The organism is Tautonia sociabilis (genome assembly GCF_003977685.1).
GTDB lineage: Bacteria > Planctomycetota > Planctomycetia > Isosphaerales > Isosphaeraceae > Tautonia > Tautonia sociabilis.
Window position 1 is genome coordinate 1 of sequence record NZ_RYZH01000043.1, and the last position, 57,671, is coordinate 57,671.

At 70.2% G+C, this 57,671-nt stretch carries 40 protein-coding genes and 1 pseudogene (1 of these 41 running past the window's edge); 18 read left to right on the forward strand and 23 right to left on the reverse strand.

The window, feature by feature from the left end; genetic code table 11:
- Nucleotides 1-956: 956 nt before the first annotated feature.
- Nucleotides 957-1,622 carry a hypothetical protein gene (locus tag TsocGM_RS19205; protein WP_126727085.1) on the reverse strand — a complete coding sequence of 222 codons (666 nt, stop codon included), beginning with the start codon at nucleotides 1,620-1,622 and terminating at the stop codon, nucleotides 957-959.
- Nucleotides 1,623-1,651: 29 nt separating this feature from the next.
- Nucleotides 1,652-2,452: a sugar phosphate isomerase/epimerase family protein gene (locus TsocGM_RS19210; protein ID WP_126727086.1), complete on the reverse strand. Its 801-nt coding sequence runs from the start codon at nucleotides 2,450-2,452 to the stop codon at nucleotides 1,652-1,654.
- A 373-nt stretch (nucleotides 2,453-2,825) separates the two neighbouring features.
- Between TsocGM_RS19210 and pabB the strand changes: the two genes are divergently transcribed.
- The 3 genes from pabB to TsocGM_RS19225 are packed head-to-tail and all read left to right on the forward strand — an operon-like array spanning nucleotide 2,826 to nucleotide 6,234.
- Nucleotides 2,826-4,274: an aminodeoxychorismate synthase component I gene (gene pabB / locus TsocGM_RS19215; RefSeq protein ID WP_233579036.1), complete on the forward strand. Its 1,449-nt coding sequence runs from the start codon at nucleotides 2,826-2,828 to the stop codon at nucleotides 4,272-4,274.
- Nucleotides 4,271-5,137, forward strand: a complete 867-nt coding sequence (locus TsocGM_RS19220; RefSeq protein ID WP_126727087.1) for an aminotransferase class IV — start codon at nucleotides 4,271-4,273, stop codon at nucleotides 5,135-5,137. The genes pabB and TsocGM_RS19220 overlap by 4 nt, the downstream gene beginning before the upstream one ends.
- The gene (locus TsocGM_RS19225; protein WP_126727088.1) at nucleotides 5,134-6,234 is read left to right on the forward strand and encodes a Nif3-like dinuclear metal center hexameric protein; all 1,101 of its coding nucleotides are present in this window, start codon (nucleotides 5,134-5,136) and stop codon (nucleotides 6,232-6,234) included. Before TsocGM_RS19220 ends, TsocGM_RS19225 begins: the two co-directional genes overlap by 4 nt.
- A 146-nt stretch (nucleotides 6,235-6,380) precedes the next feature.
- Here TsocGM_RS19225 and TsocGM_RS19230 read toward each other — a convergent pair whose 3' ends face one another.
- From TsocGM_RS19230 to TsocGM_RS19250, 5 genes are all read right to left on the reverse strand, one after another.
- A complete protein-coding gene (locus TsocGM_RS19230; RefSeq protein ID WP_233579037.1) occupies nucleotides 6,381-6,728 on the reverse strand; it encodes a hypothetical protein in 348 nt (115 codons plus the stop codon).
- A 473-nt stretch (nucleotides 6,729-7,201) separates the two neighbouring features.
- Nucleotides 7,202-8,194 carry a zinc-dependent alcohol dehydrogenase family protein gene (locus tag TsocGM_RS19235; RefSeq protein ID WP_126727089.1) on the reverse strand — a complete coding sequence of 331 codons (993 nt, stop codon included), beginning with the start codon at nucleotides 8,192-8,194 and terminating at the stop codon, nucleotides 7,202-7,204.
- A gap of 148 nt (nucleotides 8,195-8,342) precedes the next feature.
- Complete coding sequence (locus TsocGM_RS19240) at nucleotides 8,343-11,105, reverse strand: protein kinase domain-containing protein (protein WP_158633636.1); 2,763 nt, start codon at nucleotides 11,103-11,105, stop codon at nucleotides 8,343-8,345.
- 147 nt (nucleotides 11,106-11,252) lie between these two features.
- Complete coding sequence (locus TsocGM_RS19245) at nucleotides 11,253-13,586, reverse strand: ArnT family glycosyltransferase (protein ID WP_126727091.1); 2,334 nt, start codon at nucleotides 13,584-13,586, stop codon at nucleotides 11,253-11,255.
- Between the two features lie 242 nt (nucleotides 13,587-13,828).
- A complete protein-coding gene (locus TsocGM_RS19250; RefSeq protein ID WP_126727092.1) occupies nucleotides 13,829-14,800 on the reverse strand; it encodes a Gfo/Idh/MocA family oxidoreductase in 972 nt (323 codons plus the stop codon).
- A 389-nt stretch (nucleotides 14,801-15,189) separates the two neighbouring features.
- On the opposite strand from TsocGM_RS19250, the gene TsocGM_RS19255 reads away from it, so the two are divergent.
- The 3 genes and pseudogenes from TsocGM_RS19255 (at nucleotide 15,190) to TsocGM_RS19265 (ending at nucleotide 22,245) form a co-directional block, all read left to right on the forward strand.
- Nucleotides 15,190-17,658 (forward strand): cytochrome c biogenesis protein ResB, encoded by a 2,469-nt coding sequence (locus TsocGM_RS19255; protein ID WP_126727093.1) that lies wholly within the window; start codon nucleotides 15,190-15,192, stop codon nucleotides 17,656-17,658.
- A 1,775-nt stretch (nucleotides 17,659-19,433) separates the two neighbouring features.
- Nucleotides 19,434-20,576 (forward strand): annotated as a pseudogene (locus tag TsocGM_RS27960) (cytochrome c biogenesis protein); the annotation flags it as partial.
- Nucleotides 20,577-20,841: 265 nt separating this feature from the next.
- On the forward strand, nucleotides 20,842-22,245 hold the full coding sequence (locus TsocGM_RS19265) for an alkaline phosphatase family protein (protein ID WP_126727095.1): 1,404 nt from the start codon (nucleotides 20,842-20,844) through the stop codon (nucleotides 22,243-22,245).
- 109 nt (nucleotides 22,246-22,354) lie between these two features.
- On the opposite strand, the gene TsocGM_RS19270 is transcribed toward TsocGM_RS19265, so the two are convergent.
- The 5 genes from TsocGM_RS19270 to gatC all read right to left on the reverse strand — a co-directional run bounded on the left by TsocGM_RS19270 (nucleotide 22,355) and on the right by gatC (nucleotide 27,465).
- Nucleotides 22,355-23,260: a sugar phosphate isomerase/epimerase family protein gene (locus TsocGM_RS19270; RefSeq protein WP_126727096.1), complete on the reverse strand. Its 906-nt coding sequence runs from the start codon at nucleotides 23,258-23,260 to the stop codon at nucleotides 22,355-22,357.
- A 28-nt stretch (nucleotides 23,261-23,288) separates the two neighbouring features.
- Nucleotides 23,289-24,767 carry an Asp-tRNA(Asn)/Glu-tRNA(Gln) amidotransferase subunit GatB gene (gene gatB / locus TsocGM_RS19275; protein WP_126727097.1) on the reverse strand — a complete coding sequence of 493 codons (1,479 nt, stop codon included), beginning with the start codon at nucleotides 24,765-24,767 and terminating at the stop codon, nucleotides 23,289-23,291.
- The gene (locus TsocGM_RS19280) at nucleotides 24,767-25,195 is read right to left on the reverse strand and encodes a hypothetical protein (protein WP_126727098.1); all 429 of its coding nucleotides are present in this window, start codon (nucleotides 25,193-25,195) and stop codon (nucleotides 24,767-24,769) included. Before TsocGM_RS19280 ends, gatB begins: the two co-directional genes overlap by 1 nt.
- A gap of 419 nt (nucleotides 25,196-25,614) precedes the next feature.
- Nucleotides 25,615-27,111: an Asp-tRNA(Asn)/Glu-tRNA(Gln) amidotransferase subunit GatA gene (gene gatA, locus TsocGM_RS19285; protein WP_126727099.1), complete on the reverse strand. Its 1,497-nt coding sequence runs from the start codon at nucleotides 27,109-27,111 to the stop codon at nucleotides 25,615-25,617.
- 66 nt (nucleotides 27,112-27,177) lie between these two features.
- Nucleotides 27,178-27,465 carry an Asp-tRNA(Asn)/Glu-tRNA(Gln) amidotransferase subunit GatC gene (gene gatC, locus TsocGM_RS19290; protein WP_126727100.1) on the reverse strand — a complete coding sequence of 96 codons (288 nt, stop codon included), beginning with the start codon at nucleotides 27,463-27,465 and terminating at the stop codon, nucleotides 27,178-27,180.
- A 280-nt stretch (nucleotides 27,466-27,745) separates the two neighbouring features.
- Between gatC and TsocGM_RS19295 the strand changes: the two genes are divergently transcribed.
- Complete coding sequence (locus TsocGM_RS19295) at nucleotides 27,746-29,011, forward strand: bifunctional UDP-N-acetylglucosamine diphosphorylase/glucosamine-1-phosphate N-acetyltransferase GlmU (RefSeq protein ID WP_126727101.1); 1,266 nt, start codon at nucleotides 27,746-27,748, stop codon at nucleotides 29,009-29,011.
- A 145-nt stretch (nucleotides 29,012-29,156) separates the two neighbouring features.
- Here the strand turns inward: TsocGM_RS19295 and prmC are convergent, their stop codons facing one another.
- The 7 genes from prmC to TsocGM_RS19330 all read right to left on the reverse strand — a co-directional run bounded on the left by prmC (nucleotide 29,157) and on the right by TsocGM_RS19330 (nucleotide 35,943).
- A complete protein-coding gene (gene prmC, locus TsocGM_RS19300; protein ID WP_233579038.1) occupies nucleotides 29,157-30,035 on the reverse strand; it encodes a peptide chain release factor N(5)-glutamine methyltransferase in 879 nt (292 codons plus the stop codon).
- Nucleotides 30,036-30,039: 4 nt separating this feature from the next.
- Complete coding sequence (prfA, locus tag TsocGM_RS19305; protein ID WP_126727102.1) at nucleotides 30,040-31,107, reverse strand: peptide chain release factor 1; 1,068 nt, start codon at nucleotides 31,105-31,107, stop codon at nucleotides 30,040-30,042.
- 221 nt (nucleotides 31,108-31,328) lie between these two features.
- Entirely contained in the window at nucleotides 31,329-31,607 is a 279-nt protein-coding gene (locus tag TsocGM_RS19310) for a type B 50S ribosomal protein L31 (RefSeq protein WP_126727103.1), read from the reverse strand.
- Nucleotides 31,608-31,792: 185 nt separating this feature from the next.
- Nucleotides 31,793-32,605 (reverse strand): TlpA family protein disulfide reductase, encoded by an 813-nt coding sequence (locus tag TsocGM_RS19315; protein ID WP_126727104.1) that lies wholly within the window; start codon nucleotides 32,603-32,605, stop codon nucleotides 31,793-31,795.
- Between the two features lie 210 nt (nucleotides 32,606-32,815).
- Complete coding sequence (locus TsocGM_RS19320) at nucleotides 32,816-33,421, reverse strand: thioredoxin family protein (RefSeq protein ID WP_126727105.1); 606 nt, start codon at nucleotides 33,419-33,421, stop codon at nucleotides 32,816-32,818.
- 422 nt (nucleotides 33,422-33,843) lie between these two features.
- Nucleotides 33,844-35,145: a sensor histidine kinase gene (locus TsocGM_RS19325; protein WP_126727106.1), complete on the reverse strand. Its 1,302-nt coding sequence runs from the start codon at nucleotides 35,143-35,145 to the stop codon at nucleotides 33,844-33,846.
- Between the two features lie 312 nt (nucleotides 35,146-35,457).
- Nucleotides 35,458-35,943, reverse strand: coding sequence for a hypothetical protein (locus tag TsocGM_RS19330; protein ID WP_126727107.1), 486 nt, complete (start codon nucleotides 35,941-35,943; stop codon nucleotides 35,458-35,460).
- A 184-nt stretch (nucleotides 35,944-36,127) separates the two neighbouring features.
- On the opposite strand from TsocGM_RS19330, the gene ribA reads away from it, so the two are divergent.
- The 6 genes from ribA (at nucleotide 36,128) to TsocGM_RS19360 (ending at nucleotide 45,672) form a co-directional block, all read left to right on the forward strand.
- On the forward strand, nucleotides 36,128-37,345 hold the full coding sequence (ribA, locus tag TsocGM_RS19335) for a GTP cyclohydrolase II (protein WP_126727108.1): 1,218 nt from the start codon (nucleotides 36,128-36,130) through the stop codon (nucleotides 37,343-37,345).
- A 146-nt stretch (nucleotides 37,346-37,491) separates the two neighbouring features.
- Entirely contained in the window at nucleotides 37,492-38,883 is a 1,392-nt protein-coding gene (locus TsocGM_RS26555) for a TlpA disulfide reductase family protein (protein WP_233579039.1), read from the forward strand.
- A 97-nt stretch (nucleotides 38,884-38,980) separates the two neighbouring features.
- Nucleotides 38,981-40,300 carry a TlpA family protein disulfide reductase gene (locus TsocGM_RS27205; protein WP_126727109.1) on the forward strand — a complete coding sequence of 440 codons (1,320 nt, stop codon included), beginning with the start codon at nucleotides 38,981-38,983 and terminating at the stop codon, nucleotides 40,298-40,300.
- A gap of 141 nt (nucleotides 40,301-40,441) precedes the next feature.
- Nucleotides 40,442-40,798, forward strand: coding sequence for an STAS domain-containing protein (locus TsocGM_RS19350; RefSeq protein ID WP_126727110.1), 357 nt, complete (start codon nucleotides 40,442-40,444; stop codon nucleotides 40,796-40,798).
- A gap of 167 nt (nucleotides 40,799-40,965) precedes the next feature.
- Nucleotides 40,966-42,429, forward strand: coding sequence for an RtcB family protein (locus tag TsocGM_RS19355; protein WP_126727111.1), 1,464 nt, complete (start codon nucleotides 40,966-40,968; stop codon nucleotides 42,427-42,429).
- A gap of 285 nt (nucleotides 42,430-42,714) precedes the next feature.
- Nucleotides 42,715-45,672 carry an ATP-dependent DNA helicase RecQ gene (locus TsocGM_RS19360; protein WP_126727112.1) on the forward strand — a complete coding sequence of 986 codons (2,958 nt, stop codon included), beginning with the start codon at nucleotides 42,715-42,717 and terminating at the stop codon, nucleotides 45,670-45,672.
- A gap of 192 nt (nucleotides 45,673-45,864) precedes the next feature.
- Here the strand turns inward: TsocGM_RS19360 and TsocGM_RS19365 are convergent, their stop codons facing one another.
- Nucleotides 45,865-47,727: a polysaccharide deacetylase family protein gene (locus tag TsocGM_RS19365; protein WP_126727113.1), complete on the reverse strand. Its 1,863-nt coding sequence runs from the start codon at nucleotides 47,725-47,727 to the stop codon at nucleotides 45,865-45,867.
- A gap of 392 nt (nucleotides 47,728-48,119) precedes the next feature.
- Here TsocGM_RS19365 and TsocGM_RS19370 point away from each other — a divergent pair, with 392 nt between their 5' ends.
- Complete coding sequence (locus tag TsocGM_RS19370; protein WP_126727114.1) at nucleotides 48,120-49,268, forward strand: ABC transporter ATP-binding protein; 1,149 nt, start codon at nucleotides 48,120-48,122, stop codon at nucleotides 49,266-49,268.
- A 22-nt stretch (nucleotides 49,269-49,290) separates the two neighbouring features.
- Here the strand turns inward: TsocGM_RS19370 and TsocGM_RS19375 are convergent, their stop codons facing one another.
- Entirely contained in the window at nucleotides 49,291-49,884 is a 594-nt protein-coding gene (locus tag TsocGM_RS19375; protein ID WP_126727115.1) for a DUF3568 family protein, read from the reverse strand.
- Nucleotides 49,885-50,137: 253 nt separating this feature from the next.
- Between TsocGM_RS19375 and TsocGM_RS19380 the strand changes: the two genes are divergently transcribed.
- From TsocGM_RS19380 to TsocGM_RS19390, 3 genes are all read left to right on the forward strand, one after another.
- Nucleotides 50,138-50,458, forward strand: a complete 321-nt coding sequence (locus TsocGM_RS19380; protein WP_126727116.1) for a hypothetical protein — start codon at nucleotides 50,138-50,140, stop codon at nucleotides 50,456-50,458.
- A 136-nt stretch (nucleotides 50,459-50,594) separates the two neighbouring features.
- Entirely contained in the window at nucleotides 50,595-51,938 is a 1,344-nt protein-coding gene (gene ahcY, locus TsocGM_RS19385; protein ID WP_126727117.1) for an adenosylhomocysteinase, read from the forward strand.
- A gap of 198 nt (nucleotides 51,939-52,136) precedes the next feature.
- On the forward strand, nucleotides 52,137-53,435 hold the full coding sequence (locus TsocGM_RS19390; protein WP_126727118.1) for a DUF1015 domain-containing protein: 1,299 nt from the start codon (nucleotides 52,137-52,139) through the stop codon (nucleotides 53,433-53,435).
- 181 nt (nucleotides 53,436-53,616) lie between these two features.
- Here the strand turns inward: TsocGM_RS19390 and TsocGM_RS19395 are convergent, their stop codons facing one another.
- Entirely contained in the window at nucleotides 53,617-55,347 is a 1,731-nt protein-coding gene (locus tag TsocGM_RS19395) for a peroxidase family protein (RefSeq protein WP_126727119.1), read from the reverse strand.
- A 215-nt stretch (nucleotides 55,348-55,562) separates the two neighbouring features.
- A complete protein-coding gene (locus tag TsocGM_RS19400; RefSeq protein ID WP_126727120.1) occupies nucleotides 55,563-56,459 on the reverse strand; it encodes an SDR family NAD(P)-dependent oxidoreductase in 897 nt (298 codons plus the stop codon).
- Nucleotides 56,460-56,883: 424 nt separating this feature from the next.
- Between TsocGM_RS19400 and ilvB the strand changes: the two genes are divergently transcribed.
- Nucleotides 56,884-57,671: the 5' end (the start) of a biosynthetic-type acetolactate synthase large subunit gene (gene ilvB / locus TsocGM_RS19405; protein ID WP_391732835.1), read on the forward strand. 937 nt of this gene lie beyond the right edge of the window; the window shows 788 of its 1,725 coding nt (coding positions 1-788); it begins with the start codon at nucleotides 56,884-56,886; the stop codon falls past the right edge of the window.

A 57,671-nucleotide genomic window follows, 5' to 3' on the forward strand; every position in this document is an offset into this window, starting at 1 on the left:
CCGCTGCCCCTACCAGGTCCTGGGCCTGGTGCTGCCGACCGCCGACTTCTGGGAGCTGCTGCAGGCCGACCCCGCCGCATTGACGCAACAACTGTCAACCCAACAGGATGGCGGATGAGACAGTGCCTTCGTTTCGGCGACAGGGGCGTTCCGCTGGCCGTGAGGTGGACCGTTCAGAAGGGGACGGAAGGAAACGTTGCTCAAGCACAACAGAGCACAGATCAGAGAGCACAGGGTTGGGCTTGGGAACAACAGATCAGAGAAGACGGGGTTAGCCTTGGGCGGAACGGATCAGAGGAGAGGGGGTTGGGCTTGGGCGGAACGGATCAGGGAACAAATCAGAGAACGGATCAGGGAACAAATCAGCGAACGGATCAGGGAACAAATCAGAGAGCAGAGGGAGAGCTGTCCGGGCGAACGTTCTGGTTGGACGGCCGAGTCGGTCAACGCCGTCGTTCAGCGCGAGGCCCAGGAAGCGACGCCGTTCTCCAGCGCGAGGCCCGGGAAGCGATGCCGTCGTCCAGGGAGAGGCCCTGGGAGCGACGCCGTTCTCCAGCGCGAGGCCCGGGAAGGAGGCCCTCCCTTCGCTCGGAGCGGAGGGGGGGATGTGCTCCTCGGGGGTCGGGATCGAGGAGGCTGGGGCGTCTTCGGGTCTTCGGGTCGAGTCGAATTGCCAAAGACGAGAGGCCGGGAGTCCTCCGAGAGATCGGCTCGGGATCGAGACGGACGGGGGACGGCCGGGCGGAGGTCGGCCCTTTTGATCAGATCATCGGGAAATCGGGGGAGGGCAGGCAGGAATCCCGAGTCGGGACGAAGGGGAGGGGGAACGCCACTCGGGCTTCGAGGGGGTGCGGGGAGGAGGGGGCGCGTCTCCCCCGGCGTCGAGGAGCGTGCCGGGGCTGGGCTCCTGGAGATCGTCACCCTAGCCCCTCGGGACCGAGAGCGCCCGGCGGGGATCAAGGGAGCCCGGTGCCGGTCGGGTCGGTGAGGACGACCCAGCGCCCCGACTGGGGAGGGCCCTCCCCGGTCGATGACGCAAGGTCGGCGGCGCCGAGGAGGTCCTCGAGCCGGGCGAGGACATCGGCCAGGTTTCGGATTGGAAGGCCCCGAGCGGCGAGGTCGTCGACCGGGAGCCGGAGGTCCGGGCGGTTCCGCTTGCGGACGACAACGCCGTCGATGCTGCGGAACTGGCCGGACCAGTCGTGGCCGTCGAAGAAGTCGACGCGGACGGGGGGGCAGTCGCGGACCTGGAGGGTGAAGCCGCAGTCCTCCAGGGTCAGGTCCTCGTGCGCCCAGGAATCGACGACGGTGACGCCGGGCAGGTCGGCCAGCCGACGGCCGAGGGCGTGGTACTCGGCGTCGGAGCGGGCAGGGGTGCTCATCACGAACAGAACGCCGACGAGGCAGAGGAACGCGAGGAGGGGGACGCTGGCGAGGCCCAGCGCGACGGCAACGGGCGTCGCGGCGCCCGAGCGTCGAAGCAGGATGAACAGGAGCACTCCCGCCATCGGGAAGATCAGGAGCGGTTGGGCGCCGACGAGGGCGGCCAGGACGATCAGCCCCATGAGCCGGCCCACGGTGAACCGGGGGAGCCGGGGAGGGGCCGGGGTCGTCTCGGTCATCTCGGGGCCTCGGGGAGGGGAGTCGAGGTTCAGAAGCGGGCGAAACGGTCGGAGAGGGCCTTGTACTGCGGCTCGATCGGCCGGTTGGGGTCGGGCCAGATGGTGAGGAAGCCGTCGTAGTTGATTTCCTCGAGGGAGCCGAGGTATTCCTCCCAGTCGAGAACGCCGGGGGCGAAGCCGAAGCCTCGGGGGTTGGGCCGGGCCGGGCCCTCGTCGAGGGAGGAGGAGGTGGCGTCTCGGGCGTAGGCGTGGGCGACGAGGGGGCCGAGGGCCCGGGCGGCCTCGATCGGGTCGTGCCCGAAGCGGAGCAGGGCTCCCGGATCGAGACTGGCGGCGAGGCCGGGCTGGTCGAGGGCGTCGAGGAAGGCGCGGAGGTCGGCGCCCGGCTCGGCGCCGGTTTCGATGGCGAGGCGGACGCCGCGATGGTCGGCTCGGCGGGACAGCTCGGTCAGGGCAAGGGAGAAGATGTCGCGTCGGGCGGAGTCGGACTCGGGGGGGACGGCACCGACCCGGGCGAGGACGAGCCGGGCCCCCAGGTCGAAGGCGAGGGTGAAGGCGGAGGAAGCCTTGGCGAGGCGGTCGTCGAGCTGGTCGTCGGTGTCGAAGGGGCGTCGGGTCGGGAGGTGGAGGGCGATCAGGGAAAGTTCGGCGGAGCGGAGGGTATGGCGGAGGTCCCGGCGGCCCGTCTCGGAGAGTCGAGCGGGGTTGAGGTCGCCGGAGGCGTCGAGCACGACCCCTCGGGTGCCGAGGCGGGCCGCCTCTCGGAGCTGGTCCTTGAGGGAGCGGTCGGGGTCGGGCAGGAGTCGGAGGCCGAGAGGGGAGCGGATCATGGAAGGCAACCCGGTTCGGTCGGAATTGGCGCCGGGGGGGCGGCTCTGGTCTGATGGGTTGAATTGTATCGGACGGGGCCCCGGCTGCGAATCGCCCCTGGGGCTGGGGAGGGCCGGCCTCCTCGGGAACCCAGTCTGGCGGATCAATCGATCGATCGACTCGGAAACGGTCCACCGATCTCCCCTTCCCACGGTTGCAGGAGTCCGGGAGACCCGGGGAGGCCGGTCCCGCGTCCCTCCGGCTCCGGAAGCCCCCCGACGGGGTCAACCCTCCCCCGGACCCCGCCAGCAGCGACGCTCTCTCGATCGCATCGAGTCCGGCCCGCCCTCCCCTTTCCCACCGACGACGACGACCGCCCGACGGAGCCCCGACGTGCCCCGGACCCGAACGCTCCCGATCGCCCCTCCCCTGCGGCTGCCGATCGATCTGCCGGCCGACCGGCTGAGGATGCGGGTCGGGCAGATGGAGGGGGCGGCGCTGCTCGACGGCGGGACGGGGCTGGGGGAGGCGGGGCGGTGGAGCATCCTGGCGGCCCGGCCCTGGCGGACGATCGAGGCCTCCGATCGGAGGGAGGCGTCCCTCACCTTCCCGGGGGCGACCCCCTCGATCAGCCCGATGGAGGGCCTCTGCCCGGGCCTGGGGGCGGAGCTGGCCGCGATGGCGGCCTCCCGGCCGAGGGAGATGGTCGAGGAGGATGGGAGGGTTCCCCCGTTCCTGGGAGGGGTGATCGGCTTCTTCGGCTACGACCTGGCCCCCCGGTTGGAACGGCTGCCGAGGAAGGCCCCCCGGGACAGCCGGCTGCCGGACCTGAGGCTGTCCTGGTATGACACCTTCGTGGCCATCGACCACCGATCGGCCGAGGCGACCCTCTGGGCGGTCGATCTCCGTCGGCAGGGGCCGGAGGCCCTGGAGGAGAGGGCCAGGAGCTGGCGACGGGAGCTGGAATCACCCCCGGTTCGGCTGCCTCGGTCCCGGATCACCGCCGGGCCGTCGAGCAACGTCGAGCCCAGCGCCTACCGGAAGGCGATCCGGAGGACGATCGAATACATTCACGCCGGGGATATCTTCCAGGCGAACATCTCCCAGCGCTTCGAGGCGATCGGGGAGCCCGAGCCGCTCGACCTGTACCTGAGGCTCCGGCGCCGGAGCCCGGCTCCCTACGCGGCGTATCTGGCCCTGGAGGACGGCCGGGCGGTGGTCAGCTCCAGCCCGGAGCTGTTCGTGGAGGTGATCGGCGACCGGGTCGAGACGAGGCCGATCAAGGGGACGAGGCCGAGGGGGGCGACCTCGGAGGAGGACGAGGCGATGCTCGCCGCGCTGATCGCCAGCGAGAAGGACCGGGCGGAACTGGCGATGATCGTCGACCTGGAGCGGAACGACCTGGGGAGGTTCTGCTCGTATGGGACCGTCCGGGTGACCGAGCCGAGCCGGATCGAGCGGTTCCAGACGGTGTATCACCAGGTGGCCACGGTCGAGGGCCGCTTGCCCCGGCCGGCGACCCCGGCGACCGTGCCGATGGAGCTGATCCCGAGGATGTTCCCCGGGGGGTCGATCACCGGGGCGCCGAAGATCCGGGCGATGGAGATCATCGACGAGCTGGAGCCGAACCGGAGAAGCCTGTACACCGGATCGATCGGATACCTCAGCGCCTGTGGGCGATCGGCGTTCAACATCGCGATCCGGACGATGCTGGTCGAGGGAAACCGAGTGACCTATCAGGTCGGAGGCGGCATCGTGGCCGACAGCGACCCGCAGCTCGAATTCGAGGAAACGCTGCACAAGGGCCGGGCGATGCGGGAGGTGCTGGAGGGATCGGCATGATCTGGGTGCTCGGGGAGATCGTGCCCGACGAGGCCCTTTCGGTCAGTGTGCTCGACCGGACGTTCGAGCACGGGCTCGGCCTGTTCGAGACGCTGAGGACCTGGGACGGCCGGCCGACGCTGCTGGATCGGCACCTGGCCCGGTTGACGAGGTCGGCCCGGGAGCTGGAGATCCCGATCGATCCGGGAGCGCTGCCGGACGAGGCCGCGGTGCTCGCACTGCGGGACGAGGAGGGGATCGACGGGGATTGCGCCCTTCGGATCACCCTCTCCGGCGGGTACGACGACGGGAGGCCGGGAACGCTCTGGATGAGGGCCCGGCCCCTCCCCCCGCCGATCTCCCGGCCAGGGGCGAGGGTCTGCTCGGGCTGGTCCCCGGGCGAGGACGAGCTTCTGATGCGCTCGAAGGCGTTGAACTACTGGTCGCGACGGCTCGCCTTCGAGCGGGCGAGGCGGCTCGGGTACGATGAGGCCCTGAGCCGGGACGAGTCGGGGGCGATCTTCGAGGGGAGCCGGACGAACGTGTTCCTCGTCTCGGCGAACCGCCTGATCACGCCGGCAGCGCGCTCGGAATCGGGGAGGCCTCGGCCGATCCTGGCGGGGATCATGCGGGAGGTTGTCGTCGAGCGGGCGGTGGCGTTGGGGATCGCCGTTGAAGCTCCGCCGATCGTCGCGATCGAGGACCTCCGGCGGGCCGACGAGTGCTTTCTGACGAACGCCGTGCGGGGGATCATTCCGGTGGCCGAGGTGGACGCCTCCGGGGAGGAGCCCTGCCGGCCGATCCGGTTCGAGCCGCCGGGCCCCCTGACCCGGCTCCTGATGGACGACCTGGACTGCTGGCTCCGATCGGAGGACGCCCGATGACGACCGTGGCCGAGATCGCCTCGTGGCTGGAGGAGTTCGCCCCGACCCGGCTGGCGGAAGGTTGGGACAACGTCGGCCTGCTGCTGGGGGATCCGGCGGCGACCGTTGAGCGGGTGATGACGTGCCTGACGGTCACTCCCCGGAGCGCGGGGGAGGCGATCGGGGCGGGGGTGGGCTTGATCGTGAGCCATCACCCGGTCTGGTTCAAACCCGTGCAGCGGCTGAGGGCGGACGGGGAGGATGGCGTCTTGTGGTCGCTGGCGAGGGCGGGGATCGGGATCTACAGCCCGCACACGGCCTTCGACAACACGAGGGGAGGGATCAACGACGTCCTCTGCGAGCTGCTCGGGCTGGAGGAGGTGGGGCCGCTGAAGCCTCCGGGGACGAGCCAGGGGTGCAAGGTGGTGGTGTTCTCGCCGGAGTCGGATCGCGAGGCGGTGCTGGCGGCGGCGTTCGGGGAGGGGGCGGGCCGGATCGGCGATTACGAGGAGTGCTCCTACACGGTCGCGGGGTTTGGCACGTTCCTCGGGCTCGAGGGGACGAACCCGACGGTGGGGAGGCCGGGCCGTCGGGAGTCGGCGCCGGAGCATCGGATCGAGTTCGTCTGTCCGAGGGAACGGCTCCCGGGCGTGCTGGCAGCGGTCCGGCGGGCGCACTCGTATGAGGAGCCGGCGATCGACGTGTATCCGACGATCGTCGCGGGCCAGGGGCCGGGAGTGGGGCGCGTCGGCCGGCTGCCGTCGCGGACCTCGCTGGGAGCGCTGGCCCGCTCGCTTCGGGAACGCCTGCCGGCGCCGGGCCTCCAGTTCGTCGGGGAGCCGGAGCGGGAGGTCGAGCGGGTGGCGGTGGCCTGCGGGGGGGCCGACGAGTTCGTCCGAGATGCGGCGCAGGCGGGGGCGGACGTGTTCCTGACGGGAGAGGCGCGGTTCCACCGCGCCCTGGAGGCGGAAGCGCTGGGGATGGGGATGATCGTCGCCGGACACCACGCGACGGAGCGGCCGGCGGTGGAGATGCTGGCCGATCGGCTGGGAAGAGCCTTCCCGGGGCTGTTGGTCTGGGCGAGCCGGGAGGAGACGGACCCGCTGCGGGGGATCTGAGTTCGCCGCCGCGCGACGCCCTGGAGAACAGCCGATCCCCGGCGACGCGCTGGCACCGGGGATCGATCGGGGGTGGCGGCGGGGGCCGGTCGCGTTGGGAGGGGAGAGGGAGGCGGAAGCGGCCGGCCGGAAGCTGAGGCTGAGGATCAGGACTCGGCGACCTCGGCGGAGTGGGCCTTGCCGTTGCCGTTGCCGTTCCCGTTGCCGTTGCCGTTGCCGTTGGCCTCGGCCTTCTCCTTGCGGGGGGTGGCGGGGACCTCCAGCGTTTGCTGGTGCTCCCAGGAGCCGGCCCAGACCTGGCCGATCCACTTCTGGAGGGAGATGGACTGGACCGTGGGGCGGTCCTCGTCGCGGATCACTTCACCCCAGGCGCCGACATAGGCGGCGCGGACCTGTGAGGAACTCTCGCCGACGCAAAGCAGCCGTTCTCCTCCGGAGCTGAGCTGGGCGATCGCACGCCAGTCCTGGGTCCCCGATGTCTGCGAAACTGCCATCGTACTTCAGTTCCCCGCCCGGCCCGTCCCGGACGGCGGGAGGGGGGGCCGGGGCGATCCGAGGGGACCGATCCGGAGGATCCTCCGCCGACGGAGACCGCCGGGGCTTGCACTCGTGCTCACTTGCGATTGGAAATCGGGCCGGGCCGGGCGTGCCGCCCCGCGGGGGGAGGGGCCCCGGTCCGATCGGGCCACCCCGAACGCAATCTAGGACGCCAGGTCCGGTGCGGCAACCCTGCGAGCCGACGGGCGGGAGGCGCCCGGTCGGATTACCGAGGACCGACAAATCGAGTGGAGCGATTTGGTTCGGTCGGCGGTGAGAGGCAGGGTAGACGCGCTCGGAGCGCGGGGCGACTTCGAGGGGAGGCGTTCGGAAGCGGCCGTCTGACGTTGATGATGCATTTTACCGACCTGGGGGGGGATCGGCGACAAAAAAACCGAAAACCGCGTCCCGAGGGCGGCGGGAGGACGGCTTAGCCGTTCGGGCGGAGGAGGACCTTGCCGGGGCGTCCGGGCTGCTCGGCGAGGCGGACCGCCTCGGCCAGCGCGTCGAGCCCGAAGCTGGGGCCGACGGTGGTGCGGAGGACTCCCTGCCGGATCAGGCGGCCGACCTGGAGGAACAGGGGGAGGGCGGCGGCCTTGCTGCGGCTTCTCATGAAGTGGCCGAGCCAGAAGCCTCGGAGGACGCGGCGGCCGGAGATCATCAGCCGGGTGTTGACCCGGATGGGCTCTCCGGAGAGTGAGCCGTAGGCCAGCAGCGTGCCCGAGGGGCCCAGCGCCTCGAAGACGCCGGTGCCGATGTCGCCGCCGACCGGGTCGAGGGCGAAGCGGACGCCGTCGGAGCCGGAGATCCGGCGGACCTGCTCGGGGATCGGGCCGTCGGCGGTGAGGACCACGGCGTCGGCCCCCAGGGCGCGCAGCTCCTCGGCGGCCTCGGGGCGGCGGACGACGTTGATCGTCCGGAAGCCGTCGTGCTGGCCGAGGCGAATGATCATCTTGCCCAGCTCGGAGTTGGCGGCCGATTGGAGCAGCCACTCCCCCTTCGGCACGGCCAGCTCGTGGCGGACCATCGCCAGCACGGTGGCCGGGTTGACGAAGAACGAGGCGACCTGCTCGTCCGGGATCGGGCCGGGGACGGGGATCGCCTGGACGGCGGGGATGACCGCGAACTGGGCCCAGTTGCCCCCCTCGCCATTGAGCACGGCCACCCGGCGCCCGACGAGTGCCTTGCCGTAGAGCCCCGGCCCGGCCTTCTCGACCACGCCGACCCCCTCGAATCCGGGGGAGGCCGGCAGCGAGGGGATGATCGAGTACCTGCCCCGGGTGTAGAGCAGGTCGGAGGGGTTGATCGGGCTGGCGATCATCCGGACGAGGACCTGGTTGGGGCCGGGCTCGGGGGTGGGGACCTCACGGACCTGGAGGACCTCGGCGGGCTCGCCGAAGCGATCGAAAACGGCGGCGTGCATGGGGGCTCCTCGGGAGGAGGCGGTCGATGGTCGTCGGGTCGGGTCAGGTCGGAAGGGAGACCAGGATGGCGGATTCCCGCGGCCGGATACCAGAGGAAAGTCGGTGGGAGGCAGGGCCGGAGGGCTGGAGGAACCGGGGGCTACGGGCTCAGAGGGGGACCAGGCGGGTGCGGGAGAGGCGATCGTGGAGCATCCGCCCGGGGAAGACGAGCTCGTGGGCCATGTCGGCGAGGGCCCAGAGGCCCGGCAGGGTCCAGAGCCCCCAGACGGCCCACGGGGGAGAGTCCCAGGAGGCGGACGAGGAGAGGAAGGAGGCCAGCAGGCCCAGCAGCAAGGGAGGAGTCCAGGCGGCCAGCTCCCGCAGGGCGCAGCGGGCCCGGCCGGGGGGGAGGCCGTCGTCCCGGACGAGGTCGGCGCCGATCAGGCCGGTGATCCATCGCCACCGGGTTAAGGAGGCCACCGCCATCGAGCCGCCGAGGAAGAAGAAGACGATCAGGATGGCCTCGAACTGGTCCTGGTGGAGCCAGCCGGGGGCGGAATGCAAGGAAGGTTCCCCGATGGCGTCGAGGATCGTGACGGCCAGGGCGGCGGCTGCGAGGCGCAGGGGGATGGAGCCGAGGTAGGTCCAGAGCCGGTTGCCTCGAGGGACGAAGCCCAGCTCGTCGGGCTCTCCGGCCATCGAGCGGAGGGCGTCTCGGACCTCGGAGAGGAGGTCGAAGGGAGGGGGGGAGCCGGTGAGGCGGTCGAGGACGATCCGGGCGTGGCGGGGGACGGGGGCCCGGATCGGGGAGGAGCCGTCGGAAAGGCGGCGGCGGCCTCCTTCGAGGGCGAGCGCGGCGACCCGGGCGATCAGGTCGAGGGCGCGGCGGTCGGGACTGACCGGGCTGGGGCCGGGAGGGGCTCCGGCCAGGGGATCGACGAGCTGGACGCGGCCGTCGGGCTCGACCCAGACCTGCTCCGGCCCGAGGACGTCGGGCAGGGTGCCGTCGTTGATCGCGGCGGCCAGCTCCTCGGCCAGCTCGGCGAGCATGGGGCGGACCTCTCCCCAGGGGAGGCCGTCGGGGCCGGCGACGTCGACCACCGGGGCGCCGGAGGGGGCGGTATAGGCGTCCCAGCGGCCCTCGGGGAGGTCGCCGCCGGAGATCCAGCGCGATCGGGTGGGGCGGTTCAGGTCGCGCCGGGGGGGAGCGGGCTGGGGGCCTCCGGGGGGGCCGAGCACGACCCAGACCTCCCGGCCGAGGCCGGAGTCCTCGGCGGTCAGCACGCGGCGGTCGGCCTCCCAGCGGACGGCCCCCCGGATCCGGTAGGGGCCGATCCGGCTGAGCACGCCGGCGGGGCGTCGGACGACGCTGCTGTCCCGGGCCGACCGGCGGCGGGTGGCGGGCTCTCGGCGCCGGGAGGCGCGCGGGAGGCGAACGGTGCGGGTTCGGCTGAGGAACTCGTGCAGGCCTCGGTAGCCGTTGCGCCGTCGCATCGGGGCGATCACGGCGGCCAGGCCCAGGATCGGCAAGCCGAGGCGGGCGACGGCGACGGCGGCCGACTCCAGCCCCCAGCGGGGGATCCGGTCCCCCCACGAGGCCTCCCTGACCGTGGTGGAGAGGGACCACGGCAGGGCGACGATGGCGTAGAGGGCCAGCGCTCGGAGGGTCGCCCGGATGATCCCGGGCTCGGCCCGGCGGTCGGCCCGGAAGACCCGGATGCGGAAGAGACGCTTGCCGAGGGCGGCCCCCCAGAGCCCCTCGATGGGCCCGAAGTAGGCGACCCAGGAAACCACGTCGGCGACCATCATCCCCCAGAGCTCGCCGAAGAGGGGGCGGAAGGCCAGCAGGTGGAGGACGGCCCAAAGGGCGGCGATCACCGCGGCGTCGACGAGGAAGGCGCCCAGCCGGCCGGCGGGCCCGGCGTCGGGAATCGGGTGCGGAGCGAACGGCAGCAGGGCGTCCCGCAGCTCGTCGAGCGTCCGCCAGCGGCGATCCCGGTCGCGCTCCAGGCCTCGGAGGACGGCGGACTCCAGGCCGGCCGGGATGTCGGGCCGGCGCTCCCGGAGGGGACGGGGGGCCTCGGAGACGATCCGGGCCAACGCCGCCGCGGCGTCGTTCGCCTCGAAGGGGGGGCAGCCGGCCAGCAGGAAGTAGAGCGTCGCGGAGACGGAGTAGATATCGGTCCTCACGTCGACCGGCTCCCCCTTGATCTGCTCGGGGGAGGCGTACAGGGGAGTGCCGATGAACGATCCGGTGCGGGTGAGCCGGGCGTCGGTGGCGAGCGACTTGGAGAGGCCGAAGTCGCCGATCTTGACCCGGCCGTCGCGCTCGAGGAAGCAGTTGGACGGCTTCACGTCGCGGTGAATCACGCCGACTCGGTGCGCCTCGGCCAGGCCCTCGATGACGTCCAGGACCCGGGCGACCGCTTCCTCGACCGGCAGCGGCCCGCCCTGCTCGACCAGGCCCTGGAGGGTCTGCCCGGTCATCAGCTCCATGACGATGTAGGGGCGGCCGCCCACCTCGTCGGCGGCCAGGACGAAGACGCAGCGCGGGTGGCTGATGGTGGCCGCCAGGCGGCCCTCCTGGCGGAAGCGCTCGATGGCGTCGGACCCGCTGCCGAGGCGGTCGGAGAGGATCTTCAGCGCGACCCGGCGGCCGTGCGCCTCGTCCTCGGCCTCGAAGACCGATCCCATGCCGCCATCGCCGATCCGACGGATCAGCCGGTAGCCGGCCAGGCGATCGGGCAGCTCGACGGCGACATCGGCGGCCGGATCGGCGGCCGTGTCCGGGCCGGAGTCGGCGGCGGGGGAGGGGGTGTAGTCGATCGTCGCCTCAAGGCCGGGGCCGTCGAGCGGCTGGCCACAATAGGCGCAAAAAAGCGGGCGAGCCCCGGAGAACTCCAGGCGCCGCCCGCATCGGCGGCAGGACACCGACGCCATCGCCTCGATCGCCTCCCCACTGCGCGCCCCCCACCCGACGGCCGGCCGACCGCCGGAGGGCCGATCGGGGGGAAGGAGCTCGAGCCGTTCGCAAGGATTGTACCGGAACCAGGCGCCGGGCGAGGCGCCGGGGGGTGTTCAGCCCGAGGGGGCCGGGCTATCCTGAGACGATCGGCCCCGCCCCTCGGCCGGCAGGGAGGGGCGGGGCCGGCCCGTCCGCCCCCCCGGAGTCCGCTCCCCATGTCCCTCTCCACGATCATCTGCGCCCGATGCACGGGGGAGAACCACACCTCGGCCCGCTTCTGCGCCAGCTGCGGGCTGCCGCTGGGCTCGGTCGAGCCGGATGCCGAGGCGGCCCAGGAGGCGTTGGGACCCTACGAGGTGCCCGACCCGGCCGACCCCGATACGTCTCGGGTGATTCGCGAGTTCGCCGAACGCTCCGGATTTCGGGCCCATCCGGCCGGACACGGCTACCGGCTGGACGTCCCGATGCCGTCGCAGCGGCACCAGGCGGTGTACGTCGGCTACGTCGGCACCGACCGGGAGGACCGGCCGATCATCTCCCTGGTGTCGGTGTGCGGGCCGGCGAACCAGCGGGACGGGACCTCGCTGCTGAAGCTCAACGCCGTGACCGTCGAGGGGCACTTCGCCATCAAGGTGCTGCGGGGTGAGGAATATTTCGTCGTCATCAGGAACCTCACGCCCGAGGCCGCCTTCGAGGCGGACGCCAGGGTGATCGTCCGCCGCATCGCCGAGCTGGCCGACGGGCTGGAGGACCGCCTCACCCGGGGCCGCGACCTGTTCTGACCCGAAGACGCGATCGGAGCGATAGATGGCGATGGTGCCGTCGTCGGTCAACCGATCGGGAGGGACTCCGTCCAGCGCCCGGAAGTACCCCTCGGGGCCCCAGGGACCGTGCTGGAGCGAGGCGGAGACGGCGACAAAGCGGGTCTCGGCCCGGAAGCGGGCGGGCAGCCCGGGGTGGTCGGCGGCGGCGTCGACGACGAAGCGGACCCCGACGACGCCGTAGTGGCCGGGGTCGGTATCGCCGAAGTAGTACGTCGTCAGGTCTCGGTAGGCCGGCTCGATGCGCTGCAACCGGGCCAGCGCCCGGGCCCCCTGACCCCAGTCGAGGTTGGAGTCGGCCAGCACGAAGCGGCCCCCGGCCGTGCCTCCGGCGAGGGCGTTGAAATACGAAAGCTCGTGCGGGTGGCACCGGGCCACCGTGACCGCCATCAGCAGCAGGCCGACGGCCGAGAGGGCTCGCGCTCCCCTCGGCCCCTCGGCCAGCCGGGAGACCCAGACGATGGCCGAAGGAGCCAGCGGCAGCAGGTAGCGCAGGCCGTAATTCCGCTTCGACCCCAGCGCGGTCAGCACCAGCATCGCCCCGATCGACATGGCGATGAGCACCTCTCCACTCGATGGCCGCCGCCATCCGGATCGGAGCCCCCGCACCCCCGCCGCCGCTCGGCCCCCGAACAGCAGCCAGACGCCCAGGGGCACCTTCACCGCGAGGGCGACCAGGTAGTAATACCACCAGCCGGTCGAGCGACGCTGCCCGAGCAGGTAGCTCATCCCTCCGGATCGCTGGTGGATCATCTGGATCGCCAGCGCCACCCAGTCTTGCGGCCAGCGACGCTCGGCCAAGCGGACCAGCCAGCCGTCGACCCCCGGGCCGAAGCGGCCGGAGAGGCTGGGATGCTCCGAGCCGACCCGGGCGGAGGGGGTCATGGTGGCGAAGCCGGTGACGAGCAGGTCGGTCGCCAGCAGCACGACCACGAAGGCCAGCATTCCGGAGCAGACCCGCAGCAGGAGCCGGATCGGCCGGCAATCTCCCCGGAGCCTCCGATCGACGAGCCAGCCCAGAGCCAGGATCGGAGGCAGGAGGATCGTGGTGAACTTGCAGGAGAAGGCCACTCCCGCCGCCGCCGAGGAGGCCAGGAAGGCCCTCCGGTCTCCCGATTCCAGGAACCGGGAGAAGAGGGCGACCGAGGCGGTCCAGAAGACCAGCAGGGGCAGCTCCATGGTGATCAGCCCGCCGTGCGCCAGCAGGTTTGGGCTGAGGGCGAAGAGCAGGGCCGCCATCGCCGCCGCGCTCGGGCCGTAAAGGGATCGCGCCCAGCAGGCGGTCAACACCAGGCCGGCTCCCCAGAGCCAGAGGGCCCCGATCCGAGCCATGGGCAAGAGGAGCGCCTGGTGGGCGATCGGGTCGTCGATCCAGCCGGATCGCCCGGTGCGGTCGACGAACCAGAGGGCCGGCGCCTGCTGGAGCTTCAGGAACGTCAGCGGCGATCCCATCCGGCCGATCGTCTCCAGGTCCCCGGTCCGCCACCACTGGGCGGCCAGGCGGAGGTAGGCGACCTCATCGTAGGAGGCCGAGCTCTTCCCGGCGCCGTCGATGAGCAGCACGAGACCGATCGCGGCCGAGGCCAGGAGGGCGAGGGGCCAGATTCGGCGAGGGGGGATGATCATGGGGGCGGCGTCCGTGCCGGGTGGCGGTCGGTCGATGGAGGACGGCTGGCCGTCGAGGGATCGCGGCGGACGGTCGATGCGGGGTGGAAGGGGAACCGGAGTCGGGGAGGGCTCGAGGGCCGAGGGAGGGGGACTCGAGGAGGATCAGCCCTCGGTTCTCTCGACGCCGGCCTCGGCCTTCGGTGATCTGGTAGCCAGCATCGGGCGTCCGAGGTCGGGGGGCCTGGGCATCGGGGCCTCCATCAGGGGACAAAGAGGCGGCTGGTTCGATCGAGCGTCGCCAGCTCCTCGAGGCCCGGGGCGAGCGTGGACTCTCCCCGGACGGAGCGGAGGAAGTGCTCGACGAGGCGATCGGTGGGGGGATCGGGGGGGAACGACTCGGCCGAGGGGAGCCCGCCGGGGTTGAGCGACCAGCGGAGCGTCCCCGGGGGGGTGATCCAGGCCCGGCCCTTGGCCGTGCGGACCGAGAGCCGATGGAGGGGACGGGGGCGATTGGGCGGGACCAGGCGGATGGAGAGCCGGGCGGAGCCCCCCTCCGGGAAGTCGAGGAGGAGCACCCGGAGGTTGTCGGAGGAGTCGGCACCGGGACGCAGGAGCCGGGACGAGGCCGGGTCGCTGCCGAAGAGGGTGCGGCACCAGTCCACCAGCGCGATGGCCAGGTCGGCCGGGAGGGGAAGGGCGGGGGCCGGATCGTCGTCGGAGGAGGAACGCTCGACCGCGGGGGCGGTCATGCGGGCGGAAACGCGGAGCGGGGGACCGAGGGTCGTGGCCAGCAGCTCCCGGAGTCGGATCGTCTCGGGAGCGAAGCGGTGGTGCAACTCGAGGACGACCGGCGGGGCGTCTCGGAGCCGGTCCGTCGGCAGAGCGGCCAGCTCGTCGAGGGCCGCCCTCGGACGGCCCCCGCAGAAGACGGCCTTGCCCCGGGCCAGCGCGGCCGCGATCGGCCAGGGGCCGTACCAGGGCTCGTCGAGCAGGAAGACGGCCTCGACGTCGTCCCGATCGAGCAACACGGTGATCCCCTCCGCGGCGGCGCACGGGAGACGGTCCGCCTCCAGCTCGGCGCGGTGGACGACCGGGTCGTAGACGACCACCACTCGGGCCGGACCCCCAGGGCGGACCAGCAACGGCCGATAGCGCTCGAGCCAGGGTCGACCCAGCCCGATGACCCCCACCCGGACCTCGGTTCCCGACCGCTCTCGGCTCAATCCCGACACCTCCCGGCCTCGCGTTGCTGGCGACGGCCGATTATGCCCGCCGGGGCCGACTTCGCCTAGGCGGACTCGGCCGGAGGAAATTCAACAGTTGTTGGAAAAACCGCGTTCGAGGAGAGGAAAGGCGATTGCCGGGCGTGCCGGATTGCTTTAGGATCGAAGGTGCTCCGAAGAGCGATCGGCGCGCGAACGCAGGCGAACCGCCGCCCGTAGAAGGAATCGTCGAGAGGGACGGGCCGGACGGCCCGAGGCCGCCGATCGCCGAGGCCCGGAGCGTCACTCCTCCTGATCGGACCCCCGCCCTCCCGCCTTCCCTCGGCCGGATCCCCCTCCGGCCGGCCCTCGTGCGTCCTCCCCGCCCGGCCAGCCACCGAGAGCCAGGTGACCAGATCATGGCAACCGTCTCCAAGAAGCCGTCGTCCCCGCCGCCGAAGTCCTCGAAGGGACGCAAGGGGGAATCGGATCGCGGTGGCGAGGGCCGCCTGCTGCGCGGCATCAATGGGATCTACCGCTTCCTGGCGTCGCTGAAGCTGGCGATTGTGAGCATCTCGCTGCTGGCGATCGTGATCTTTGTCGGGATGCTCTACGAGCGGAAATTCGGCAACGCCGCGCTTCAGAAATATTTTTACCAGACGAGCTGGTTCGGTCTGCTGCTGGCGATGCTGGGGATCAATATCCTCTGCGCCGCGACGATTCGGTTCCCGTGGAAGAAGCGGCAGACGGGCTTCGTGGTGACGCACGCGGGGCTGCTGGTGCTGTTGGTGGGTTCCTGGATCAGCTTCCAGACGGGGGACGAGGGGCAGGTCGCGATGGTTGAGGGGGAAACCTCGTCCACGCTCGTCCGGTCGACCGACTACACGATCCGGGTGCAAGCGACCGACCCCCGAGCCAGGGAGGATCTGGAGGCGTTGCTCCGGGAGATCTTCATGGAGGTCGGCCAGGGGCATGAGCACGGCGCCGAGGCCGAGGGGGGGGACGCCCAGGACGCCGCGCTGCATGCCTTGCAGGACCGGATTGTGGCCGTGCTCCAGTCGCGGAACCCCGGCCCGTCCGAGCTCCGCTCCCTGGCGGCCGAGCCGGCGCTGCCGGCCCGGTATCGGGGAGAGCTGGAGGAGCTGGCGAGCCGCATGACCGGAGAGACGTACACGTTTCCGTTCTTCCCCGGGCCGAGGCAATGGCCCCGGGACCGGGTCGAGGTGCTGACGAGGCAGGACGACCCGTTCGAGCTGTCGGTCACGGCGTTCTTGCCCTCGGCGATCGGCAAGCGGATCGCCGAGCCGGTGCCCGGCGGGGTGCCGATGATGAAGGTGTCGATGGAGCTGACGCCCCCGAACATGATCAGCCCGATGGATCCGCTCCAGGACCGGTTCGTCATCGACGAGAACCGCTGGATCACCGCGGGGGACCTGTTCAAACGGAAGGTGACCGCGCTCGGCCCGGTCCGGCTGGTCTTCCAGTACATCGACGACTCCCGATCCAAGGAGATGCCGGCCCGGGAGGCGGTGAACGACTTCCTCGAGGTGCCGGATCGGGGAGCGGTCGAGTCGGCCCGCCTGCACTACGAGGATGACTCGGGCCGGACCCGCACCGCCACCTACTTCCCAAGCACCGAGACGTGGGTGATGCCCGACGGCTCGAAGGTTGAGGGGAAGACGGCGACGCTGACCGGCAGCACGCTGACGGCGACCTACAACCTGTCCGGCGCCCTGAACGACCCGGGGATCTTCGACCGGCTGCGGTCGGCCCGGTTCGACGTCAGCGCCGGGGGGCAGGGGCCGTCTCGGCCGATCACGCTCGGCAGCTTCCTGCTGGCGATTGTCGAGAACACCAAGGACGAGCAGATGCCGCTGGCCGAGTTCTCCGTCAAGCGCGGGGACGGGCCGGAGGTGGTCCACTGGGCCGTGCCGATCCCCGGCGCCGCGATGCCTCCCATGAGCTTCTCCCCGACCGACCAGCCGAACGTGTACGAGCCGACGGAGGGGCTGGTGCGCGTTTCGTACTACAAGCCGCTGGAGTTCTCCGAGGACATGCAGGGGCTGAAGGGGTCGATCGAGGTGCTGGCCGTCGGCGATCACCAGTTGTACTACCGGACGATCAACGCCGAGGGGATCCAGAACGCCGGCGAGCTGGACCTGGGCGAGAAGGCCGTCGCCTTCGGAGGAGCGAACCGGGCGATGCAGGCCTCCTTCACGGTGGACGACTACCTCGAGTCGGCCGTGCCCCGGTTCACCTACGTGTATCGGGAGCTTCCCGTCGGCCAAGCCGGCCAGGGGACCCCGGCGGCCCGGGTGAAGCTGTCCCGCCGGGGGCAGAGCGAGGAGCGGTGGGTGCTGCTCTCGACCACCTCGACGCTGAAGCCCAATCCCGGGGCGGTCGAGACGTTCGCCTTCCCGAGGGAGTCGTACAACGTCTCCTTCGACGTCGACCGGAAGGAGCTGCCGTTCTCGCTCCGGCTGGTCGACTTCCGGAGGCGATTCGACCCGGGCACCCGGCAGCCGAGCCATTATGAAAGCGACGTGCTGCTTTATGACCAGGAGCGGGGGATCGAGGGGGAGAAGGTCACGATCTCGATGAACGAGCCGCTGTCGCACCGCGGCTACACGTTCTACCAGTCGAGCTTCACCCCGCCGACCGACTCCAGCGGCGAGTTCGTCTCGCTGTTCCAGGTGCGGTACGACCCGACCTGGCAGATCATCTACATCGGGTGCCTGATGGTGGTCATCGGCACGTTCCTGCAATTCTACATGAGGGCCGGCATCTTCACCGACGGCGGCAAGCGGGAACGGGAGCGGGCCGGGCGACCTGAGGAGCCGACCCCGGAGGAACCCCTGCCGCCCCCCGGAGAGGACGACGACCTCTGAGCCGGGCCAACCGACCGACCGACCGGCGGGTGCCGACCCGGCCCGCGAGCGTCCCCCCCGGGTGCCTCCTCGAAGTCGAGGCGCCCGACCCACCCCTCGGCGACCGACCCGCCCTCCCCACGGACCGATTGAAAGGCGACCGGATCATGAGCACGCTCCGCAATCCCGCTCGGCTCCGGCTCGGCCTGGCCCTGGCCCTCGCGGCGCTGGCCGCCCCGGCCCGAGCCCAGGACGAATCCGGAACGACGCCCCCGGCCGGGCCGAACGAGGCCGCGTATGAGGCCCTCGGCCACCTTGTCCTGATGCATGAGGGCCGCCGCAAGCCGCTGGACACCGTCGCCCGCCAGGAGGTGAAGGCCATCACCGGCCGCCAGACGTTCGAGCCGGTCGGCCCGGACGGCAAGCCCGGCGCCAAGTGGGGCCCCGTCTCCGCTCTCTTTAGCTGGCAGCATGCTCCCGACTTCTGGGACGACCAGCGCTTCATCCTCGCCGAGTACATCCCCTTGCGCCGGGCGATTCTCTCGCGCCCGATCGCGTCGCTGCTCGGCCGCATCGCCGACGACGCCGAGACGAGCGATGCATTGAAGTCGAGGGTTCGGGAGATCCGCGACCGCCAGGCGGAGGGTCCTGAGGGGGTCGCCACCTCGGACGAGCTGAAAGCGATCGCCAAGGATCCCGGACTGCCCGACCGCTTGCAGGACGAGGTCGAGGCGATGGCCCATCGCATCGATGGCCACGAGAAGTTCCTCTCCCCTCGCGAGCTGGAGGAGGCCCGCCTGACGCTCAAGGGGAAGGAGGTCGACCTGCGGCAGTGGTACATGGACATCGCCATCCGGTCCCGACCCAACCTGACGACGGGAGTGCCGCCAAAGCAGACCCCCCTGGAGAAGAAGGTGGGCGAGGTGTTCAACCGCCTCAGCCGATATCAGGCGATCCGGGGGGATCACGGCATCGGGATGCTCGGGGCCGAGGTTTCGCTCGACCGGATGGTTCCGAGGCCGTCGAATGACACGTACGTCTCCTACCTGGCCGCGGCGAGGAAGAAGTACGACGCGTTCGTCGAGGAGAACAAGGAGCGGCTCAACCTCCCGCTGCTGGACCGCGTGAAGCGCGACATGCAGGACGTGAAACTCGTCGTGCTGGAGACTCCCAGCGGGCAGGAGTATCCGATCGACCAGTTCCTCGCCGTGCTGTCCGACGTGCCCGGGGCCGAGTTCAACCCGGTGGAGCGCGATGCGCTGGGCACCCTGGCCGAGTTCTACAGCGAGCTTCAGGCCGAGGACCGCAAGCCCCCCGGAACCGATGACGACACGGACGAGATGCTCCGGACCTGGCTGGCTTCCGATGCCGACTGGGCCTCGGTCGACCTGATTCTGGAGGCCGACCCCGAGGAGCTGGCGAAGGCCGGGTACGACTCCGGGCACGTCGCCGCCTTCCGCGAGGCCGTCACCGCCGCGAGGGAGGCGGAGGCGGAGGAGCCCGGCTCGCTGTCGCTGGCGCAGGCCGAGGCGGTCGTGGCGTCGGCCCGGGACCTGGCCGGCGAGGTGAACGTGTATCCGAACGTGGCACAGGTCGCCCGAGAGGTGCACTACAACACGTTCGCCCCCTTCTACAAGGCCCCCGAGGCCTACGGGCTCGGCTTCCTGATGCTCGGGCTCTGCCTGATGATCGGCACGGTCGGCGGCGGGACCTTCGGGACGATCCGCAAGGGGCTGTACGGCCTCGGGTTGGCGGGCCTGGTCTCGGGAATCGCCCTGGAGATCTACGGGTTCACGATGCGGGTCCTGATCTCCGGCTGGGCGCCGGTGACCAACCTGTACGAGACGGTGATTTGGGTCGCCCTGATCGCCGCGGTGATCGGCCTGGCCCTGGAGCTGATCTACCGCCGGGTCTACGCCGCGGCGGCGGCGGCCGGCGTGGCGATGGTGTGCACGATCATCGCGGCCAACGCACAGAGCGTGCTCGATCCGAACATCGAGGCGCTCAACCCGATCCTCCGCAGCAACTACTGGCTGACGATCCACGTCATCACGATCGTCTCCAGCTACGCCGCCTTCGCCCTGGCGCTGGGCCTGGGGCTGATCGGCACGTGGTTCTACCTGACCAGCCCCTATCGGCACGACGTCCGCTACGGGAGACTGCTCCGGCCGTTGCTGGCGATGCCTCCGGTGGCGCTGCTGGGGTCGCTGGCGGTTTATGCGTCGTCCAGCGGGCGGCTGGCCGACTCGACAACGCTGGTCAGCTTGTGGGGACTGGACCTGACGGCCGTCAACGCCCTGTTCTTCGGCGGCTGGCTGCTGATCGCCTCGGCGATCGTGATGGCCGTGATGGCCCTGAGCGGGGCGCTTGGCGAACTGGTCGCCCGGCTCTCGCTGCGGAACCAGGCCGGGTTGGCCGCCGGGGCCGGGGCGGCCGGGGAGTCGTCGGAGTCGTCGGCCGATGAACGGCTCGCCTCGGTGGAATCGGCCGGAGGGGGCACGGCGACGATCGCCCGGCCGAGCGTGGCCGAGATCAAGGCTCGCGTCGCCGCCGCTCGCGGCGAGTCCGGCGACGGCGACCTCCGCGATCGGGCCATGAGGCAGCGGGCCGAGCAGGTCAAGCCGATCGCCAGCTTCGTCTACCGGGCGTTGCAGGTGGGCGTCTTGCTGGTGGCGGCCGGCACGATCCTCGGCGGCGTCTGGGCCGACTACTCGTGGGGACGCTTCTGGGGCTGGGACCCCAAGGAGGTCTCGGCGCTGATCACGCTGCTGGTCTACCTCGTGCCGCTGCACGGGAGGTTCGCCGGCTGGATCAACAGCTTCGGCATGGTCTGCGCGTCGGTCTTCTGCTTCCTCTCGGTGCTGATGGCCTGGTACGGGGTGAACTTCCTGCTGGGCGTCGGCCTGCACAGTTATGGCTTCGCCGAGGGGGGGAATCAGGGGACCGTGCTGCTGTCGTCGCTCGTGGTCTGCTCTCTCCCCTCGGGGGCGATCTGGAGGAGATCGCTGGCGAGGCGAGGGGTGGAGAAGCCTCGACCGGCGGCGATGGCCTCCTGAGCCGCCCTCCGCGGCCTTCGATCGGACGCCGATCGGTCCGCCTCGCCTCCCTGGGAGGCGAGGCGGGCCGGTTCGTTTCCGAGTCGAGTCGAGCTGAGCCAAGCCAAGCCGAGCCGAGCCGAGCGCATGAACGAGGAGCCCGAGGATCGTGCCTGAGCCGAACGCCGCCCCGATCGTCCTCGTTAGTGCCGTCGGGCTGACGCCGAAGCTGCTGCCGATGGCTCCCCGGCTCGATCGGATCGCGCGGTCGGGGTGGAGTCGGCCGGTGCTCGACTGCGAGCCGGCCGTCACGTGCTCGGCTCAGGCGACCGCGCTGACGGGGAGATTGCCAAGGGAGCACGGGATCGTCGGCAACGGCTGGCTGTTCCGGGAGACGGGAGAGGTCCGGTTCTGGCAGCAGTGCAACAGGCTCGTGCAGGCCGAGCTGCTGTACGAGATCGCCCGGACCCGGGCCAGGCGCCGGGGCCGGCCGTTCCGCGTCGCCAAGCTCTTCTGGTGGTTCAACCAGGGGGCGGAGGTCGAGTTCTCGGTCACTCCCAAGCCGCTTTATGGCGCCGACGGGAGCAAGGTGTTTGGTATCTGGGGCTCCCCCCCGGAGCTGCCCGCCCGGCTCGAGCGGGAGATCGGGCCGTTCCCGTTCGCATCGTTCTGGGGACCGATGGCCGGGCTTCCAGCGACGAGCTGGATCGCTCGCGGGGCGGCCGAGGTGCTTCGGGCCGATCGGCCCGACCTGACGCTTGTTTATTTGCCTCACCTCGATTACGACCCGCAGCGGTTCGGCCCCTCGGGCTGCGACCTGCCTCGCCTGGTGGGCGAGCTGGACGAGGCCGCGGCGCCGTTGCTGGAGGCGGCGGAGGCGGTCGGGGCGAAGGTCTGGGTCTTCGGCGAGTACGCCCACCGAGACGTGTCCCGGGCGGTGTTGCCCAATCGCACCCTTCGCGAGGAGGGGTTTCTCTCCGTCCGACCCGGGGCCTTCGGCGATCACCTGGAGACGTTCCAGAGCCGGGCGTTCGCCGTCTGCGACCACCAGCATGCCCACGTGTATGTGAGGAGAGCAGAGGACATTCCGCTCGTTCGGGATCGGCTCGCCGAGCAGCCGGGGGTGGCCCGCGTGTTCGTCGGCGACGAGCGCGGGGAGATCGGCCTCGATCATCCCCGATCGGGAGAGCTGGTCCTGAGGGCCGAGCCCGACTCCTGGTTCGCCTACCCGTTCTGGCTCGACGACCGGGACGCCCCCGATTATGCCCGAACGGTCGACATCCACCGCAAGCCCGGCTACGACCCGGTCGAGCTGTACTTCGACCCGAAGCTGGCCTTCCCGAAGCTCCGGGCGATGCGCCGACTGTTGCAGAAGACGCTCGGCTTCCGGACGCTCATGGACCTGATCGGGCTCGATCCCTCGATCGTCCGAGGCAGCCACGGCGTGCCCGGCGACAGCGACGCCGATCGTCCCGTGCTCATCGGCCACGGCCCTTCGCCTGAGGACGGCGTCCCGGTGCCGATGACGGCGATCCGGGACCTGCTGCTCGAGGCGATGGACCTGTCGGACTGAGACGAGTCGGCGTTCCTTGGAAGACGGACGGAGGGGGGATCGGGCTGACAGGGAAGGCTGGGCTCGCCCAGTCCCCCGCTCGATGTCCAGGGATCCTGGAGCGGCGTCCTCAGGCCATGCCGAAGCAGCGGTCCATGCGAGCGGCGATGTCCTTGAGGTAGTCGGCGTCGCCGCCGCGAAGCTCGGCGGTGGCCCAGCCGCGGTAGCCGACGGAGTCGAGGGCCTGGCGGACGGCGGGCCAGTCGACGGACCCCTCGCCGAGGGGGACGTTGAAGCCCTTGCCGGTGCCCTCGTCCATCATGATCTCTCGGCTGTATTCCTTCACGTCGAGCTTGACGATGCGATCGCCGAGGGCCGTGACCCAGTGCTCGGGCCAGCCGTAGCGGACGACGTTGCCGATGTCGAAGTAGGCGCCGACGCGGTCGCTCTCGAACTCGTCGATGTAGCGGGCGAATTCGAGCGGGCTGAGCAGGAAGTTGTTCCAGACGTTCTCGAAGGCGATGGTGACGCCGGTCTCCTCGGCCTTCGGGAGCAGCGTGCGGATCTCGGCCTGGGAGCGCTGGTAGGCGTCGGCGTAGGAGATCTCCGCGTTGACGACCGCGGGGACGAGGAGCACGGTGGTGCCGCCGTAGGCCTTGCAGTCCTCCATGGCGGTCGTCATGCCGGCGATGGTCTTGGCGCGGACCTCGGGGTCGGGGTGGGAAAGGGGGCTGGCCCAGTGGGTGGAGCAGACGCAGCCGTGGATGATCAGGCCGGATTCCTCCTGGGCGCGGAGGACCTCGTCGAGGGGCAGGTCGTTGGGGCTGTCCATGTCGACCCCCTCGAACCCGCAGGCCTTGATGAGCTTGAAGCGCTCGACGAGCGGCAGGTTGCGCGGCGCCATGCCGATCTTGATGGCCTTGCGGAACGGTTTCTCGGCCGAGGGCTCCTGGGAGGAGGCGGGGCGGGCCCCGGCGGAGAGGGAGGCGGTCAGGCCGAGCCCGGCGGTGCGGAGGAACGATCGGCGGGGGATCATGGGCGTCGTGCTCCGGGGAAGGGGGCGGTCAATGGCCGAGCTCGGCGAGGCGGGCCTCCAGCAGCTCGACGACGAGCTGGGGGTCGGCCTTGCCCTGGGTCCGCTTCATCACCTGGCCGCGGAGCCAGCCCTTGACGGCCTCGGGCTTCTTCTTGCCGCCGGCCAGATCGTCCAGGGCCTTGGGGTTGGCCTCGATGGTGGCGGCGACGACCGCGGCCAGTTCGTCTCGGTCGCCGATGAGGCCGTACCCCCCCTCGGCGATGACGGCGTCGGCGGGCTTGCCGGTCTCGATCATCGCGGCGAGGACCTCGCGGCCCTGATTGGTGTTCAGTTGCTTGTTCTTGACCCGGTTGATCAGGTCGGCCAGCGCGGCGGGGCCGACGGGGAAGTCGGCCAGGGGGAGCCGCTTCTCCTTGATGACGCGGAGGACGTCCTGCTGAATCCAGTTGCTGGCGAGCTTCGCCTCGCCGGTTTCCCGGGCCACGGCGTCGAAGTAGTCGGCCACGTCTTGGCCCTGCTCGACGAGAACGTTGGCGTCGTAAGGCGAGAGGCCATACTCCGACTCGAACCGGCGGCGGCGGGCCATCGGAAGCTCGCCGATCTCCTCTCGGATCCGGGCGATCCAGGCGTCGTCGACTTCGACGGGGACGAGGTCGGGCTCGGGGAAGTAGCGGTAGTCGGCGGCCGTTTCCTTCTGACGCTGGGGCTTGGTGATGCCGTCGGGGTCGCTCCAGCCCCGGGTTTCCTTGGGGGCGTCCTTGATGGTGAGGCCGTCGTCCTTCCACTTCTCGAACTGGCGCTCGATCTCGTACCTCAGCGCCTTTTCGACGGCGCTGAAGCTGTTCATGTTCTTGATCTCGACGATCGGAGTGGCGACCTTGGAGCCGTCGTCCTTCGTGATGTGGAGGTTGACGTTGGCGTCGCAGCGGAGGCTCCCCTCCTGCATCTCGCAGTCCGAGACGCCGAGGTAGCGGAGCGTCAACCGCAGCTCCTCCAGGCATCCCCGGGCGTCGGCGGGGTCGCGGAGGTCGGGCTCGGTGACGATCTCCAGCAGGGGGACGCCGGCGCGGTTGAGATCCACCTCGGACAGGCCGCCGGCGGCGTGGATCATCTTGCCGGTGTCTTCCTCGAGGTGGATGCGGGTCAGTCGGACGGAGCCGCCTCCGCCGCCGTCCTTGCGCTCGGGGATGGGGAGGGCTCCTCCGGTGCTGAAGGGGAGGTCGTACTGGCTGATCTGGTAGTTCTTGGGCAGGTCGGGGTAGTAGTAGTTCTTGCGGTCCCACTTGGTGAAGCGGGCGATGTCGGCTCCGAAGGCGATGGCGGTTTTCAGCGCCAGGTCGAACGCCTTGCCGTTCATGACGGGAAGCGTTCCGGGAAGGCCGAGGGAGACGGGGTCCGTCTGCGTGTTCGGCGGGAGGCCGAACTCGGTGCCGCAGGCGGAGAACATCTTGCTCTCGGTCTGGAGCTGGACGTGGATTTCGAGGCCGATGATGATGTCGTAGTCCATCAGTTCCCGCCCTGGGAGGACGCGCGGACGAATGCGGTGCGCGGGTCGACGACGCCCGGATTGAGGTCGGCGAAATCGATCTCGACGTCGTCGGACTCGAGGTTGGGGTAATAGAAGGTCGTGAGGCCGGCGGAATCGTCGAACGTGCAGAGATTTAAGCTGATCGATTCGTAGAGGCCGGGGTCTCCCGATAGCTCTCGCTGCAGATACTTGATCAAATCCACGAAATCCTCGTCGGACACCTCGTCGTATCCGGAATCCTTCTTGAAGTGATCTGAAGCGACACCGATCCGGATGATCCCCCAGGAGGTGTTCATATTGGCGAAGATCTGGTAGGAGCCCGGCGTCCACCCCTTCTCCGAGGCGTACTGGTGGATCTCCCCGGCGATTCGCAAGGCCTTGGCCTTCAGGTCTGCCGCGTGATCCATGGGATGACTCCGTAAGTGCTGGGTTTCCAACCGTCGTTCGCCACTGCGTGAAGGCTGCGATGGAACGCCTCGCTCTCCTTCCTGCTCGCGACCTCCTGGCCATAACGAAGCCGATTGATGCGATCTTGATACTTGCGAGCCTTTGACCACCTGTCGACGATCATCGGGTCGGTATACAGTCGTTTTCGCAATCCGGAGAGGACGAGCCGGAAGTCGAGGTCATGGACCTGGAACTTGCTATGCAGGTGTTCGAGGTCCAGTTGCCGGCACGACGTCGCTTTCAGGAGGATTTCCAAGGCATAAAACCCATGGACGATCGAGGAGGAATATCGCCTCCGCGTCATGGAGGACCTTGGCGTCCTCGAGTCGATCCTGCCAGGCTTGCTCCAGTTCCTCCCGTCGTGCGGGGTCGGACGACATTATACGAGCCCCGGTCGCTTGGTGTGCCAGTCGGTGGCACGCTCGAAGATCCGGGCGGCGCGGAGGAGGGTTTCCTCGGCGAAGGCGGGGGCCTGGAGCTGGATGCCGATTGGCAGGCCGGATTTGGTCAGGCCGCCGGGGAGGCTGATGCCGGGGATGCCGGCGAGGTTGGCTGGGCCGGTGTAGACGTCGAGCAGGTACATGGCGAGCGGATCGCTGAGCTTCTCGCCGACCTTGAAGGCGGGGACCGGGCTGGTGGGGCCGAGGATGACGTCGACGTTCTGGAAGGCGCGGTCGAAGTCGTCCCGAATCAGGCGGCGCACCTTCAGGGCCTGCACGTAGTACCTGTCGGCGTAGCCGGCCGAGAGGACGAAGGTGCCGAGCATGATGCGGCGGGTGACCTCGGGGCCGAACCCTTCGGCCCGGGAGGCCATCATCATGCGGATGAGGGCGGGGAGGTCCTTCTCGGCGTCGGTCTTTGGCTCGAAGTCCTCGGCCCGGTGGCCGAAGATGGTGCCGTCGTAGCGGGCGAGGTTGCTGGAGGCCTCGGCAGGGGCGACGATGTAATAGGCGGGGATGGCGTGCTTCGAGTTGGGCAGGGAGATCTCGGAGACGGTGGCTCCCTCGGCCTCGAAGACGCGGGCGGCCTCCCGGATGGCGGATTCGACCTCGGGGTCGAGCCCTTCGCTGAAGAATTCTCGGGCGAGGCCGACGCGGAGGGGGCGATCGGGCTTCGATTCGAGGGCGGCAAGGTAGTCGGGCACGTCGCGATCGACGCTGGTGCTGTCCATCGGGTCTCGGCCGGCGATGACCGAGAGCACTCGGGCAACGTCGGCGACCTCTCGACCGAAGGGGCCGATTTGGTCCAGCGAGCTGGCGAAGGCGACCAGCCCATATCGGCTGACCCGGCCGTAGGTGGGTTTCAGACCGACGACTCCGGTCAGGGCGGCGGGTTGTCGGATGGAGCCGCCGGTGTCGGAGCCCAGGGCGGTGGGGGCGAGCGAGGCGGCCACGGCCGCCGCGGCGCCGCCGGAGGAGCCGCCGGGGGAGCGCTCGAGGTCCCAGGGGTTGCGGGCGGGGCCGAAGCAGCTCGTCTCGTTGGACGAGCCCATGGCGAACTCGTCCATGTTCAGGCGGCCGAGGATGACGGCGCCGGCGTGGTGCAGGCGACGGATGACGGTGGCGTCGAAGGGGGGGCGGTAGCTGGCCAGCATCCGGGAGCAGCAGGTGGTCAGCTCGCCTCGTCGGCAGATGTTGTCCTTGATCGCGATGGGCACGCCGGCCAGGGGGCCGAGGTCGTGCCCCTGGGCCCGGCGGGCGTCGATGGCGCGGGCCTGTTCCAGGGCGTGGGCCGGGTCGAAGTCGAGTACGGCGTTGAGCTTGCCGTTGTGGGCCTCGATTCGGTCGGCGAAGGCGCGGACGGCCTCCTCGGACGAGAAGGCCCCCGACGCGAAGCCGTCCAGCAGGCCGGAGATGGTGGCGCCCAGCGGGTCCATGAACGGGGAGGTCCTGTCAGGGGGAGCGGTCGCGGTGGGGTCGAGCGGGGGGCCGAGCGGCCCGGGTCACTGGAGGACGGCGGGGACGAGGAACGCCTCGTGGTTGCGCTTCGGCGCGTTGCCGAGTGCTTGTTCTCGGGGGAGGGACTCGTGCCGGCGGTCTTCCCGGAAGACGTTGCGGACCTCGACACCGTGCGCGAGGGGCTCGACCCCGGCGGTGTCGACCTGCTGGAGCTGCTCGACGTAGTGGATGATCTCGTTGATCTGCTCGGTGTAGGTCGCCAGCTCCTCGGGGCCGAGGCGGAGGCGGGCGAGCAGGGCGACCTTGGCGACGTCCTCGGAACTGAGGTTCATCCGTCGGCTCCAATCCGATCCGAAGCGAAACGAAGCGGCGGGGGGCGTCCTCGTCCGGGTCGATCGGGGACGAGGAGCCGGCCGCGGCCACTATACGGGACACGATCGGCCGGCATCAAGGTTCCCAGGGAGTCGACGAGCGAAGGAAGGGGTGGATTTGACCGGCCGGTCGGCCGTCGCTAGCATCGATCGCTGGTCCTCCCGGCTGCCGGTCGGACGCCGAGCTCTCGGCGAAGGTGCCGGGCTTGATCGATCGCGATAGGGAACTTAGGGGACGGCGATGCAGGGCCCGGTGGCGATCATCCTGGCGGCCGGCCAGGGCAAGCGAATGCGGTCCGATCGGGCCAAGGTGCTGCACGAGGTTTGTGGCCGCCCGATGATCCGGTACGTCGTCGACGCCGCCCGGGGGGCGGGGGCGAAGTCGATCATTGTCGTCGTCGGCTTCGGGGCCGACCAGGTGCGCTCGGCGCTGGCGGGAGAGCCGGATATCCATTTCGCCACCCAGGAGAAGCAGCTCGGCACCGGGGACGCCGTCCGGGCCTGTCGCCCCCTGCTGGAAGGCTACCGGGGGCCGGTGATGGTGCTCGTCGGTGACGAGCCGCTGCTGCGGGCCAAGCCGCTGAGCGACCTGTTTGAGCGCCAGCGGAGCGAGCGGCTCGACTGCCTGATGGGGACCGCCGTGGTGCCCGATCCGTCCGGTTTCGGGAGGATCCTCCGCGATTCGGCCGGGCGGTTCCTCCGGATCATCGAGCAGCGCGACTGCACCCCGGAGGAGGCGGCGATTCGGGAGATCAACCCGAGTTGTTACGTCTTCGAGCTGCCCGTGCTCTGGGAGGCCCTGAATCAGCTCGATACCGCCAACGCCCAGGGGGAATATTACCTGACCGATGCCCCGGCGCTGTTGATCAAGATGGGCCGCAACGTCTCGGCCGTGCCGGTACTCGACGCTCAGGACGTGCTCGGCGTGAACACCCGGGAGCATCTGGCCGAGGCCCACGTGATCATGCAGCGCCGGATCCAGTCTCGGCTGATGGACGAGGGGGTGAGCATCGTCGATCCGAGCAACACATCCATCGACGGTCGGGCGGAGATCGGCCCGGAGACGACGATCTACCCGTTCACCGTCATCTCGGGCACCGTCCGGATTGGCCGGGGATGCAGTGTCGGGCCGTTCGCGCATCTGAGGGACGGCACGGTCCTGGAGGACGGGGCGGAGGTTGGCGCCTTTGTCGAGGTCAGCCGATCGACCTTCGGGGCCGGCGCTCGGGCCCGGCATCTGGCGTACCTGGGGAACGCCCGGGTCGGGGCGGGGGCGAATATCGGGGCCGGGGCGATCACGGCCAACTTCGATGGCCGGAACAAGGCCGAAACCACGATCGGTTCGGAGGCGTTCGTCGGCTCCGGGGCGATCCTGATTGCGCCAGTGACCGTCGGGCAGGGGGCGATCGTCGGCGCGGGGGCCGTCGTACCCAAGGGGAAGGACGTGGCTCCAGGGCAGACGGTGGTTGGGGTGCCGTCGAGGCCGATCGGCGGGGAGAGGGGCTGATCCCGAAGGTTTCGGGAGTCGGACGAGGGGATCGACGGGAGGCTGAGATCGCGTCGACCCTGGTTCGGGAGGCCCTCGACTCGGTGGTCGTGTTGCCCCTTTCCTGCTCGAGATTCGAGGAGCCCTCGCTTCGAGTCTTCCGGGATCAGTCGGTCCGGCGGCGGGCCCGGATGACTCGGGGATGGCCAGCGCCATCGCGGATGGTCGGGGCGAGTTCCAGTTCGTCGAGGCAGGAGAGCCGCTCCCGGATGGGGGGCTCCTGGTCGGAGCCGATCTCCAGGATGAGGTCGCCCCCGGGCTTGAGCAGGGGGACGGCCTGCTCAATCAGGCGGGAGGCGACGCGGAGGCCGTCGGGCCCGCCGTCGAGGGCGAGGTGGGGCTCGAAGTCGCGAACCCCGGCCTCGAGCGAGGGAATGACGTCCGTGGCGATGTACGGCGGATTGGAGATGATGACGTCGAAGGGGCCGAGATCGGCCACGGGGGCCAGCAGATCCCCTTCGAAGTAGGTGACGCGGTCGGAGAGGTCGTGGCAATCGGCGTTGGATCGGGCGACGGCCAGGGCTTCGGGGCTGAGGTCGGTCGCCAGCACTCGGGCGTCGATGCGCTGGTGGGCGATGGCCAGGGCGATGGCGCCGGAGCCGGTGCCAACGTCGACGATGATCGGGTCAGCCTTCCCCTTGAGCACGTCGAGGCACTCGACCACGGCGAACTCGGTGTCGGGCCGGGGAATGAGCACGGCGGGGGAGACGTTCAGCGGCAGGGAGAAAAACTCCTTGCGTCCGACGAGGTAGGCGACCGGGGCCCCCTCGGCCCGCTTTCGGATGAGGTCCTTGTACTGCGAGCGGTCGGCGGCGCCGACCTCCTCGGCGTACTGCGTGTAGAGCTTCACGCGGTCGGTCTGGAGGACGTGGGCGAGCAGGACCTCGGCGTCGAGCCGGGGGCTCTCGGAGCCCTTCTCGCGCAGGTAGTTCTGCGTCCAGGTCAGCAGCCGGAGGATCGTCCAGGGCTCGTCTCGGTCGGGCACGGGATCAGAGCTCCCCGAGTTGCTCGCGGCGGTCGTGGTCGATCAGCGCGTCGGTCAGCGGGTCGAGCTCGCCGAGGAGGACGCGGTCGAGGCTGTAGAGGGTCAGGTTGATCCGGTGGTCCGTCACTCGGTTCTGCGGGAAGTTATAGGTGCGGATGCGCTGGGAGCGGTCTCCCGAGCCGATCAGGGACCGGCGCTGCTCGGCGCGTTCGGCGGCGGCGGCCTCCTGCATCTGGTCGAAGAGGCGGGAGCGGAGCAACCGGAGGGCCTTGGCTCGGTTCTTGTGCTGGCTGCGTTCGTCCCGGCAAACGACGACGATGCCGGTGGGGGTGTGGGTCAGCCGGACGGCGCTCTCGGTCTTGTTCTGGTGCTGGCCGCCGGGCCCTCCGGCGCGCATGACGTCGGTTTCGATGTCCTCGGGGCGGATGGCGATCTCGACCTCTTCCGGCTCCGGGAGGACGGCGACGGTGGCGGCCGAGGTGTGGATGCGGCCCTGGGCCTCCGTGGCGGGGACGCGCTGGACGCGGTGGCCGCCGCTCTCGAACTGGAGATGGCGGTAGGCGCCGTCGCCGGTGATGGCGAAGCTGACCTCCTTGGCGCCGCCCAGCTCGGTGGGCGTCATCTCCAGGATCTCGAAGGTCCAGCCCTTCGACTCGCAGTAGCGGCGGTACATCTCCAGCAGGTCCCGGGCGAAGAGGGCCGCCTCGTCGCCGCCGGTGCCGGCGCGGATCTCCATGATCAGGTTTGAGCGGTCGGTGCCGGCGGCGCGGTCGTAGAGCAGGTCGCGGAGGGTGTCGGCGACCTCCTCGCGGCGGGCTCGGAGCGTCTGCAGCTCGGCCTCGGCGTAGGCCCGCATCTCGGGGTCGGCCTCGTCGGCGGCCAGCGCCTCGGCCTCGGCGATCTGGCGGCCGAGTTCAAGATAGCGGCCGAAGGGGACGGCCGCCTTGGCCAGCGCGCCGCGTTCCTTCGCCAGCGCCGCCACCCGGGACGGGTCGGACGACACGGCCGGGTCGAGCAGGGCGGAGTCGACCTCGAGGAAGCGGCGGTAGTCGGCCTGGAGTTTCTCGAACACGGGAGGAAGAGGATGGAGGCCGAGGGGACAAGCAGCGCAGAGGGAGAGACGCGGATGGGTAAGGGAGGAAGAGTGGAACGGCGAGTCCTCGCCGCGATGGTCGGTTCGGAATCCGCCAAGGGCCGATGGCCGACCTGCTCCTCGAACGGCCGACGGCCCGCCGTTCCGGCCCCTCGGGAGGGCCGTCCTCGGCGGGCCGTCGGGGAAGGGAGGGGAGGGGGCTAGCCCTCGGCGCCTTCGCCTTGCTTCTTCTTGCCGTAGCGCCCCTGGAACTTGCGGTTAAACTTGTCGACGCGGCCGGCGGCGTCGACGAACTTGGTCTTGCCGGTGTAGAAGGGGTGCGAGTGGCTGGAGACGTCGACGACGACCAGTGGGTACTCGACGCCGTCTCGGGTGATCTTCTGGTTGGTCTTGATCGTCGAGCGGGTGATCATCTCGAAGCCGCTCGAGGCGTCCTGGAAGAGGACGGGGCGATAATTGGGGTGGATGCCTTCTTTCATCGGCAGATGATCCATCCGGACGGGAGTGAGGGCTGATCGGGCTCGACGACGACGGCCCCCCGGGCGTGGAAGCCCGGGGGGCCGACTCAAGTTCCCTAGCTCGACATCATATCGCGGGAGAGCCGCCTTGGGGAGGGGGCTCGAGGAGCGATCCGTTGGGCCGGGCCGGAGGGCGGGGCCGTCGGTCACTCGGTCTCGGCCTCGACGACGCCCCGGGGGTCGACCCCAAGCAGCTCGGCGACCTTGGCCTCAACCATGTCGTAGGTGAACTGGTTGTCCGGGTCGTCGTAGGTGAAGCGGGCCAGCTCCTTGCCGTCGGCGTCGTAGAGGAAGACGGCGGGGATGGTGGTGATGCCGAACGCTCCGAACGAGTCGCCGAGGAGCTGGCCGTGGCGGAGGTTCTCGACCTTCGAGACGTCGAGGCCGGCAAGGAAGGCCTTGGCCTCGGCGATCTGGGCGAGGTCGATGTCCTCGACCTCGGTCCCGGCGTCGAACGACAGGGCGATGGCGTGCAGGCCGGCGTCCTCATAGGCGGCGGCCATCTCGATGACGTGCGGGAAGTTCTCCTTGCACGGCTCGCACCAGCTGGCCCAGCAGTCGACGAGGGTGAGCTTGGCGTCCGAGGCGTCGATCCGGGCGAGGAGTTCGTCGAAGGTGACGGCCGGCAGCTCGTCGTCGGCGGGGACGGCCGGGGCCTCGGCCGAAGCGGTCTCGGCGGGCGCCGGCTCGGGGGCGGGCTCGGGAGCGGGCTCGGGCTCGGGAGCGGGCTCGGCCTCGGGTTCGGCCTCGGGTTCGGGTTCGGGCTCCGGGGCCGACCGGGTTTCAGGCTCGGGGGCCGTCTCGGCGACGGGCTCGGTGTCGCCGCCAACGGCCTCAGGGGTGACGACGTCGTCCGGGGTGGGCTCGACGTCGGTGCCGTCCGGCTCGGCGCAGCCGGCCAGGAGCAGGAGGGCCGGGGCGAGTCCCAGCCGGAGCCAGAGGGTCAGGGCACGGGTCATGGTGGTCGGTTCCTGGGTATGGGCAGGGGAGGGATGGGACGGAGGGGCCGGCTCGTCGGCGAAGGCCAGGGGAGGGAGGGGACTCGGGGCCGAAACGAACACCGCCCGCCGCCGGGGGTGATCCGACGACGGGCGGCGGGTTTCAGGCGGTCGGCCGGGCGATCGGCCGAGATCGTTCGGCCCGGGAAGGCCCGGCGGCCGGCCGTCGGCTCACTTGCGGCGGTACTGGACACCGCAGCCGATGGCGGGGGTCTCCTTAATCTTGACTTCCTCGCCGGCCAGCAGGGCGTCAACCGCCTCAGCGACGTAGTTGGTGTCGCCCGGCTCGACCTTCAGCGGGTTCTTGTACATGGCCCCCATGTAGCGAATGACCCGGTCCTTGTCGAGAACGAAGAACTCGGGGGTCTTGGTGGAGCCGTAGTTGCGGCCGATCTCCTGGGTCTCGTCGTAACCGTAGACGTACTTCGAGCCCTTGGTCTTGACCCACTCCTTGATCTGCGGGAGCTTGTCGGCCGGGTTCTCGTTGACCGAGACGCCGACGAGCTTGACGCTCTTGCCCTCGTAGTTGTCAACGAAGTCGTTCAGGTGATCCTCGATGGCCACGACGTAGGGGCAGTGGTTGCCCAGGAAGACCAGGACGACGACGTCCTCCTCGATGTCGCTGAGGGTGATCGAGGTGTCCTGGCCCATGTAGGTGGCCGGGATGCCCGAGAAGTCCGGGGCCTTCTGACCGATGTTGACCGTCTTGTTGTACTCGCCGGCCACGGCGGGGACGGTGATGGCCAGCGCGACGAAGGCGGAGACGAAGGTTCGCATCGGTGCGAGCTCCTCTGGGGGAATCGGGGTCGGGTCGGGGCCGATCCGGTCTGGTCGAAGGTTGGTTGCTCGGAGACCGGACCTGGATGGGTGGTGCACGACACCTGGACAACCGTCGGGGCCCGCCTGTCCGAACCGGGCCCCGGTGGCGAAACTCCATCCCGGCGGCCCGAGAGCCGCCGGGAGGAACCGTTCGGTACTCAAGGAGCGTCAACCGGGCTCGGGTCGGCCGCCGTTTCCGGCAGGACCGGCCGCCGTCCGTCACAGGTCGAGCGACAGCCTAGCCGCCGCCCCTCGGCCCCGTCAACCGCCTCTCGGCGGCCGTCGGGACTCGCATCGTGCTACGTCTGGAAGGGGACGATTGTTCGCGCGGAGGCGGAATCTTTTTCGATTGTGAGTGCGTGCATTCGTGTTGGATCCGGTCACGAGTGCCGGGGGAGGCGGACAGTGAAGGTGCTGCCGACGCCGAGCTGGCTCTCGACGGCCACGTCGCCGCCGAGCGACTGGGCCAGGTGCTTGACGATGGCCAGGCCCAGGCCGGTGCCGCCGAGGGAGCGGCTGCGGGCCTTGTCGACGCGGTAGAAGCGCTCGAAGATGCGGGGGATGTCCTCCCGGGGGATGCCGGGGCCGGTGTCGGCCACGTCGAGCCGGACGCGGCGGTCGTCGACCCGGGCCGAGACGCGGACGGTGCCTCCTTCGGGGGTGTACTTGATGGCGTTGTCGATCAGGTTGTCGAGGATCTGCCGGATCGCCTCCTCGGCGGCCCGGACAAGGACCGAGTCGTCCAGCGCCTCCAGATCGTGGGAGAACTGCTGCGATCGGGCGCGCGCCCGGGGCTCGTGCGGTTCGACACAGGCGCGGACGACCGGGCCGAGGGCCATCGGCTCCAGGCGGAAGGGCTCGTCGCCGGACTCCAGGCGGGCGAGGCGGAGCATGTCCTGGACGAGGTTGTCCAGGCGGTCGACCTGCTCGTCGATCTGCCTGAGCAGGGTGACGTTCACCGCGTCGTCGTGCAGCCCCCAGTCGAGCAGGGTTTCGGTGTTGGCCTTGATGGCGGCCAGGGGGGTCTTCAGCTCATGGGAGGCATTGGCGACGAAGTCCTGTCTCATGCGCTCCAGCCGCCTCAGGTCGGTGACGTCGTGGAAGACGATCACCGCTCCCGAGGGGGGGGAGCCGGGCAGGGGGGTGCCGTGGACGGCGATCGTCCGCTCCTGTTCGGCGGCCAGGGGGTTGCGCCCGGGCAGGGAGAGCTCGGCGCGGTAGGCCCCCTTGCCGGCGAGGGTGGCCTCGATGGCCATCTGGATCTGGGGGCTGCGGACCAGCTCGATGACGAGCCGGCCGTCGGAGCCGTCGGCGATCCGGAACATCCGCTGCGCGGCGGGGTTGGCGAAGACGAGGCGCTGGCGGGCGTCGACGGCCAGGACTCCCTCGGCCATGCCGCTGAGCACGGCGTCGAGCTTGCGGCGGTCGTCCTCCAGGCGGGAGATCCGGGCCTCGATGTCGGGCACGGCGGAGTTGAGGCGATCGACCAGCCCGGCGGGGACCCCTCCCAGCCGGGACCGGAGGCGTCGCACCGGCCGTCCCTTCGCCAGGGCCTCGACCTCCCCTCCCAGTTCCTCCATCGCTCCCCGGCCCCGTGACCAGAAAATGACGGCGACCCCCATCGGCACCGCGACCAGAACCGCGAGCGAGGCGATCGCCAGGGGAGGCCAGCCGTCGAGCATCGCTCCTCGATTCCCTCGACCTCGAATGTCCGACCCGATGGTGCGGGTCGTGCCACTGCAATCATCATCGTGGGTCGGGCAGAGGGACGCAACCGCCCGCCTGCTCTTCCCAGCTCGTCCCAGCTCGAGAGGGGCCGAGGCGAGGACCGTCGGCGACGACTCCCCCTCGACGAGTCGGTTCCGCTCGTTCCAGCGCAGAGGATGTGGCCGCTGCTCTCGGATCGGGCCTGGCGATGGGCCGATCGAGGGGGGATCGCCGTCCCGATCGGCTTCGGGCTCGTCGGGAGGCCGATCCGGAAGGGAGGGCGGGCCTCAGGCCTCCTGGCCGGGGACGGAGATGATCCGGTCGCCGGGGGGGAGGGCCCGGGAGGCGTCGGGGAACCCCTCCTTGAGGGGAGTCACCCGGCGGATGGCCTCGACGCGGAAGTAGGCGGAGGCGCCGTAGGCGATGTCGTCCTCCAGCCGCTCGACCTCGCCGTCCTCGAAGATCCAGTAGACCTCGTCGAGCCGGAGGAAGCCGGTCAGGCGGCCCTGGAGCAGGGCGTCGAGCGCGTCGGGGTCGGCCTGGCCGAAGTATTCGGAGCTGCCCCCCGATTCGAGGTCGACGAAGTCGATGGCGACCCAGACGGGAGTGCCGGAGGCGTTCCGGGGTTCGGGAGCCGCTCGGGGAGGAGTGGCGCGGCCGTCCTCCTGGGCGCGGGCGGCCCGGACCGGGGGGTGGTCTTGCCGGGAGCCCGGACGCAGGGCGAGGACTCCCGCGGCCACAATGATCGCACCCAGGTAGCCGAGACGTCGCATCGACGCGCTCCCCTCCCTCTTCCGGCCGCTTCGGCGTCGGGTGTTCGCCGGAAATCCGGCCGAGATCATATCCTCGGGTGCGCCGGGCCTCAACCGGAACTGGCCCGGCGGGAAGGCGACGCCTATGATGGTCGGGAAGGGGGACGCCCCCGTTCCGACGCATGCCAGGGGAGCCAGCCGCTCGATGGGAGACCAGTATTCCAAGGTCGAGGACGCCATCCAGGCCATCGCCGAGGGCCGAGCGGTCATCGTCGTCGACGCCGAGGACCGGGAGAACGAGGGGGATTTTGTCGCGGCCGCCGAGACGATCACCCCGGAGCTCGTCGAGTTCATGATCACCGAGGGCAGGGGCCTGCTCTGCATGCCGGTCATGCCCGACCTGGCCGAGCGGCTGCACCTGCATCCGGTCGTCGAGCTGAACACGGCGCCGCACAAGACGCCGTTCCTGATTCAGGTGGACCACAAGAGCTGCCACACGGGCATCACCGCCGCCGAGCGGGCCAAGACGATCCGGGCGATGGTCGACCCGGAGGCGAAGGCGTCGGACTTCGTCCGGCCGGGTCACGTTCTGCCGCTGCTGGCGAAGGTGGGGGGGGTGCTCCGGAGGGCCGGGCACACGGAGGCCGCCGTCGATCTCGCCCGGCTGGCCGGGCTGGCACCGGCGGGGGTGCTGATCGAGATCCTCGATGGCACCGGCCGGGCCAGCCGGGAGAAGCTGCACGAGATCGCCCGGAGGTTCAACCTGCCGATCGTCTCGATCGAGGAGCTGATTCGATACCGTCGCCGTCGGGAGAAGCTCGTCCGCCGAGAGGCCGAGGCCGCGCTGCCGACGAAGTACGGCGAGGCCCGGATTATTGGCTACGGCGTCGAGCACGAGCCAGGGAACAACCCGGTGGTGATCGCCTTCGGCGACCTGAAGGCGGCCGAGGCGCCGCTGGTCCGGCTGCATTCCTCCTGCTTCACCGGCGACCTGCTCTCGTCGCTCCGCTGCGACTGCGGCGACCAGTTGCACATGGCCCTGCAGCAGATCTCGGCCGAGGGGGTCGGCGCCCTGATCTACCTGCCTCAGGAAGGCCGCGGGATCGGCCTCATCCAGAAGCTGAAGGCCTACGCGCTGCAGGATCAGGGGATGGATACGGTCGAGGCCAATCTCGCGCTCGGCTTCCAGGCCGACATGCGGGATTACGGCATCGGGCTGCAAATCCTGCAGGATCTCGGGCTGTCGAAGGTCCGCCTGCTGACGAACAATCCAAAGAAGGTGGACGCCTTCGTCATCAGCGGCTACGACCTCCAAGTGGTGGACCAGGTGCCGATCATCGCCCCGGAGGAGTCGGCCCGTCGGCGCTACATGGAGGCCAAGCGCGATCGGATGGGGCACCTGCTCCCTCGGGATTCGGCGTGAGGGGGGGCGAGCCCGGGCTCGGCTGGGGGGCGGATCGACCTGGAACGGAGAGGGGAGGGGAGGGTACGATCGGCGGGCAGGCGCCTGGGCTCGGAGGATCGGGCCGGCGTGACGATCGATCGGTCGCACCAGCAAGGGAGTCGCTCGTGCCCAGATCATCCCTCGTCCGGGCCCTGGTCGTCGCGATGGCGATCGGGGCGTCCGTGTCGGCCCAGGAGGTGAACCTGGAACCCGGCCATTCGCTGCTCAACCGGGTCGTCGAGGCGTATCAGGCGCTGCCGGGGTACGCCGACACCGGGTCGGTGACGCTCTCGTTCGCCGTCGCGGGAGAGGTGGAGACGCAGACAATCCCCCGGCCCTTCGCCTTCGCCCGGTCGGGGAAGATCGCCGTGGACTTCGAGCCGGCGCACTTCTCGATCGACGGGGAACGCCAGGTTTCGGCGATCGCCGGGCTGTACCTCGTCGCCGACGCCCCCGGGGCGATCACCGACGAGGTGCTGGCGCGGGATCCGGCCGCCGCGTACATCTTCGGGGGGCTGCCGGGGATTCCGTCGATGACGCTCTTCCGCCTGCTGACCTCCGAGGACGCCTACCGGGAAATCCTGGAGGGTGTCGAGCGGCTGGAGCGCGAGCCGGAGCGTCGGGTCGGCGGGGAGGAGTGCCGGTCGCTGCGGATCGTCCCCCGATCGGGGCCGACCGTCCGGCTCCTGATCGACCCGAAGTCGTTCCTGATCCGCCGGATCGAGGTCATCCCCCGGTTCTCGGACCTTCCGCAGGGCGTGGAGGTCAAGGAGATCTCCTGGAGCCCCGGCGAAATCCTCACCGGGGAGCCGCCGGCCGAGCGGTTCGCCTACCGGCCGGGGCCCGACATGACGCCGGTGGACAGCGTCGCCGCCCTGATCGGGGGAGAGGAGGGCCGGGAACCCGGCGCGGCGCTCCTCGGCAAGCCCGCCCCGGAGTTCTCGCTCGATCTGCTGGCCAAGGACGGCTCGCTGGAGCGCGTCGGCCGGGCCGATCTGGCGGGGAAGGTCGTGCTGATCGACGTCTGGGCGACCTGGTGCGGCCCCTGTCGGCCGGAGTTGCAGGCGGTCGAGGCGCTGGTGGATCGGTTCGAGAGAGGGCCGGCCGCTGACCGCCTCCGGATCATCTCGCTCAATATTGATACCCCCCCGCCGCCCGAGCTCGAGGACGGCGGTCTGGCCGAGAGCGGTTCGACGGGGGGAGAGCCGGTCGCCGAGGAGAAGCCCGACGCCCCGCCGGCCGAGGTCGTTCGAGGGATGGTCGATGACTACCTCGATCGGACCGGCCTCGACCTCGACCGCCCCCCCCTCTCCCGGATCGCGATCGATCCCGACGGCAAGGCGATCGATGCCCTGGGCATCCAGGCGATCCCGATGCTTCTTCTGATCGGCCCCGACGGGGTGGTCCGGGCGGTCCACGCCGGCGCCCCTGCTCGGGTCGTCGGGGAGTTGGCCCCGACGATCGAGGGAATGCTTGCACCGTCCCCCCCGGGGAGCGATGAATCGGTGACGAGATGAATCGTCGCCGACGCCTCGGGAGGAGTCCCGGCCCGGCCCCTTCGGGCGCCGGGCCCTCCGCCCTCCGGTCGTCCCCCCATCCCCTGGAGTCTCCTCCGTGATCGCGACCCTGACCGCTCTTGTCCTGGGACTGGTGCCGATCGCTCCGATCGACGACGAGGCGAGGGCCTTGCTCGACCGGGTGGCCGGGGCCTACCGGGGGCTCGACCGTTACGCCGACCGGGGGGAGCGGACGCTCTCCTTCGTGTTCGACGGGGTTCCCGTCGAGCAGGTGGAGCCGTTCCGGTTGGCGTTTGAGCGGCCCTCCCGCTTCGCCGTGCTGTCGCCCGGGGCCCGAGTGGTGAGCGACGGGGATCGGTTGCTGACGGTGGTGACCCCGAGCGGGCTGTTCGAGACGGTCGCCGCCCCCGGGCCCGCCAGCGTCGATACGATGGCCGTCTCGGCCGTGGGCTCGACCCTGCTGGGAGACCCGGTCGGGCCTCCGGTGCCGCTGATCCTCGGCCTGTTGACCGGCGAGGAGCCCGATCGGTCGATTCCGAAGGGGCCCGAAGCGGTGGCGCTGGAGGAGGACCGGGAGTGGCGGGGGAAGCCCGTCCGGGTGCTCCGGGTGCCGATGATCGGCCGGGCCGACTGGCGGCTGTTCATCGACCCGGAGTCGTTGCTGATCGTCGGCGGCGAGGCGGTCGTGCCCGAGGAGGCGATGGCGGAGATCGCGCCGCCCGGGGTCGCGCTGGAGCGGGTCGAGGTGACGTGGTCGGCGGGAGAGATACGGACCGGTCCGCCGGCCGAGGAGGAATCGGACCTGTTCTCGACCGAGCCTCCCGCCGGGATGGCGGAGGTCGGCCCGCTGCTCGATCCGGAGGCAAGGGCCCGGAAGGAGGCCGAAACGCTCGCCGCCGACCCGAGGGTCGGCCGGCCGGCGCCGCAGTTCACCGTCCCCCTGCTCGGGGACGACGGCCTGGGGGAAGAGATCCGGGCGGTCGACCTGGAAGGGAAGGTCGTGCTCGTCAACTTCTGGGCGACCTGGTGCGGTCCCTGCCTGAAGGAGCTGCCGGAAGTCGCCGGCCTGATCGACTCCTTCGCCGGGGCGGAGGCGGCCGACGACTTGCGGATCCTCTGTGTGAGCATCGACGAGGCGGCCGACGAACCCGAGGAGCTGGCCCAGGAGCTGCTCGTCTTCCTTGGCCGGAACGAGCTGGCCCTCCGGCGCCCTCCGATGGCGGAGGTCGCGCTCGACGCCAGCGGGGCGATGGCCCGCGCCTTTGGCGTCACCGGCATCCCGACCTCGGTCCTGATCGGCCGGGACGGCACGATCCGAGCGGTGCTGACCGGCTTCGACCCGGCCTATCGTCGCAAGATCGGAGGGCAGATCGAAACGCTCCTGGCCGCCCCCGACGCGGGGGGGGACCCGGACTGACCGGCCGACCCGCCGACCGCCTCGGATTCCGGCCGAAACCGGCGGCGTTCCGCTGGCACCGGGGGGGCCGCGGTCTGCTGTGCTCCCGATCTACAGATCCGTCCCTTCCTCATTCTGAACCCCTGGTGATCGAGGAGCGTGATGCTCAGCCCGAAGGTTGAACTGCGCACCGAGCGAGGCGTGCTGTATGCCGAATTCTGGGATTGCCTGCGTCTGGATCCGGCCCCGGTGAAGGAGTTGCTGGCGAAGTACAAGACCGCCTCCGGCGGCGCCGGGAGGCCAGACCTGATCGTCGACTTTTCCGGCGTGACCTTCGCGGGGTCGGCGGCCCTGAGCGGGTTCGTGAATCTCCAGCGGGCCGTCCGGCAGAACGGCGGCAAGGTGGTCCTTTGCAACCTGGAGCCGACCGTCGCCGAGGCCTTCCGGCTGAGCCGAATCGACTCCCTGTTCACCGCCGTTCCCGACCCGGAGGCCGCCTTCACGACGATCCTCGGCTGACCCGCTCCCGGCCTGTCCGGCCCGCGAACGCGAGGGAGGCCGGCCGTGTCGGATCGCCAGCCGCGTCGAGGTCGGGCCAGGCCAGGCCAGGCGAGGCGAGGCGAGGAGAGGCGAGGCGACCCGAGGGGGCGGCCGGCGCACCAGATCGAGCCGAGAGGATCGCGACCATGTCCGGAGCCTACACCGGCCCGCTCGAGAAGGTCGGGCCCTGCCAGTGGAAGATCCCGAAGAGCTACCGAGACGACATGCGGGTCGACGGTCTGATCTTCGCCGACGACCGGCTCATCGAGCAGATCCGCAAGGACCAGGGGCCGGAGCAGGTCGCCAATGTCGCGACCCTGCCCGGAATCCAGCGCGCCAGCCTGGCGATGCCGGACATCCACTGGGGCTACGGCTTCGCCATCGGCGGGGTGGCCGCGACCGACCCCGACGAGGGGGGCGTGATCTCCCCCGGAGGTGTCGGGTATGACATCAACTGCGGGGTCCGCCTGCTCCGGTCGGAGCTGACCTGGGAGGAGACGAAGCCTCACCTCAAGCGGCTGGTGGACCAGCTCTACCGGGACATTCCCACCGGCGTCGGCCAGTCGGGCCACTACACCTTCCGCCCGGACGAGCTGGCCGAGCTGATGGACCAGGGCGCTCGCTTCGTGGTCGATCGCGGCTGGGGGACTCCCCGGGACCTCGAATTCACCGAGGCCGGCGGCCGGCTCGAGGGGGCCGAGCCCGACCGCGTCAGCCCCCGGGCGTTTGCCCGAGGAGCCGACCAGTGCGGCACGCTCGGCTCGGGGAACCACTTCCTGGAGGTCCAGGTGGTCGACCGCGTGCTCGACGAGCAGGCGGCCGAGGTCATGGGCCTGCGCGAGGGGATGATCACCGTCCTGATCCATTCCGGCTCCCGGGGCCTCGGCTATCAGGTCTGCGAGGACCACCTCGCGATGTTCCGAGACGCTCCTCGGACGTATGGATTCGAGCTCCCCGATCGGCAGCTGGCCTGCGCCCCGGTGCGCAGCCCCGAGGGGCAGGCGTACCTGGGAGCCATGCGGGCGGCGGCCAACTTCGCCTGGTGCAACCGGCAGTTGCTGACCCATCAGGCCCGGCTGGTCTTCCAGCGCATCTTCGGCCAGTCGGCCGAGTCGCTGGGGATGGACCTGGTCTACGACGTGGCGCACAACATCGCCAAGTTCGAGGACCACGAGGTCGGCCTCGACCGCCGCAAGACCGTCTGCGTGCACCGCAAGGGAGCGACCCGGGCCTTCCCGCCCGGACATCCGGAGATCCCGGCGCCGTACCGAGGGATCGGCCAGCCGGTGATCATCCCCGGCAGTATGGGGACGGCCAGCTGGGTGCTCGCGGGGCAGGAGGGGAGCATGCGCCAGTCCTTCGGTTCGAGCTGCCACGGCGCCGGCCGGATGATGAGCCGCACCGCCGCGGTCAAGCTGGCCGCCGGCCGTCGGATCGACAAGGAGCTGGACGCGATCGGCATCATCGCCCGGGCCCGGGGACACAAGGGGCTCGCGGAGGAGCAGCCGGCGGCGTACAAGGACGTGGATCAGGTGGTCGAGGTCGTCGACACCGCCGGCATCTCCAAGAAGGTCGCCCGGCTGCGGCCGATCGGCGTGATCAAGGGCTAGGGGCGGCCGACGGCCAGCGCGACCGACGCGCGTTGCCGGCCGAGGTGCTGGCCGAGTCCGCCCGTAGGGTCAAGGCCCCCCGGCTCCCCGAGCCGGGCGGGCCGATGCCTTCGGGAACGGAGTCGGACCCGGCCCTCGCCAGGTCCGCAACCGCCCGGCGTCCGATTGGATCGCCGCCTTGGGGTTCGGCTCGATCTCGGGCCCGTTTCCTCCTCCCGAGGTCGCATCGGCCCCGACGCCCCCCCTATAATGGGGCCGTTGGCGAACCCAGGGGGCGATCGGGCGATGAGTGTGTCGGATCGGACGGCCGAGATCGACCCGGAACGGACCCTCCGAGAGCGGTTCGGCCTGGAACGGTTCCGCCCCGGCCAGCGGGAGGTCATCGACGCGGTCCTTGGCGGCCGGGATGTCCTCTGCGTGATGCCCACCGGCGGGGGCAAGAGCCTCTGCTACCAGCTTCCCGCCCTGGTGATGGAGGGCTTGACGCTGGTCGTCAGCCCGCTGATCGCCCTGATGAAGGACCAGGTCGACGCGCTGCGGGCCCGAGGGATGCGGGCGACCCTGATCAACTCGACGCTCGATCCCGACGAGCAGCGCGCCCGGCTGATGGAGGCCGAGGCCGGGCGGTATGATCTGCTGTACGTCGCCCCGGAGCGATTCCGGAGCCATCGGTTCGTCGAGACGATGGCCCGCCTCCGCCCGGCTCTGTTCGCCGTGGACGAGGCACACTGCATCAGCGAATGGGGCCACGATTTCCGCCCCGACTACGCCCGGCTCGGCCTGGCCCGCCGCAAGCTGGGAATGCCGCCCTGCATCGCGCTGACGGCGACGGCCACGGATCTCGTCCGGCGCGACATCGCCGAGCAACTCGACCTCCGCGAGCCGGCCCAGTTCATCACCGGCTTCGACCGGCCGAACCTGGCGTATGCGGTCGTCGAGGCCCGCCGGGACGCGGACAAATGTGAGGAGCTGGCGCGATTGCTCCGGCGCACGTCGGGGTCGGTGGTCGTCTACGCCTCCAGCCGGAAGCGGTGCGAGTCGGTGGCGGCGTTCATTGGCGAGGATCTGAGGAGGTCGGTCGTCTGCTACCACGCCGGGCTCGATCGGGAGCATCGGCACGCGGCGCAGGAAGCGTTCATGAACGGCGACGTCGACGTGATCGTCGCCACGAACGCTTTCGGCATGGGGGTGGACAAGCCTGACATCCGGGCCGTCGTCCACTTCAACATCCCCGGTACCCTGGAGGCCTATTACCAGGAAGCCGGCCGAGCCGGCCGAGATGGCTTGCCTGCCGACTGCCTGCTGCTGTACGCGCCAGGGGACCGAAAGCTCCAGCAACTGTTCATCGAGAGCGAGTATCCTCCCCGAGAGGTCGTCTTCCAGGTTTATGAGTACCTCCGGCACGTCGACGCCGACCCGATCGAGCTGACGCAGGCCGAGATCAGGGAGGCGCTGGGCCTGGAGTTGAGCGAGTCGGCCGTCGGCTCGGCGCTGAAGATCCTCGAAGGGGCCGGGGCGCTGGAGCGGTTCAGCCCGAGGGAGAACATGGCGATCGTCCGGGTCGACCGGGAGCCGGACGAGCCTCCGCTGGCCGATCGCGTGGGGGCGCAGGCCCCTGTGCAAAAGTTGGTGATGATCGGGCTGGAAGGGCTCTGCGACCGCCGGCTCGGCGAGCCGGTCTACTTCCACCCGGACGAGTTCGCCTCGGCCCTGGGAATCGACCGCACCGCCTTGAACCGGGCGCTGAAGCTGCTGACCGCCGAGCTGCCGGTGACGTACGTCCCGCCGTTCCGGGGGAACGCGGTCCGGATCCTCGACCGATCGAGGCGGGCCAAGCACCTGGAGATCGACTTCTCCGCCCTGGAGAAGCGGAAGCGGTCCGAGTACGAGAAGCTCGACCGGATGATCGGCTACGCCGAGGCCCGGCGCTGCCGTCGGGCGGTGATCCTCGGCTACTTCGGCGATCCGCACCCAAGCAACTGCGGCCGATGCGACTGCTGCGCCGGGGGGGGCGACGGGGGCGACGGCGAGCCCTGCGTGGTCGACACGCCGGCGGCCCGGGAGGTTGTGCTCAAGGTGCTCTCCGGAGTGGCCAGGGCCAAGGGGAGGTTCGGCAAGACGATCGTGGCCCAGATGCTCGCAGGATCGGGCTCGGAGAAGATGAACCGCTTCGGGCTGACCCGGTTGAGCACCTTCGGCATCCTCGGCGACTTCACGCAGCAGGAGCTGGCGCAGTTGATCGATGCGCTGACCCAGGCCGGGCTCATCGAATCGGAGGAGGTGGATCGGTTCAAGACGGTCGTTACCCTGGCCGAGCCGGGCTGGGCGTACCTGAAGGAGCTTGGCGAGGGGGGGCCGCCGATCGTGCTCTTCGGCCTGCCGGGGCCGTTGGCGTTCAAGCTCCGGACCGGCGGCCTGCGCCGGGTGGAGCCGAGCAGCCGTCCTGGGGAGTCCGCTCCGATTCCTGGTCCGAACGGTGCCGACGACGAGCAGGGAGAGGACTCCGGCGTCTCCTGGCCGGCCGAGGATCCGGCCGGGATCACCCCGCCATCACGATCGGCCGACGACGAGGCGCTGATCCAGAAGCTCCGGGCGCTGCGGTCGGCCTGGGCTCGCGAGGCGGGGCTCTCTCCTGGCTACGTGCTGGCGAATGAGACACTGGAACAGCTCGTGAGGCACCGGCCGAGGACTCCCCAGGAGATCGCCGCGATCAAGGGGATTGGCCCGGCCAAGCTGGAGCGGTACGGCTCGGCGCTGCTGGAGGCGATCACCGGGACTTCAGGAGGCCCGACTCCGCCGGCCAACGGCGATCCGGCCCGGCCGACCTCGGATGACGGGACGTTCCCGACCGCCGAGCCGGCCCCGATCGAGAGGCACGCTCCCCAGGCCCCTTCGGGGGGGACGGACCCGGTCGGGACGTCGGGCGTCGCTCAGGAGGAATGGACCGGACGGCTGCTCGACCGCGGCTTCAGCGCCGAGGAGGCCTCGGCGATTCGAGGGCTGGAACTCGACACGATCATCGGGCACGCGACCCAGCTCGCCCGTCGGGGGAGGGCGGTCCCCCTCGACGCCTTCCTTCCCTCCGAGGTCGTCCGTCGCTGGGAGGGCTGGCTTGCCGATCGGAAGCCCGACCTCCCTCCGGACGCCGGCCATCGAGCGGGCCTCTGGGACTTGTTCCTGGCCTGCCGAGGCCAGATCCTTCCTGACTCCGAACCCGACTCCGACCCGAACCCGGCCCCCTGATCCGGGGACCGGGGGCTCACTCCGCGACGGGTCGGCCGAACCGATTCCGAGGTCCTGCCGCAGCGATGCCCGATCGCGAGCCCGAACCCTTCCGGATGCGGATCGTCGACCTCATCCTGCTGACCTTCGGCCTGGCCCTGCTTCGACCCCGACCTCCCCGGCCCAGCGATGCGACATCGAGGAGCGTCGGGATCAGTTGTCGGGCGACTCGTGCAGGGCCTCGATTGGCAGGCGGTCGACCTGGTTGGGAAGGTCGCCGGTGTCCTCGTTCTGCCAGTAAAGGACCCCTCCCTTGGCGAAGAAGCCGTTCTCTTCGCCGAAGCGGCGGACGACGGGGCGGAAGGCGTCGGGGGCGTCGGCTCGGCCGGCTCGGAGGGGACGCGACCAGCCGGAATCGAGGCCGGTGAAGACAAAGGCGCCGAAGCGTTCGTCGTCGGAGAAGAACAGGTCGTTGACAAGGCCGTCGCCGTCGAGATCGAGGAAGCGGAGGCCGGAGTCGAGCCCCTGGAAGCCGCTGGTCCAGGCTCCGGCGGGGAGGAGGAAGGGGAGCTTCTCCCAGGAGCTGTCGGACGGGGCCCAACGGTAGGCGCCACTCGTGTCAGTCAGGCCGCGGTCGCGGTTGGTGAGGATGGCCTCGCAGATGCCGTCGCCGTCGAGGTCTCGGAAGCGGAGGCCGTCGACGTCGACCGGCAGGCCGCGGAGTCGGGCGTCCTGGAGGACCCAGCGGTTCCCGTCGAAGATCCAGCAGTGCTTGACCGGCCCCTCGCCGCCGATCATCGCCGGAGAGCCGTCGGGGTCGAGAACCGCGAAGCGGACGGCGGTCGGGTGCTCGGCCCCCTCGTGCATGATGAGGCTGGTGGGCATCGGCCTCAGCTCCCAGCGCCGGCCGGCGGGCTTCCAGATGCGGGTGACTCGGGGGCCGCCGTCGCCGAGCAAGACATCCAGGTAGCCGTCGTTGTCGAGGTCGATCAGGCGAACGCCGTTGTCCCGGCCGAAGCGGTCGCGCACGGGCTGGCCGCCGAGCAGGTTGGCGTCGAGCCGCTCCTGGGCCTCTCGGAAATTCAGGAAGCGGACTCGGTTGCCGTAGGTTTTCGAGGCGTAGTCGATGAACTCGACCACTTGCTCGGGCTCGATCCACCCGTGGGGGTGGAAGACCATGGTGAAGACGCCCTGCTTGATCACGGTCGCATCGAGCGCCCGTTTCCAGTCCTCGATCGTCTTCGGGTTGTTCTCGCCGTGATGGTTCTGGGCTTCCCAGTCGCTGGGGACCATGCAGGGGAATTCCCAGCAGAGCCGGTTGATGAGGTACGGGTACGGGTAGTCCTCGACCCAGTTGACGAACCCCTCGCTCGGCAGATACTTGCGGAACCTCGGGGTGCCGTCCGGATCGACGACCAGGCCTCGGGGGAGGTCCGGGTCGTCGGGGGTGAGCACGACACAGACGGAGGAGTCGATGGTGAGGAAGTGCTGCTCGCCGCTCCGCTCCTCGAAGATCTCGCGGTAGAAGCGGGGGCTGGGGGAATTCATCGAGTCGCAGCAGGGCATCCGGAAGGCGACCGGGGTGTTGCCGGGAATCCTCCGCAAGAGGTCGACGCCGTCGTGGTAGGTCCGGGCCGCCTTCTCGAAGTCTCCCCCGGCCAGCAGGGGGCAGGGGTGGTCAAGGGTGTGCACCTCCATCGAGATCCCCTCGGCCAGCCAGTCGGCGACCTGGGGGCTCTCGGGGTCGACCCGGTTGGTCATGATGCTCACCGGCGCCCTTCCCTCGATCTTCTTCAGGTGGTCGAGGATCGGGCGGAGATACCCTTCATACTTCGGGGTGTTGTCCCTCAGGTCGTCGATGGCCAGGATCACGACGGCGTCCACGCCCTCCTCGCCAATCCACTGCGGGGTGGTCAGCTTGGGGAAGGAGCGCCCGACGTCGTAAGGGGACATCCCGTCGAGGTACGTCAGCCGGTTTCCTTTCGCCGCCGTCGAGGCCGCCCCGGCGGGAGTCGGGGCGGGGGCCTCCTGCGGCGGGGACAGGCAAAGGGCGGTGAGGAGAGCGGCGGCGAGCATCGGCGAGTCCTCTGCGGGCGGAGGGCGATCCAGGGAGATCGGGGGCAGGCGACCGTGGTGGCGAAACCGGTGTCTTGCGTGCTATCTTATCCCATCGAGGACCATCGACCCAGGTTCCTCCCTCCCCTCGATCCGCCTCGGGCGGGGTCGATTCCGCTCAAGGAGCCCCCGAATTCCGGGGCCGATTGAGCCGTCCGGCCCAGGCACACCGCCGGGAGCCCGCTCGCCCCCGGTCGACGCTCCGGATCGGCTTTGCTCGCTCCCCAGATGCCGAGATTCCGACTCGGATTCGCTCCGATCGTTCGCTCCGAGGCGATTCCCAGAGCCGACCGGCCAGCCCCCCGTCTCCAGGACCTGCGGCCTCGGTCGACTCGACACGAGGAGGGCCGTCCTTGAACGCTTCCCCCCCGGCCGGAGCAGGAGTCTCGGCGCTGGAGCTCATCGAGGTGAGCCGGCGCTACCCCGAAGGAGGAGGGGTCGAGGCGATCGATCTGGAGGTTCCCCGGGGAGAGCGGCTGGCGGTCGTCGGCCCTTCGGGATCGGGGAAGACGACGCTGTTGCGGCTCATCGCGGGGCTGGAGCGGCCGGATGGCGGAGCGATCCGCATCGATGGCACGCCGGCGAACGAACGGCCTCCCCGCCGTCGCGGGCTGGCGATGGTCTTCCAGGAGCAACCGCCGTACCCTCACCTGGACGTGGCCGGCAACCTCGCCTTCGGCCTGAAGGCGAGAGGACGGGCCCGCGAAGAAATCCAAGGGCGCGTGCGGGAGGTCGCCGACCGGCTGGGGATCGGGGGGATGCTTTCCCGGAGGCCGGCGCAACTCTCGGGGGGGGAGCGGCGCCGGGTCGTGCTCGGCCGGGCGCTGGCGACCGGGGCGGGAATCGTGCTGCTGGATGAGCCGTTCTCGGCCCTCGACCCGCCGCTGAGGTCCGCCCTCCGCGCCGATCTGATCGCCTGGCAAGAGCGCCAGGGCGGGACGATCGTCCTCGTCTCGCACGACCAGGCCGAGGCAATGGCCTTCGGGCACCGTCTGGCGGTCATCCGGGGGGGGCACCTGCTCCAGATCGGTGCTCCGGCGGAGGTCTACGCCCGGCCGTCCCACCGGTTTGTGGCCGAGTTCGTCGGCGACCCCGGCGCGTCGGTGATCCGGTGCCGGATCCGAGTCGACCCGGACGCCGGCCGGATCGACGGCCTCTTGCCCGGCGCCTCCTGGACGGTCCCCCGGGGGACTCCCTGGATGGAGGCCCTGGCCGGGCGTCCCCGGCGGGAGGTCGACCTCGCGCTTCGCCCCGAGCACGTCGAACCGATCACGACCGAGGCCTCGGCCGACTCGCCGTCGCTGGTGGGGAGGGTCGAAGGGGTCGAGCCCCGGGGGTTCCTCCGGCTCGTCTCGGCCCGGGTCGGTGAGCACCGGCTCCGGTTCTGGTCGCGGCCCGCCGACGGGCCCGAGCCAGGGGACCGCGTCCCGCTCCGGCTCCGGCTGCGTGACGCCTCCTGGTTCGACCCCGATACCGGAGAGGAGATCCGGACGGGGGGGTGAGCCAACCAGGGTCGAGGGGAGATCAGGGCAGGAGGGAGCTCGTGCCGTTGGCCTCGCCGAACCCCCGGAGCATCACGGAGTCGGGGACGGCCTGTCGGGAGAAGTAGGGGATGGTCGCGGGATCGGCGTCGGCATTGGCGTCGGTGGCCAACCCGGTGAGGTCCTGCATCGGGGAGGCCTCGGCGGGCAGGGTGCCGAGGTGGGCCGCCAGGCGATTGAGGACGGTCCTGGCCGCGTCCTCGTCGCCGAAGAGGCCGACCCGGACGCGAGCCTCGGTGGCGGGGCCGCGGTCGAGCAGGGTCAGGTCGACCCGTCGGCCGTCGGCCGTGCGGCCGTGGACCCGGGTCGCCTCGGCGTCGGCCTCGACCAGGCCGACACGACGGATCTGGAGGTCGTCCATCGCCTCGCCGAGAGCGGCCTCGACCTCGGTCCGAGGCCGGGCGAAGCCTTGCGAGGCCATGCCCGAGGTGTAGGAGTAGGTCGGGACGACCAGCGATGGTCCTCCCTGGCCGATCGGCCCCGTGGTCTGGCAGCCGGAGAGGCCAAGAATCAGGAGCGCCGGCCCTCCGATCCCCCGGGCGATCCGCCCGGCCGCCACCTTCGCCCTCACCGTCATGCCGCGCCTCCGTGGCGAACCGGGCCGATCGAGGGGCGTCCGGCCTCCTCGGGAATCAGCCGCAGGGTAGACGACCGGGCCCGGGCGGTCAATGCCGCTCGGGATCGTCGGGGGAGGGGCCGGTTGGGGAGGGAGAATGGCGTTGACACACGCGTACGCACGTTCTATCTTCGGATCGAAGGCTGCGGCCGAGGCGGGGACGACCGGCCGGATCGGCGTTTCTCGCCCTGGATTGCCCGAGGAGCGACAGCCGATGGACCGCGATTGTCGGGGCCGGCTCCGGCGGCCCGAGCAGGCCCGGGGGCTCCAGCCGATGCACCCGCTCTTGCCGGATCGCTGGGAGAGCCGGGCGCTGCGGGTGGCGATGTCGGAGGACGACTGGGCCCGGCTGGAGGCGCTGGTTCGCCGGGTCGCCGACGGTGAGGAGACCCGGGCCCGAGCCCTCGGCGCCGCGCTGTCTTACCTCTTGCGTCACGAGGCCGCCGTTGCCCCGCAGCCGGGCCCGCTCGATTGGCTCGACTGGGAGCGTCGCAAGGCGTACCGGGCCCTCCGCCTGCTCCAGCCGGGGGCCTGAGGCGATCGCCGAGATCGCCCCGACCTGACCGCGACCGATCGCCCTCGGTTCGGAGCCGGGGGGCCGCCGTCTCGCCCGTGCTCGAGGCCCGCCCTCGACGCGATTCCGTCCGCAATTTCCCCCAGGAGAGAACTCAGTGGCGACCACCACGCCCGCGCACGATGTCAAGGATCTCGCCCTGTCCAAGGCCGGCCACAAGCGGATCCTCTGGGCCGACCGCGACATGCCCGTGCTCTCGACCATCCGCGAGCGGTTTACCAAGGAGCAGCCGCTCAAGGGTCTGCGGATGTCGGCCTGCCTGCACGTGACCGCCGAAACGGCCAACCTCGCCCGCACCCTGAAGGCCGGCGGCGCCGACCTGGTGCTGATCGCCTCCAACCCGCTCTCCACCCAGGACGACGTCGCCGCCAGCCTGGTGCAGGACTTCGGCATCTCCGTCTACGCGATCAAGGGCGAGGATGAGACGACCTACTACAAGCACATCGCCGCGGCGCTGGCCCACAAGCCGAACGTGACGATGGACGACGGTGCCGACCTGGTCAGCGCCATGATCTTCCTCGCGCTGAACCGGATGGACGACCTCCATGCCGAGGTCCGCTCCTGGGCCTCCAGCCTGTCGGCCGACGAGCGGTCGGGCTTCTGCGACAAGATCGTCGCGAGCATGGAGGAGACGACCACGGGAGTCATCCGTCTCCGGGCGATGGAGAAGGACGGCGTCTTGAAGCTGCCGGTCATCGCCGTCAACGATGCGCAGACCAAGCACTTCTTCGACAACCGCTACGGCACCGGCCAGAGCACAATGGACGGCGTGCTTCGCGCCACCGACATGCTCATCGCCGGCAAGAAGATCGTCGTCTGCGGCTATGGCTGGTGCGGCAAGGGCGTCGCCCTGCGGGCGAGGGGCCTGGGCGGCCACGTGATCGTCACCGAGGTCGACCCGATCCGGGCCCTGGAGGCCGCGATGGACGGCTTCGAGGTCATGCCGATCGCCAGCGCCGCCAAGGTCGGCGACCTGTTCATCACGGTCACGGGGAACATCCACGTGATCCGGGACGAGCACTTCGCCGCCATGAAGGACGGCGCCATGATCTGCAATTCCGGCCACTTCAACGTTGAGCTGCAGCTTGACGGCCTGGCCAAGCAGGCCAAGACGGTCACCAAGGACATCCACCCGTTCGTCGACCAGTACGAGCTGCCCAACGGGAACCGGCTGTACGTTCTGGGAGAGGGCCGGCTGATCAACCTGGCCGCCGCTCACGGCCACCCCGCCAGCGTGATGGACATGAGCTTCGCCGCCCAGGCGCTGGCCACCGAGTGGAGCCTGAAGAACAAGGGCAAGCTCGAACACAAGGTGTATCAGGTGCCGGTGGCGGTCGACGAGTACGTCGCCAAGCTCAAGCTCCAGACGATGGGGATCGCCATCGACGAGCTGACCGCCGAGCAGACGAAGTATCTCAACAGCTGGGAACAGGGCACCTGAGCCCGGGCCCTCGCCGAACCTCGCCCGCCGGGCCGACCGCCGACCGCCGCGCTGGCGGTCGGCGGTTTTTCGCGCGCCGTCGGGCGTCGGATCGGGTACCGACCTCCTCCCGCTCCTCGATTTCGAGGAGCGGGGGCCTGACTGACCGAACCGGGCCCGGCGGCCGCCGGCCCGATGCCCCTCCACGGACCACCGACCATGCCTGAGATCCGGCCATTCCGAGGCGTCCGCTACGACCTGGCCCGCGTGGGAGACCTGTCGAAGGTGGTGGCGCCCCCCTACGACGTCATCGGCCCCGACCTCCAACGGAAGCTCTACGACGACAGCCCGCACAACGTCATCCGCCTGGAGCTCGGCCGGGACGAGCCCGGGGACGACGACCGGACCAACCGCTATTCCCGAGCCGCGAAACTGCTGAAGGACTGGAGGCGAGAGGGGGTGCTCGCCGACGAGTCGCACCCGAGCCTGTACGTCTATCACCAGACCTTCGAGGTCGAGGGGAAGGTGCACACCCGCAAGGGGTTCATGGCTCGGGTCCGCCTCGAGCCGTTCGGCCAGGGCAAGATCTACCCGCACGAGGAGACGATGTCCGGCCCGAAGGCCGACCGCTTGAAGCTGTACGAGGCGACCGGCTTCAACCTCAGTCCTGTCTTCGGCCTGTATCCCGATCCGGGCAACGGGGCGCTGACCGCCGTCGAGGCCGGCATCCGGGACCGGACCCCGCTGACCGTGACCGACCACCTTGGCGTGGAGAACCGCCTCTGGCCGGTGTCCGACGTGGAGGTGCTCTCCGCCGTGCAGGGGCTCATGGCCGAGAAGCCGGTTTTCATCGCCGACGGCCACCACCGCTACGAGACGGCCGTCCGCTACCGAGACCTCCGCGCCGAGGCGGGAGAGCTGACCGGGCCTGACGACCCGGCGAACTTCTGCCTGATGATGCTCGTCTCGATGAGCGACCCGGGGTTGCAGATCCTCCCCACGCACCGGCTTGCCTCGGGATATCCGGGCCTGACCGCCCAGAAGCTGGCCGAGTTGCTCTCCCCCGAGTTCGATCTGGAGGATTTCGGCGAAGGGCCCTCCGGCTGCCGGGCGTGCTGGCAGGAGATGGAACTGGACGGCTCCCAGAACCTGATCGGTTTCGGCACCGTCGCCGACGGCCGCTGGACCCTGGCCCGGCTCCGATCCGACGCCACGATGGACGCCCTCGTTCCCGAGCACTCTCCCGACTGGCGGAGCCTGGGCGTGAGCATCCTCCAGGAGCTGGTCTACAAGAAGCTTCTGTCAGGCCTGGGCTTCCCGGAGCGGACCTATGTCCATCTGATCGACGAGGTGCTCGCGGCGGTCGACTCCCGGTCGTGCGACCTCGCCTGCCTTGTCCCTCCCGCGGGGATGGAGCACGTCGAGGCGATCGCGTCGAACCTGGAGAAGATGCCGCCCAAGAGCACGTACTTCTATCCGAAGTTGCTCACGGGACTGGTCCTGAACCCGATCCGATGATCCCGGAGCCCCTCGGGCCGAGCGTCGCCTCGGCCCGGGGGAGACTTCTTTCCGACGACCCTGGCCGTCCGCGATTCCCGACGCTCCGCCCTGCGACGACTCCTGGATTCTTCCCGTGCTTGGGCCGCGCCGGACCCCTGGGCTCGAGCACGACGCGGGGAGCCCTCTGGAAGGAGGGGGCTCAGAACCCCGGTTCGCCGATCAAGTGGAGCACCTGCTCGATCCGGGCCTGACGGAAGAGGGCGGTCTCGAAGGGGGAGTAGTACGAGGGACTGGTGTACCGGTACGGGTCGGCGGCGAGGATGCCGCCAAGGGAGCGCTGCACGACAAAGGAGCCGACCTTGCCGAGATGGCCCAGTGGCTCGGCCTCTCGGAGTATGTAGATGAAGAGATCGGTGTTGCCGTCGACGGCGGGGTCGTAGGGCCTCCCCTCGATGGCGGCGAGCAGTTCCTCGCCGGAGGGGAGGCGTTGCTCGCGGCCCCTCAGAAGGTTCGTCTCTCCCAGGTCGAGGTGCATGACGCCGTCGATGATCGTGCCCGAGCCGATATTCGGCGATCCTCCCCCGATCAGCGGGCCGGCGCCCGGGTTGGTGGGCGAGAGGGGGATGAGCAGCGTCTTCATCGTTTCGGAGAGCTTCGCGTCGAAGGCCGCCGCCGGCTGGGCGTCGGGGCCGAAGAGCAGGTCGAGCGGCACGCCCTCGGCTGACCTCAGCCGCTCGTCCACCGGGGACAGGGTGTTCCCCTGATGATCGACGATGATCCGGTTCGGGACCAGCGTGTGGCCCAGCCGCCAGACCGCCGCCGAAAACTCGACCGGCATGTTCGCGATCGGCGCGACCGTATCATCCAGCGGAGCGCCGACGATCAGCGGGGCGAGCTGGTTGGCCACGATCCCCTGGTAGACGCCGATCACCAGGTCGCGGACCCTCGCGAAGAGCATCTCCTTCTGGCGATCGTTCAGGCCCATTGGGTCAGCGTCGCCGAGCAGGCCGAGCATCAGCGTGTTGTGGAACCGCTGGAAGACGGCGTGGATGCGGGCGATCTGCCCGTTGTCGTCGTTCCGCTCGTCGGCGATCACCGCGACGCCGTGCTCGTCCCGGAGCACGTCGATCCCGTCGGCCCCGAGGCGGAAGAGCAGGCCGCTGTCATCATAGAACTGCGGGTCGATCGCCGGTCCGAGGCCGTAGACCGAGTCGAGGTCCAGCGCCGGGTTTCGCTTGTTGACGGGGGAGGAGGGGTCGCCGGGCCCCTGGCCCTGCACATCGAGCAGCGTCACGTCGTGGTCGACGAACTGGCCGAGGAAGACCATGCCCAGCGGGATCGAGTCGGAGAACGCGGGGGCGTTGGGGTCCTCGGCCAGGAGGGTGGAGAGGTCTTTCGCGTCGGGCCGGGCGTCCGGGTCGGCCTGAGTGTCGGGGATCAGCCGCTCGAAGGGGCTGCCGGCGGGGGTCGGGCTGCCGGTGAAGGGGCGATGGGAGGAGGAGAGGTCCTCGACCATGCCGACGACGGTCATCGGCTTCATCCGGAACGGGCGCCGGAGCACGAGGTTGAAGTCCATGCGGTCGGCGCCCATCCTCGCCTCGAACCGCATGACGAAGCGTCCTCTGCGATCAGCTTTCGAGTAGGTGTCGAATTGGCCGTCGAGATCCGAGTCCATGCCGACGATCATGCCAGGCAGGGTGCGGCCGACGAGAACGGCCGTTCCCATCGCGGCGATACCGTCAGCGGGGGCGCCGATGCTGGAGCGGGGGGCCAGCTCGACCGAGATTGGAGCCGTCCGCTCGCGTAGGGGAGTCATTGGGCTGTTCACGCCGGGCATCACGGCCAGCAGCTCGCGGGCCTCCAGCGACTCGACTCGGGGTCGGCGCGAACGATGCCGACTCCTCCGGGGCGGGTCGGGGCGGTGAGTCATCGAATGATCCTGGGCAGAAGAGGCTCGATCGGGTTCGACGGCGGGAGCGAGGGTCGGAAGGGTGGTCGCGCCCACTCCGAGGGCCGAGCGGTTCTCGGAACCGATCGCGGCATTTTGGAACGGGATCGCCGCGTCTCGACAAGTCTACACGATCGCAAACCGGCGAGTTGATTCTCCTTCCGGTGCGGCCCGCCGTGTTGATTCGGGGCAACGCCTCAGGTCCCGGGGGGCCGTCCGGTGTCGGCATCCTGCTGGGGCGAGAGGTCGCTGGCGAAGGGCCGCGAGATCTCCGGCTCGCCGCTGGCCCGCTCCATCTCGCTCCGAAAGTGGGCCGGCGCCCACGTCCTCATGAACCAGTCGAACGGGCCGGGGAGTAGTCGGCTCGCCTCGACGACCCAGCGGGCCGACGTGCCCGGGAAGTGGAACGCCATCCTCCGGTCGATCGCCCGGACCATCTGCCGGACGACTCGATCGGTGGGCTCGGCGTAAGGGGCCCGGCGGGGGGCGTCGCCGGGGCGTTGCCCAAGGGCGACCGCGTGGAACTCGCTCTCGGTCCGATTGGGGCAGGTGGCCCAGACACGCACGCCGGAACCGGCCAATTCGTAACGCAGGCTGCGCACCAGCCCGTTGATCGCATGCTTGCTCGCGGCATAGGCCGACGAGTATGGCAGTCCCACGAATCCCAGGACCGACGAGACGAACATCACCTGGCCGTGTCCTCGGGCCTTCATGGCTGACAGTGCCCGACGGGTCAAATCCATCGGAGCGATGATGTTGAGTTCAACAATCGCGCGGAGGATCGCCGGATCCTCCTGGTCGAACTCGGCGTAATGGCCGATCCCCGCGTTGTTCACCAGCAGGTCCGGCCCGCCGGGGAATTCCTCCATCGCTCGTTGCCAGAGGCGGTCGCGGAACGCCTCGTCCGTCAGATCCCCCGACTCGATCCGGAGCCCCCCCTCGGGGAGTTCCGCCGCAAGTGATTCCAGCCGATCCCGGCGCCGGGCGGTCACCAGCACGGACATCCCCCGGTCCCGGACCAGCTGCCGGGCGAGCTCGCGGCCGATGCCGGCCGAGGCCCCGGTGACGATCGCGGTGCGGACGCTTGACCTCATGGCGTTGCTCGACGAGAAATGGCGGGGAGGGAGACTCCGAACGCGCCGCCAGTCCGCTCCTGCCCGGGGTGCAACCACACGATCATGGGCCTGCTCCGACTCGGACTGCCACTCACCGGAGCAGGTCCAGGGTAACGCGTTCCCCATCGGGATGCGCCCGGGGACCGGTCCCGGGGAAGATTGGGCCTGTTGGAGGGGTGAACCCCGAAGGCGGAGGAGGTGTCAGGGCGGAATCCCGGTCGGCGCGCGGTGGCAGGCGCCATTGCGGCCTGGCGGGGCGTCATTTTACAATGATGCGTTCACGACGGGCCGGGGCCCGGCCCAAGCACCCGCCGAGACCGACCGGAATCGACGCCTTTCTCTGACGCCGAGGCACGCCGTGGCCACGATCACCGAGACCGAGCCGCAGACCCGACAGAACCCGATGACCGGGGCCGAGGCCCTGGTCGAGTCGCTCTATCGGCACGGCGTGAAGGTCGTCTTCGCCTACCCGGGCGGCGCCAGCATGCCGATGCACCAGGCGTTGACCCGGTATCGGGACACCATCCGCACGATCCTCCCCCGCCACGAGCAGGGCGGCATCTTCGCGGCCGAGGGGTACGCCCGAGTCACCGGAGAGCCGGGCGTGGTGATGGCGACCTCCGGCCCCGGGGCGCTGAACCTCGTGACCGGCCTGGCCGACGCGAAGATGGACAGCCTGCCCCTGGTCGCGATCACCGGCCAGGTCCCCACCGGAGTGATCGGGACCGACGCGTTCCAAGAGACGCCGATGGTCGAGGTCAGCCGGGCGATCACCAAGCATCATTATCTTGTCCAATCGGCTCGGGACATCCCCCGGATCGTCAAGGAGGCGTTCCACATCGCCCGCACCGGCCGACCGGGCCCGGTGCTGATCGACGTGCCGAAGGACATCCAGAACACGATCATCCGCGACCCGGAGTTCGACCCGCCGATGGACCTGCCCGGCTACCGCCTCCCGCCGGCGCCGGAGCCGTCTCGGCTCAGGGAGGTCGTCGAGGCGATCCGGGGCAGCAGCAAGCCGATCATCTACTGCGGCGGCGGCGTGATCGCCTCGGGGGCCGCGGAGGAGCTGCGCGAGTTCGCCTCGAAGACGAGTATTCCGGTGGCCATGACCCTGCAGGGGCTCGGCTCGCTGCCTAGCGACCATTACCTGTCCCTGGGCATGCTCGGCATGCACGGGACCGTCTACTC

Coding starts and splice junctions, on each gene's coding strand:
- TsocGM_RS19205 (WP_126727085.1), bottom strand. CDS start 1,622: ATGACCGAGACGACCCCGGCCCCTCCCCGGCTCCCCCGGTTCACCGTG.
- TsocGM_RS19210 (WP_126727086.1), bottom strand. CDS start 2,452: ATGATCCGCTCCCCTCTCGGCCTCCGACTCCTGCCCGACCCCGACCGC.
- TsocGM_RS19220 (WP_126727087.1), top strand. CDS start 4,271: ATGATCTGGGTGCTCGGGGAGATCGTGCCCGACGAGGCCCTTTCGGTC.
- TsocGM_RS19225 (WP_126727088.1), top strand. CDS start 5,134: ATGACGACCGTGGCCGAGATCGCCTCGTGGCTGGAGGAGTTCGCCCCG.
- TsocGM_RS19230 (WP_233579037.1), bottom strand. CDS start 6,728: ATGGCAGTTTCGCAGACATCGGGGACCCAGGACTGGCGTGCGATCGCC.
- TsocGM_RS19235 (WP_126727089.1), bottom strand. CDS start 8,194: ATGCACGCCGCCGTTTTCGATCGCTTCGGCGAGCCCGCCGAGGTCCTC.
- TsocGM_RS19245 (WP_126727091.1), bottom strand. CDS start 13,586: ATGATCATCCCCCCTCGCCGAATCTGGCCCCTCGCCCTCCTGGCCTCG.
- TsocGM_RS19255 (WP_126727093.1), top strand. CDS start 15,190: ATGGCAACCGTCTCCAAGAAGCCGTCGTCCCCGCCGCCGAAGTCCTCG.
- TsocGM_RS19270 (WP_126727096.1), bottom strand. CDS start 23,260: ATGATCCCCCGCCGATCGTTCCTCCGCACCGCCGGGCTCGGCCTGACC.
- gatB (WP_126727097.1), bottom strand. CDS start 24,767: ATGGACTACGACATCATCATCGGCCTCGAAATCCACGTCCAGCTCCAG.
- TsocGM_RS19280 (WP_126727098.1), bottom strand. CDS start 25,195: ATGGATCACGCGGCAGACCTGAAGGCCAAGGCCTTGCGAATCGCCGGG.
- gatA (WP_126727099.1), bottom strand. CDS start 27,111: ATGGACCCGCTGGGCGCCACCATCTCCGGCCTGCTGGACGGCTTCGCG.
- gatC (WP_126727100.1), bottom strand. CDS start 27,465: ATGAACCTCAGTTCCGAGGACGTCGCCAAGGTCGCCCTGCTCGCCCGC.
- TsocGM_RS19295 (WP_126727101.1), top strand. CDS start 27,746: ATGCAGGGCCCGGTGGCGATCATCCTGGCGGCCGGCCAGGGCAAGCGA.
- TsocGM_RS19310 (WP_126727103.1), bottom strand. CDS start 31,607: ATGAAAGAAGGCATCCACCCCAATTATCGCCCCGTCCTCTTCCAGGAC.
- TsocGM_RS19315 (WP_126727104.1), bottom strand. CDS start 32,605: ATGACCCGTGCCCTGACCCTCTGGCTCCGGCTGGGACTCGCCCCGGCC.
- TsocGM_RS19320 (WP_126727105.1), bottom strand. CDS start 33,421: ATGCGAACCTTCGTCTCCGCCTTCGTCGCGCTGGCCATCACCGTCCCC.
- TsocGM_RS19325 (WP_126727106.1), bottom strand. CDS start 35,145: ATGCTCGACGGCTGGCCTCCCCTGGCGATCGCCTCGCTCGCGGTTCTG.
- TsocGM_RS19330 (WP_126727107.1), bottom strand. CDS start 35,943: ATGCGACGTCTCGGCTACCTGGGTGCGATCATTGTGGCCGCGGGAGTC.
- ribA (WP_126727108.1), top strand. CDS start 36,128: ATGGGAGACCAGTATTCCAAGGTCGAGGACGCCATCCAGGCCATCGCC.
- TsocGM_RS19350 (WP_126727110.1), top strand. CDS start 40,442: ATGCTCAGCCCGAAGGTTGAACTGCGCACCGAGCGAGGCGTGCTGTAT.
- TsocGM_RS19355 (WP_126727111.1), top strand. CDS start 40,966: ATGTCCGGAGCCTACACCGGCCCGCTCGAGAAGGTCGGGCCCTGCCAG.
- TsocGM_RS19360 (WP_126727112.1), top strand. CDS start 42,715: ATGAGTGTGTCGGATCGGACGGCCGAGATCGACCCGGAACGGACCCTC.
- TsocGM_RS19365 (WP_126727113.1), bottom strand. CDS start 47,727: ATGCTCGCCGCCGCTCTCCTCACCGCCCTTTGCCTGTCCCCGCCGCAG.
- TsocGM_RS19375 (WP_126727115.1), bottom strand. CDS start 49,884: ATGACGGTGAGGGCGAAGGTGGCGGCCGGGCGGATCGCCCGGGGGATC.
- TsocGM_RS19380 (WP_126727116.1), top strand. CDS start 50,138: ATGGACCGCGATTGTCGGGGCCGGCTCCGGCGGCCCGAGCAGGCCCGG.
- TsocGM_RS19390 (WP_126727118.1), top strand. CDS start 52,137: ATGCCTGAGATCCGGCCATTCCGAGGCGTCCGCTACGACCTGGCCCGC.
- TsocGM_RS19395 (WP_126727119.1), bottom strand. CDS start 55,347: ATGACTCACCGCCCCGACCCGCCCCGGAGGAGTCGGCATCGTTCGCGC.
- TsocGM_RS19400 (WP_126727120.1), bottom strand. CDS start 56,459: ATGAGGTCAAGCGTCCGCACCGCGATCGTCACCGGGGCCTCGGCCGGC.